Here is a 57,671-nt window from a genome sequence, read left to right on the forward strand (position 1 = left end):
GCGAACGCGACCTCGTCCTGGGCGCGTTCGTACCGCACGCGGACCGGCACACAGAAGGTCGAGCGGACCTACACCCCCGTCTAGAGCGTCTCCAGGAAGCCGAGGGCCACCCGCCAGGTGGCCTCGGCGGCCTCCTCGTCGTAGTCCGGGAGGCCGGGGTCGGTGTAGAGATGACCGGCCCCGGCGTATCGGTAGATCTCGACATCGGCGCCGGTGCGGCCCATCTGGAGATACCAGGCGCTCAGCCAGTCGTCGGTCTCGAAGGGGTCCGGCTCGGCCACGTGCAGCTGGACCGGCAGCTCGTCCGCGGTCGCGTTCGGCGCGATGTCCGACGTGCCGTGCAGGAGGAGCAGGCCGCGGGCCTTCTCGTCGCCGAGGGCGAGGGTCTGCGCGATCGAGGCGCCGAGCGAGAAGCCGGAGTAGACCAGACCGCGCTCGGAGTAGGGTGCGGCGGCCAGGACGGCCCGCTTGAGCAGCTCGTCCTTGCCGATCTCAGAGTTGAAGGCCATGCCCTCCTCGACCGTCTCGAACGTGCGCCCCTCGAAGAGGTCCGGGGTCCACACCTCGTGCCCGGCCTCCCGCAGCCGGTCGGCGGCCTGACGGACGGCGGGCCTGAGGCCGTAGGTCGAGTGAAAGAGCATGATGTTCATGAGGACATGGTGCCGTACCCACTTCGCGGCAGAAGTCACATGTTCATGCCCCGCCCGGGCCGGTTAGGTTCGGGGGCATGGAGAACGTACTCCGGCCACTGATCGTGGTCGGTGGCTCGTTGCTGCTCACCTTGGTGATCGGCTGGGCCACCGACCTTCTGCTGCGCAAGGCCGACGCACGCCACAGCGAGACCCCGATGTGGGGTCTGCTGCGCCGTGGTCGCATCCCCTACATGCTTGTGCTGTGCGCGGCGATGCTGAGAGGGGCGTACGACGAGGCGAGGGTGCTGGAGCGGCACAGCGCCGGCATCGGGCAGACACTGACGCTGGTCCTGATCGGGGCGACCGCCTGGCTGGTGATCCGGATCGCCGCGGCCATAGTGGAGACGACGTACACCCGTTACGCGCGCGCCCACCACGACGCCGCCCGGGTCCGCAGGGTGCGCACCCAGGTCACGCTGATCATGCGGGTGGTCGCCGCGACCGTCGGCGTGGTGGCCGTGGCCGCGATGCTGCTGACGTTCCCCGCGATGCGCGCGGCCGGTGCCTCGCTGCTGGCCTCCGCCGGAATCCTCGGCATCGTCGCCGGTGTCGCCGCCCAGTCGACGCTCAGCAACATGTTCGCCGGGCTGCAGATCGCCTTCGGTGACATGGTGCGCATCGGCGACACCGTGGTGGTGGACGGCGAGTGGGGCACCGTCGAGGAGATCACGCTGACCTTCCTGACGGTGCGGACCTGGGACGAGCGCCGGATCACCATGCCGGTGTCGTACTTCACCTCGAAGCCGTTCGAGAACTGGTCCCGCGGCACCCCGCAGATGACCGGCATCGTCTTCTGGCACGTCGATCACACGGCCCCGGTGGAGCTGATGCGCGAGCGGCTGCGGGACATCCTGCGCGGGTGCCCGGCCTGGGACGGCCGCGCCTACGGCCTCGACGTCACCGACACCACCCCGAACACCATGCAGGTACGGGCCCTGGTGACCGCCAAGGACGCCGACGACATCTGGACGGTACGGGTCACGGTCCGCGAGCAGATGCTCCGCTGGCTGACCGAACACCATCCGTACGCCCTGCCCCGGGTCAACACGGCGGACGCGGTCGTACTGCCCCGCAGCGGCTCCTCCTCCAACGGAAACGGCAACGGCACGGCCCCCCGCCGAGCCCACGAGACCCCACGGACGGGGCGGGGCTGACGGTCCGTCGTGGCGCCGGCGCCTGCACCGACCCACGACGGACCCGCACCCGTCCACGGTCAATGCCCTCGCTCAGCCCCACCGTTGACCTGCACGACCTGCGACGTCACATGCCCCGCCCCCGCCGAAGCCAGCCAGTGCAGCGTGGCGGCGACATCCCCCGGCGTCCCCGCCCGCCCCGTCGACGTGTCACCGACGAGCCGTTCCCGCCGAGCGGGATCGATCGCCCCACCGAAGAACTCCGTGTCCTCGATGTACCCCGGCGCGACCACGTTCGCGGTGATCCCCCGCGGCCCCAACTCCCGCGCGAGATCATGGGCGTACGGATGCAGCCCCGCCTTCGCCGCCCCGTACGCCCCGCTCCCGGACCCCCGGTACGCGGCGATGGAACTCACGAACAGCACCCGCCCGCCCGGCGAGGCGAGCCGCTCCTTCAACCCCTCGGTGAGCAGCGCCGCGGTCAGCAGATTGAGCCGGAAGTTCACGGTCCAGTTGTGCGCGACGGCGTCGAGCGGATCGGAGCTGTCGACGGGCGGCTCGAGCTGACCGGTACCCCCGGCGCTGTGGATCAGCACATCCACGGTCCCGAGTTCACGCTCCACGAACCCGACGACCCCGCGCACCTCGTCGACGTCACCGAGATCGGCGGCGTACGTCAGCGCGCCGGGCACCCCGGCCTTCTCGAGCACCTCGGCACGCCGGCCGAGCAGCAGCACCCGATCCCCTTCCGCGGCGAACACCTGCGCCGCCGCGAGTCCGATTCCCGTACCGCCACCGCTGATTATCACGTTGCGAGCCATAACTGCAGCCTACAAACGCCCGGGCGGCGAACTCATCCCGGTTTCCACACCTTCACCGCAGACTGCGAACGTCCAGATGCCGCAACACCCGGTCCACGATCTCGGGATCGGCCCCCGGCTCGCTCCGCGCCGCCAGCACCTCGTGCCGCGCCGCGCTCAGCATCTCGCCGTGGATGCGCCGCGCCCGCTTGAGCCGGCGCCGGGCCTCACGCCGCTCCTCGTCCCCCATCTCGGGAGAGATCCGCACACCGATCTCGAACGCCCGCCGCAGCATCTGCTCCGACAGCTCCTCGGGCAGTTCCTCCACGTTCTCGATCTCCCGCAGCCGCTTCTTGGCCGCCTTCGCCGCCCGGACCGCGAGGGTCTTCTCGAACTCCATCTCCCGCTCGCTGTCCGCCCGCACCCCCAGCCGCTTCACCAGCCACGGCAGGGTCAGCCCCTGCAGCACGAGGGTCGCCATGATCACCCCGAACGCGATGAACACGATCTCGTCCCGGTCGGGGAAGCCCGCTCCCGAGTCGGTCTCCAGCGGGATGGCCAGCGCCAGCGCCACGGACGCCACGCCCCGCATCCCGGACCACCACATGATGACGGTCTCCCGCCATCCCATCGGGATCTCCTCGTCTATGTCCCGCTTGGCGTGCAGGCGTTTGGTGAGCCAGGTCGCCGGCAACAGCCACAGCAGCCGTACGAGCACGACCACGGCCACGATCGCGGCGGCCCAGCCGAGCATCTCGCCCCAGCGTCCGGACGCCGTCCGGATCGCGTTGTGCAGTTCGAGTCCGATGAGCCCGAAGGCCACGCCGGTCACGAGCGTGTCGACGATGTCCCAGAAGGTGTGCCCGGCGAGCCGGGTCATCACGTCGTCGGCGTCGGTGGCGTACTCGGCGATGAACAGGGCGGTGGTCAGCACCGCGAGCACACCGGAGCCGTGGAGCTCCTCGGCGAGCACGTAGGAGGCGTACGGCACGAGTACCGTCAGCCCGATCTGGAGAGTGGCGTCACCCAGCAGATCCATCAGCTTGTTGGCCCCCCAGCCCAGCGCGAGCCCCACGACGACGGCGACCACCGCGGAGAGCACCAACTCGAAGACGGCCTTCCCTGCCGTGAACGAGCCACTGACGGCTGCGGCGACGGCCACGTGGTAGAGCACGATCGCCGTCACGTCGTTGAAGAGCCCCTCGCCCTCCAGGATGGACACCAGCCTCCGGGGCAGCCCGAGTTGGCCGGCCACGGCGGTCGCGGCGACCGGGTCGGGCGGCGCGACCAGCGCGCCGAGCGCGACGGCGGCGGCGATCGGCAGTCCCGGCACGATCGCCTGGGCGACGACGGCGACGCACAGGGTGGTGACGAACACGAGCGCGACGGCGAGCAGGAAGATCGGTCGTTTGTTGGCCGCGAACTGCCGCCACGACGTCCGCCGCACCGCCGCATAGAGCAACGGCGGCAACAGAATGGGCAGGATCAGCTCGGGTGGAATATCGACATTCGGTACGAAGTCCAGTACCGCGAGCACGATCCCGAGGAGCGTCATCAGCACCGGCGCCGGCAACCCGAACCGGTCTCCCACCGGGACACTGATCAGAGCCCCCAGCAACAACACGAACAACAGGGCCAACTGATCCACGGTGAGAACTCCGGGCAGATCGACAAATCTACGGTCACTTCAGTCTGCCCGCTTCACGCCCAGACCTTCCCGACCGCCGCTCGCCGTCTCCCGCCGACGTGAATCCGAGCGTCAGAGAACCCGTCGCATGGCCCGGTGCGGTATCCCCGCGTCCGGAAACTCCGGCCCGTACGCCACGTACCCGAGCCGCTCGTAGAACCCCAGTGCATGCGTCTGCGCATGCAGATCCACGGCCACGAGCCCACGCGCGCGTGCCGCGTCCTCGATGGCCCGCACAAGAGCCACCCCCACCCCGAGTCCGCGCGCCGCCTGTGTCACGGCGAGCCGTCCCAGCGACCCCACGGTCACGTCACCGCCGGTCTTCCCGGCCGCCGCCGCGCCGTACAGCAGCCGCCCGGTCCCGAGCGGCACCCCGTCCTCCCGCACCGCCAGCACATGCACCGCTACGGCGTCGTAGGCGTCGTACTCGATGTCCTCCGGCACGCCCTGCTCGCCGACGAAGACCTCCTTGCGGACCGTGAAGCAGGCCTCACGGTCGGCGGGATCCTCGGCGACCCGCACCACGTACGCGTGCGTGCTCACCCGTAGGTCTCCTCACGCACCAGGTCCAGGGCCTGCTGCAGATCTTCCGGGTACTCGCTCGCGAACTCCACCCACTCCCCGTCCCCCGGGTGCTCGAAGCCGAGCCGCACGGCGTGCAGCCACTGCCGCGTCAGCCGGAGCCGCTTGGCGAGCGTCGGGTCGGCGCCGTACGTCAGGTCGCCGACGCAGGGGTGGCGGTGGGCCGCCATGTGGACGCGGATCTGGTGGGTGCGCCCGGTCTCCAGCTTCACATCGAGCAGGGAGGCCGCACGGAACGCCTCGATGAGGTCGTAATGCGTCACGGACGGCTTGCCCTCGGCCGTGACCGCCCACTTGTAGTCGTGCTGGGGGTGGCGGCCGATGGGTGCGTCGATGGTGCCGCTGGTCGGGTCCGGGTGGCCCTGGACGAGCGTGTGGTACCGCTTGTCGACCGTGCGCTCCTTGAACTGCCGCTTGAGCGAGGTGTACGCCCGCTCCGACTTGGCCACGACCATCAGCCCCGAGGTGCCCACGTCGAGGCGGTGCACGATGCCCTGGCGCTCGGCGGCACCGGAGGTCGAGATGCGGTACCCGGCGGCGGCGAGCCCGCCGATCACGGTCGTCCCGGTCCAGCCGGGGCTGGGATGCGCGGCGACGCCCACCGGCTTGGCGATCACGACCACGTCGTCGTCGTCATGGACGATCTCCATGCCCTCGACCGGCTCGGCGACGATCTGCACCGGCGCGGCCGCCTGTGGCATCTCGACCTCCAGCCAGGCCCCGCCGTGCACCCGCTCGGACTTCCCGACCACCGACCCGTCGACCGTGACCTTCCCCGCGGCGGCGATCTCGGCCGCCTTGGTCCGGGAGAAGCCGAACATGCGGGAGATGGCGGCGTCGACGCGCTCGCCCTCCAGGCCGTCGGGCACGGGCAGGGTACGGATCTCGGGAACGGTGCTCACCCGTCGAGTATGCCGGACACCACCGACAGCCCCGACCGGCGCCTGTGGATCAGTCCTTGTGGACCGTGCCGTCGGGGTCGAGTCCCTTGAACGACAGCAGCACGATCAGGATGCCGCCGCACACGATCGCCGAGTCGGCGAGGTTGAAGACGGCGAAGTGCTTGGGCGCGATGAAGTCGACGACCGCGCCCTCGAACACTCCCGGGGAGCGGAAGATCCGGTCGGTGAGGTTGCCGAACGCGCCCCCGAGCAGCAGACCGAGCGCGATCGCCCAGGGCAGGCTGTAGAGCTTGCGGGCGAGCCGGGCGATGACCACGATCACGGCCGCCGCGATCACCGTGAAGATCACGGTGAAGGCCTCACCGAAGCCGAAGGCCGCGCCCGCGTTGCGGATCGCCTCGAACCTCAGCCAGTCCCCGACGATCTCGATCGGCTCGTGGTGCTCCAGCTTGGCGACCACGATCATCTTGCTGACCAGGTCGAGGGCGTACGCGAAGGCGGCCACCGTGAACAGCACGGCGATACGGCGCCTGCCCCTGGGCCGCGCCGTCTGGTCCTGCTCCGGCTCCGCCCCCGCCGCCTCTGGGGAATCCGGCGTACCGATGATGCGCTCCGCCTCTGTCACGTGAGTCCCTCGACCTAGATACCTGACTGAGGACGAGGGTACGACACGCCTCCAAGGACCCTCAGTACCGGCGTTCCTGCTTCTGCTTGCACTCCACGCACAGGGTCGCGCGCGGGAAGGCCTGCATGCGGGCCTTGCCGATGGGGTTGCCGCAGTTCTCGCACAGGCCGTACGTGCCGGCGTCGAGCCGCCCCAGGGCGCGTTCGGTCTGGAGGAGCATCTCGCGCGCGTTGGCCGCGAGGGCCATCTCGCTCTCGCGCGTGATGTTCTTGGTCCCGGTGTCGGCCTGGTCGTCGCCGGCGCCGTCCCCGGAGTCCCTCATGAGCCCGACCAGGGACTCCTCCGAGGTGGTGATCTCGGTGCGCAGCCGCAGGGCCTCGGCCGTGAGCTCCGCGCGCGCCTCGGAGACCTCTTCGGGCGTCCACGGGTCCTCACCCGGGCGCACCGCGAGCTCGCCGGGCTCCACCGCGGAGACCCGCGCGTTGGGTAGGGCGGTCTTCGCCGCCGTGGCCGTGCCAGGAGTCTTCTTCGCAACCACTGTCGTGGCTCCCGTCTGCTTCGCGGCCTCGGCCGCGCCCGCCTTCTTGGCCGTGCTCTTCCTGGCCGCCCTCTTGGTGAGGGTGTTCTTCCCGGAGGTGCCCTGCCCGGCGTCCCCCTGCGGGGCACCGGCCTCCGTGGCGGCCTTCTCCGCGACCGCGATGTCCTTCGCGGCCGTCTTCTTCCCCGCGGCCTTCGTCGCGGTCGTGCCCTTGGCCGCGCCTTTGGCCGCGGCCGTGTCCTTCGCTGCGGATCTCTTCGTGGCTGCCTTCCTCGTCACCGCTTTCTTCGTGGCGGCCTTCTTCGCGGCTGCCTTCTTCGCGACCGCTTCCTTTGTAGCCGCCTTCTTCGCGACCGGCTTCTTTGCGGAGGTCTTCTTGGCGACCGCACCCTTCTCGGCGACCGCCTTCTTCGCGACCGCACCCTTCCCGGCGACCGCCTTCTTCGCGACCGCACCCTTCCCGGCGACCGCCTTCTTGGCAACCGCGGCCTTCTTCGGCACCGCGGCCTTCTCAGTGACCGTGCCCTTCTTCGTGACCGAGGCCTTGCCGACGCCCTTGGTGACCTCTGCCGTCCCGCCGACAGGCGCCTCGGCCGAGGGTCTCCTGGCCGAGACCTCCTCCGCGGCCGTCTGTCCGCCGGGAGCCGCCGTGGAAGCCGTGGCCTTGGCGCCGCTCGCCTTCCGGGGCGCCACCTTCTTCGCCACGGCCTTCTCGCCACCCGCGCGCGTGCTCTTGACGGCGGCCTTCTTCGCGACGCTCTTCGCCGCCGCTCCGACCGCCTTCACGGCCTTGGCAGCCGCACCCTTGGCCTCGCCGCCGGCGGCACGGGCATGTGTGGACCGGCTCGACGCCGACTGCTGTACGGCGGTCTTCTTCGCCACCATGCCGCGGCCCCTTCACATATTGTGATCTTGCTCGCGAATCGTGCTGGGACGATAAATCGACTTGAGTCCCGCGGCAACGGGGCACGCCGCTCGATTCGCCCGCCCCGCGCGCGCGAGGCGCGAAGCATGCATGCGTTGTGCCCAGCTCCCCGCCAGGTAATCCGCCGGACCGTCCGTCCCGGAATCCGAACAGTCGTGCCGCTCCATTCGGGTCACTCAGGGCCCCACGGCGGCCTCCGTATCCGGCTGAGGAAAACCGGTCGGCCGCTGTCCCCCGGGCGCCGTACACTGGGCGGAGCGAAAAGCGTGGATGGGGACGAGTAGCGGCGTACGCAGCCCATAGCGACCCGGGGACGGTGGAAGCCCGGGGGCGAGCGCGACGTGAAGATCACCCCGGAGCCGCCGGAAGAAGGCCTTGGATCAGTGGGCTCCGCCCACGGACCACCAGGGCCGGTAGACCCGGCATCGCGGCCCCAATGAGGGGGCTCACCGACGCACACCAGGCGTCGGCGGGCCAAGGAGGGTGGTACCGCGGGAGCGCGCCGAAACCGGCGCACAGACTCTCGTCCCTCCGGACGGAAGGCAGCAAGTCCGCCGGAGGAAGCTCGCTGATGACAACGCCGACGTACCGCCAGGTGCCCGCCCAGGTCGACCTGCCCGCGCTCGAGCACGCGGTGCTCGACTTCTGGCGCGAGCAGAAGATCTTCGCCAAGAGCCTGGAGCAGTCCGAGGGCCGCCCCGAGTGGGTGTTCTACGAGGGCCCGCCCACCGCCAACGGCATGCCCGGCGCCCACCACATCGAGGCGCGCGTCTTCAAGGACGTCTTCCCCCGCTTCCGCACCATGCGCGGCTACCACGTGGCCCGCAAGGCCGGCTGGGACTGTCACGGCCTGCCGGTGGAGCTCGCGGTCGAGAAGGAGCTCGGCTTCACCGGCAAGAAGGACATCGAGGCGTACGGCATCGCCGAGTTCAACGCCAAGTGCCGCGAGTCCGTGACCCGCCACACCGACGCCTTCGAGGCACTCACGACCCGTATGGGCTACTGGACCGACCTCCAGGACCCCTACCGCACGATGGACCCTGAGTACATCGAGTCCGTCTGGTGGTCGCTGAAGGAGATCTTCAACAAGGGCCTGCTGGTCCAGGACTACCGCGTGGCCCCCTGGTGCCCCCGCGACGAGACGGGCCTGTCGGACCACGAGCTGGCGCAGGGCTACGAGACGATCGTCGACCCTTCCGTGTACGTCCGTTTCCCGCTCACCTCCGGTCCGCTCGCCGGCCAGGCCGCGCTCCTGGTGTGGACGACGACCCCCTGGACCCTGGTGTCCAACACGGCGGTCGCCGCGCACCCGGAGGTCACCTACGTCGTCGCCACCGACGGCGAGGAGAAGCTCGTCGTCGCCGAGCCGCTGCTCGCCAAGGCGCTCGGCGAGGGCTGGGAGACCACCGGCCAGTCCTTCACCGGCGCCGAAATGGAGCGCTGGACCTATCAACGTCCGTTCGAGCTCGTGGAGTTCCCGGAGCCGGCCCACTACGTGGTCAACGCCGAGTACGTCACGACCGAGGACGGTACGGGCCTGGTCCACCAGTCCCCCGCGTTCGGTGAGGACGACCTCAAGGTCTGCCGCGCCTACGGCCTGCCCGTCGTGAACCCCGTCCGCCGGGACGGCACGTTCGAGGAGGACGTCCCCCTGGTCGGCGGCGTCTTCTTCAAGAAGGCGGACGAAAAGCTCACCGAGGACCTCCAGCAGCGCGGCCTCCTCTTCCGGCACATCCCGTACGAGCACAGCTACCCGCACTGCTGGCGCTGCCACACCGCGCTCCTCTACTACGCGCAGCCGTCCTGGTACATCCGCACCACCGCCGCCAAGGACCGCCTCCTCCAGGAGAACGAGAACACCAACTGGTTCCCGGAGACGGTGAAGCACGGCCGCTTCGGCGACTGGCTGCAGAACAACATCGACTGGGCGCTGTCCCGCAACCGCTACTGGGGCACCCCGCTGCCGATCTGGCGCTGCGAGGACGACCACCTCACCGTGGTGGGCTCCCGCGCGGAGCTCACCCAGCTGACCGGCACGGACCATTCCGGCCTTGACCCGCACCGCCCGTTCATCGACGAGGTCACCTTCGCGTGCCCCCAGTGCCAGAAGACGGCCACGCGCGTGCCGGAGGTCATCGACGCCTGGTACGACTCGGGTTCGATGCCGTTCGCGCAGTGGGGCTACCCGTACAAGAACAAGGAGCTGTTCGAGTCCCGCTACCCGGCGCAGTTCATCAGCGAGGCCATCGACCAGACACGGGGCTGGTTCTACACGCTGATGGCCATCGGCACCCTGGTCTTCGACAAGTCGTCGTACGAGAACGTCGTCTGCCTCGGCCACATCCTCGCCGAGGACGGCCGCAAGATGTCCAAGCACCTGGGCAACACCCTGGAGCCGATCCCCCTGATGGACCGGCACGGGGCTGACGCCGTGCGCTGGTTCATGGCGGCCGGCGGCTCCCCGTGGGCGGCCCGTCGCGTGGGCCACGGCACGATCCAGGAGGTCGTCCGCAAGACGCTCCTCACATACTGGAACACGGTGGCCTTCCAGGCCCTGTACGCCCGTACGTCCGACTGGGCGCCCAGCGAGGCGGACCCGGCCCCGGCCGACCGCCCGGTCCTGGACCGCTGGCTGCTGTCCGAACTGCACGCGCTGACCGACCAGGTGACCCAGTCCCTGGAGTCGTACGACACCCAGCGCGCCGGCAAGCTCCTGTCGGCGTTCGTCGACGACCTGTCCAACTGGTACGTACGCCGGTCCCGGCGCCGCTTCTGGCAGGGCGACAAGGCCGCGCTGCGCACGCTGCACGAGGTCGTCGAGACGGTCACCAAGCTGATGGCCCCGCTGACCCCTTTCATCACCGAGCGGGTCTGGCAGGACCTCGTCGTGCCGGTCACCCCCGGCGTCCCGGAGTCCGTGCACCTGGCCTCCTGGCCGAAGGCGGACCTCTCCGCCATCGACCCGGAGCTGTCGAAGCAGATGGTCCTGGTGCGCCGGCTCGTCGAGTTGGGCCGTGCCACGCGCGCGGAGTCGGGTGTGAAGACCCGTCAGCCGCTGTCCCGGGCGCTCATCGCCGCGACCGGCTTCGGCTCCCTCGACAGTGAACTGCACGCGCAGATCACGGAGGAGCTGAACGTGAGCGCACTCGCCTCCCTCAGCGAGGTCGGCGGCAGCCTGGTGGACACCACGGCGAAGGCCAACTTCCGCGCCCTCGGCAAGCGTTTCGGCAAGCGCGTCCAGGACGTGGCCAAGGCCGTCGCGGGCGCCGACGCGGCCGCGCTCTCCCTCGCCCTGCGCGAGGGCATGGCGTCGGTCGAGGTCGACGGTGAGACGATCACGCTCGCTCCTGATGAGGTGATCATCACGGAGACCCCGCGCGAGGGCTGGTCGGTGGCGTCCGACTCCGGTGCGACGGTGGCGCTGGACCTGGAGATCACGGAGGAACTCCGCCAGGCGGGCCTGGCCCGTGACGCGATCCGCCTGATCCAGGAGGCCCGCAAGAACAGCGGCCTCGACGTGGCCGACCGCATCGCACTCCGCTGGACGGCCACGGACCCGGCCGTGATCGCGGCCCTGTCCGAGCACACGCCCCTGATCGCCGACGAGGTCCTTGCCACGGACTTCGCCCAGGGTGAGGCGGACGACACCTACGGCACCCCGTTCACCGACGAGGGCCTGTCCCTGACGTTCCGCCTGCGCAAGGCGTAACCGCGAGAGCGAAGGCCCGGTCCCCAGGAGGGGGCCGGGCCTTCCGCGTCTCCACGACACTGTGATCAACTCGCGTAAAAGGGCGAGGCCCCGGATCGAAATCCGGGGCCTCGCCCTGAACGCTGCCGACGCCTAAGGCGTACTAGAGGCCGTCAGTTGTCGTCCTCGTCGATGAGGAAGCCGCGCATCGGCGAGGGAGCCTGTCCCATCGGACCAGGACCCTGCGGCCGTACCGGCGCCATCGGCTGGGTCATCGCGGGAGACATCTGCTGCTGGCCACCGTAGGACGGGCCGGCCGGCGAAGGACCGCCGCCCATGCCCTGGTTGCCACCGTACGACGGCGCGCTCGCACCGGCCGGAGCCATGGAAGGCGCCGGGGACGGCGGCAGCGACGCGGTCGCCGGGGTACGCGGCGGAGCCAGCGAGTCGTCGGCCTGGGTCTCCAGCTGACGCAGCTGCGACTCGAGGTACGACTTCAGACGCGTGCGGTACTCGCGCTCGAAGCCGCGCAGGTCCTCGACCTTGCGCTCCAGCGTGGCGCGGGCGGACTCGAGGGAGCCCATCGCGACGCGGTGCTTCTCCTGGGCGTCCCGCTCCAGCGCGTCCGCCTTGGCACGGGCGTCACGCTCAAGACCCTCGGCACGCGAACGAGCCTCGCCGACGATCTTGTTGGCCTCGGAACGAGCCTCGGCGATCGCCTGGTCGGCGGTCTGCTGGGCCAGCGAGAGGACACGGGCGGCGCTGTCGCCACCGGGGCCCTGACCGGGGCCGCCCATCGGGCCGCCCATGGGACCGCCCATCGGGCCACCCATCTGCTGCTGCATGGGCGGCTGACCGCCCATGGGGCCCTGACCCATCTGGCCCTGGCCCAACTGGCCCTGACCCATCTGGCCCTGGCCCATCTGCCCCTGACCCATGGGGCCCTGGCCCATCTGACCCTGCGGGCCACCCTGGCCACCGCCGGGGCCGGCGGGCAGCTGCGGTGCACCGCTCGGCAGCTGGGGCGGGCCACCCATGGGGCCGCCCATCTGCTGCTGCGGCGGACCGGATATGCCAGCGGGTACGGGAGCGCCGGGACCTGGCCCACGCATGCCCTGCTGCGGCATTCCCTGTCCGGGCATGCCACCCTGCTGCTGGTCCTGCTGCTCCGGGGGCTTGCGCATGTTCTGCTGGTTCTGGGCAGCAGCACGCGTCGCCGCGGCCAGCTTGGCGCGCAGGTCCTCGTTCTCGCGCAGCAGGCGGGTCAGTTCGGCTTCGACCTCGTCGAGGAAGGCATCGACCTCGTCCTCGTCATAGCCTTCTCGGAGGCGGACGGTCGTGAACTGCTTGTTCCGCACGTCCTCGGGGGTCAACGGCATCTCTTCACCTCAACGTAGTCATCGGCAGTCGGCAAGACCGTATCGTCCACAGTCACCTCGCCAGGTTTCCCGTGATGGAGATGAGGATGTAGACGATGATCATCAGCACGAAGAAGGACAGGTCGAGCGCCACGCCCCCGAGACGCAGCGGCGGGATGAACCGCCGCAGAAGCTTCAACGGTGGATCGGTGACAGTGTAGGTGGCCTCCAGAACGACCACCATCGCCTTGCCGGGTTGCCACGAGCGGGCGAACTGGAAGACGTAGTCCATGACCAACCGGAAGATGAGCACGATGAGGAACACCATCAGCGCGATGTAGATCACCTGCGCGAACACGCTCATGGTCTGTCTTTCCCTCTCCCCTGTTCCGTACTTCGTTCCGGTTGTGCTTCTCAGCTCTGGTTGAAGAACCCGCCCTCTGCGATGCGGGCCTTGTCCTCCGCCGTGACATCGACGTTAGCAGGCGACAACAGGAACACCTTCTGCGTCACCCGCTCGATGCTGCCGTGAAGACCAAACACCAAACCGGCCGCAAAGTCGACAAGTCGCTTGGCGTCTGTGTCATCCATCTCAGTCAAGTTCATGATCACCGGGGTGCCCTCACGGAAGTGTTCCCCGATGGTACGGGCCTCGTTGTAGGTCCGGGGGTGAAGCGTGGTGATCCGGTAAGGCTCTCGTTCCGACACGACTTTGGGCATGATCACCGGTGCGTTCTTCTCCAGGCTTGCGCGTTCTTGTGTGATGGATGCCACGGGCGCGATGCGCGCGGGACGCACCGATTCCGCGGCCAGCGAAGTGGATCGGGGCACCGAGTCGCGCGGCACCGAGGACTGCACGACTCTGACCGATTCATCCCTTTCGGGCTGAAGTGCCTGATGTGACTGGTGAGACGGCTCATGCCGTCGGCGGTCCCGCTCGGGCTCCGGGTCGAGTTCCGGTTCGAAGTCGTCGTCGGGGTCGAAACCGCGGCCGTCGTACCCATCGTCCTCCACGAGGCCGAGGTAGACCGCCATCTTGCGCATCGCGCCGGCCATTCTCTGAGTCCTCCGCTCTGTGGTGGATCGGCTGACGACTGCCAAGTGCCCGCGATCCACGAGGTCGTTATGACCGCCTTTCGGCGGCAATGACCATATTTTCTGCTGTGGTCCGACTTCTTGGCGACGTTACCCGAGCCTGGGGCGGACTCCGAGTACCGCGGTGCCGACGCGCACATGTGTCGCCCCTGCCGCCACGGCCTGTTCGAGGTCCGCACTCATCCCTGCCGACACCATGTTCGCAGCCTGATGGGCTCGGCGCAGGTCGGTCGACAAATCCATCAACCGCTCGAACGCCGCTTGTTCGCGTCCCGCGTACTCCCCGGTGAGCGGAGCGACGGTCATCAGCCCGTCGAGCCGCAACCCCGGAGCCCGGGCCACGAGATCGGCCAACTCCTCGATTCCGCCCGGCGCCACGCCGCCCCGCTCCCCTCGCTCGCCCGACCCGGCGTCGAGCGCGACCTGGATGAGGCATCCCACTTCGCGCCCGGCCTTCACGGCCTCCTTCGAAAGAGCCGTCACCAGCTTGGAACGATCGACGGACTGCACGAGATCCGCGTAACCGACCACAGAGCGCACCTTGTTGGTCTGCAACTGACCCACAAAGTGCCAGGTAAGCGGCAGATCCGAACATTCAGCAGCCTTGGGCGCCGCGTCCTGGTCCTTGTTCTCGGCGACATGACGCACGCCGAGCTCCGACAGCATCCGCACGTCGCTCGCGGGATAGGTCTTGGTGACCACGATGAGGGTCACCTCCTCCCGCGCCCGCCCGGCGGCCGCGCACGCGGCGGCGATGCGCTGCTCCACCTTCGCCAGATTTGCGGCGAGTTCGTCCTTACGGTCCGTCATGTGCCATCAGTCCAGCCAGACATATCCCGCGAGTCGCCCCGTGGTGCGATCGCGGCGATACGAGAAGTGGTCGCCCGACTCCAGCGTGCACACCGGCGACTGCTGCCGGTCGCGCACCCCGAGCCGGTCGAGTTGCGCGTGCACTCCGGCGGTCACGTCGACCGAGGGCGTGCCCCAACTCGTCTCGGCGTGCGCCGCGGGTTCGACGGCGGCGACGTCGGCACGCATCTCCTCGGGCACCTCGTAGCACTTGCCGCAGACGGCAGGTCCGGTGCGGGCGACGATCCGGGCGGGATCGGCGCCGAGTTCGGTCATCGCGCGTAGCGCGGCGGGGACGACTCCGGCGACCATGCCGGGCCGGCCCGCGTGGACCGCCGCGGCGATCCCGGCGACCGGGTCGGCGAGCAGCACCGGGGTGCAGTCCGCGGTGAGGACGGCGAGGGCGAGACCGCGTTCGGCGGTGACGATCGCGTCGACCTGAGGCACCGGACGCTCGCCCCACGGCTCGGAGACCACCACGGCGTCCGCCCCGTGCACCTGGTTCATCCAGACCACCCGGTCGGGATCGATACCGAGCGACTTGGCGGCCAGTTCGCGATTGGTCCCCACGGCCTCGGGGTCGTCGCCGACCGCCCCGCCGAGGTTGAGCTCCTCATACGGAGCGGCGCTCACCCCGCCCCACCGATCGGTGAAGGCGAAGTGCGCGCCGCTCACGCTCTCGCTCCGTCCTATCACTTCAGGAAGTCCGGCACGTCCAGCTCCTCGGCCGCGCTGTCGGTGTAGCTCCGCGACGGCGGGACCGGCGGGGGGACCGGGAGGTCGGCGACCGGCTCCGGTGCGGGCTCCGGGTCCTCCTTCGGCGTGACGCTGCCGAGCGAGCCGAAGGACGGGCGGCTCTCGGTCTGCCGTACCGGTGTGGGCTCCTCGCGGCGGGCCGGGTTCGAGGACGAACCCATGACCGTCTCCCGGCGGGTCGGCGGCTGCCCCCCGTCGAAGCCGGCGGCGATCACGGTGACGCGGACCTCGTCGCCGAGGGCGTCGTCGATGACCGCACCGAAGATGATGTTGGCCTCGGGGTGGGCGGCCTCGCTGACCAGCTGAGCCGCTTCGTTGATCTCGAACAGGCCGAGGTCGGAGCCGCCGGAGATGGAGAGCAGTACACCGCGGGCGCCGTCGATGGACGCCTCCAGGAGCGGCGAGGAGATCGCCATCTCGGCGGCGGCCACCGCGCGGTCGTCGCCGCGGGCCGAGCCGATGCCCATGAGCGCCGAACCGGCTTCCGACATGACCGACTTGACGTCGGCGAAGTCGAGGTTGATCAGACCGGGCGTGGTGATGAGGTCGGTGATGCCCTGGACACCGGAGAGCAGGACCTGGTCGGCCGACTTGAAGGCGTCGAGGACGGAGACCTGGCGGTCCGAGATGGACAGCAGTCGGTCGTTGGGGATGACGATGAGGGTGTCGACCTCTTCGCGGAGTTCGGCGATGCCGTCCTCGGCCTGGTTGGCGCGGCGCCGTCCCTCGAAGGTGAACGGGCGCGTGACCACGCCGATGGTGAGGGCGCCCAGGGTGCGTGCGATGTTGGCCACGACGGGCGCGCCGCCGGTGCCCGTGCCGCCGCCTTCACCGGCCGTCACGAAGACCATGTCGGCCCCCTTGAGGACCTCCTCGATCTCCTCGCGGTGGTCCTCGGCGGCCTTGCGGCCCACGGCCGGGTTGGCTCCGGCGCCGAGTCCGCGGGTGAGTTCGCGGCCGACGTCGAGCTTGACGTCGGCGTCGCTCATCAACAGCGCCTGCGCGTCGGTGTTGATGGCGATGAACTCGACGCCCTTGAGACCGACCTCGATCATCCGGTTGATGGCATTGACACCACCGCCGCCGACACCGATGACTTTGATGACTGCGAGGTAGTTCTGCGGTGCTGCCACGTCGAAGGCCTCTCGCCTCGAGTTACGTGTCGCCGAACCAACGAGGCACTGCTGCCTCACGATCCGCCGACTGATGCCGAATGGGACGGTCCGTAGCGCCGACCCGAACCCTAACGCTGAAGTTTAGGGTTACCAGTGTGTCTGTTCCCTGGAGTCTTCTGAACAGGACACTAAGTCGACAAGTGGCGCACGTTCAACGAACACGCCGAACCTCCCGTTTTTCTTTTCACCCTATGTGATCAGCCGTAGCAGTGCCCAACCAGGGTGCTGGCCTGCGCTGATGTGCGTCAACTCCCTGCTGACGCAGGGGCGGTGGGGACGCTGACGTCGAAGTGCCGCGCATCGGGAGTGGCTTTCATGAGAGCGGCGAGCGTACGGGCCTTCGCGGCACCTTTCTCGCTGCTCCCCCAGGCGACGGTACGACCGCCCTCCAACTCCAGCGAGATGTCGTCGTACGAACGCACCTTGACGGAACGGGTCGCGTGCGCGACGGCGGCCGGAATGTCACGCGCCACGCGGACCGCTTCGCGCACGAGCCGGGCCTCGCCGAAGCGGCGCAGGCTCGCGGCGCGGGAGTCCGGCGGGGAGAGTGTCAATTCCAGTGCCGGGACGCCATTGGGGGCCTCAGAAACCGTGGCGAATCGGACGCCTTCATCGTCCACTTCGACGAAGTTTCCGCCCTTTTGGACAAGCAGAACCGGAGTACGCTCGGTCACTTTCAGCCCGATTCCGTCGGGCCAGGAACGAGCGACATCAACTGAGTCAATTCGGGGCAATTTCCGGAGCAGTCGTGCCTCAATCGCATCGGTGTCGACGGAAATCAGCGGCGATCCGACCGGGACGTCGGCGGCCTCGCGGACCTGGTCCGGAGTCAGCACCCTGGTTCCCGAGACCGCCACGCTTTCGACGCGCAGCCACTGGGAGCCGTACAACAGCCAGACGGTGCCCGCAGAAAGAAGCACGAGCGCCACGGCAAGAATGATGATCGTACGAAGCCGACGCACCCTCAACCGCCGCCGGGCAGGAGGCGGGCCGGACGACTCCTGCTGGCGTTCACCGCGCTCGGCGGTCGTCGATCCGGCCACGCCCACTCCCTTTTCCTCGCTACTGGCGTCGGTGGGAGGCGATCGCCTCGTACACCATGCCGACGAGCAGCTCGTCGGCGTCCCGGCGGCCGAACTCGGCGGCGGCGCGGGACATCTCGTACAGCCGGTGCGGGTCGGCGAGCACGGGCAGGACGTTGGCCCGGACCCAGTCCGGCGTCAGTTCCGCGTCGTCGACCAGCAGTCCGCCGCCGGCCTTGACCACCGGCTGGGCGTTCAGCCGCTGTTCTCCGTTGCCGATGGGCAGCGGGACGTAGGCGGCCGGGAGCCCGACGGCGGACAGTTCGGCGACGGTCATCGCGCCCGCGCGGCAGAGCATCATGTCGGCCGCGGCGTACGCGAGATCCATCCGATCCAGGTAACTTACCGGGATGTAGGGGGGCATTCCCGGCATCTGCTGTACGTGCGGCAGTTCGTTCTTCGGGCCGACCGCGTGCAGGATCTGGATCCCGGCCTGCTGGAGCCAGGGCGCGACCTGCTGGACGACCTCGTTGAGGCGCCGGGCGCCCTGCGAGCCGCCGGAGACCAGCAGGGTCGGCAGGTTCGGGTCGAGGCCGAACATGTGCCGGGCCTCGGGGCGGGCGGCGGCCCGGTCCAGGGTGGCGATGGTGTGGCGCAGCGGGATGCCGATGTAGCGGGAGTTGCGCAGCTTGCTGTCCGGCGTGGCGACGGCGACCTGGGCGGCGTACCGGGAGCCGATCTTGTTGGCGAGGCCGGGGCGGGCGTTGGCCTCGTGGATCACGATCGGCACACCGAGCCGCTTGGCGGCGAGGTAGGCGGGCAGCGCGACATAGCCGCCGAAGCCGACGACGGCGTCGGCCTTGGTGCGCTCCAGGATCTGCTCGGTGGCCTTGATCGTGCCGCGCAGCCGGCCCGGCACGGTGATCAGTTCAGGGGTGGGCTTACGGGGCAGCGGGACGGCCGGGATGAGCGCCAGCTCGTAGCCGCGCTGTGGGACGAGTTTGGTCTCCAGCCCCCGTTCCGTGCCCAGAGCCGTGATCCCCACGCTCGGGTCCTGCCTGCGCAGGGCGTCCGCGAGGGCGAGCGCGGGCTCGATGTGGCCGGCGGTCCCCCCACCGGCGAGTACGACATGCACCGAAATTCACCGCTCTCCGGACGAACGCGCCGATGGGGCGCGCCGTCGCATCGTGTTCCATCTCCGAGGCCCCCGTGCCGGCACGGCGCCTCCCGCCCGCTTTCTACCAAAGCGGGGTTGCCGCATCGAAAGCGCCGCCCGCGCGGCGGGATCGTCACGCGCGAACGCGATCAGCAGCCCGACGGCGAACATGGTCGGCAGCAGGGCGGAACCTCCGTAGGAGAACAGCGGGAGCGGGACGCCGGCGATCGGCAGCAGACCGAGCACCGCACCGATGTTGATCACAGCCTGAGCGGTGATCCAGGTGGTCACGCCTCCCGCGGCATACCTCACGAAGGGGTCCTCCGTGCGTCCGGCCACGCGGATACCCGCATAGCCTAGAGCCGCGAAGAGGGCGAGTACCGACAGCGTCCCCGCGAGGCCCAGTTCCTCACCGGTGACGGCGAAGATGAAGTCGGTGTGGGCTTCGGGGAGTTGGCCCCATTTTTCCACACTCGCACCGAGCCCGGAGCCAAAGATTCCGCCGGAGGCGAGGGCGTAGATGCCGTGCACGGCCTGCCAGCAGTCGGCGGCGCCGGACTTGGGCTCGGTGGCGCCGATGCAGGCGAGCCGGGCCATGCGGTTGGGGCTGGTCTTGATGAGCACGAACCCGATGAACGCGGCGACCGACAGCACCCCGACGAACAGCCGGGTCGGCGCTCCCGCGAGCCACAGCAGGCCGAACAGGATCGCCGTCAGGATGATCGCCGTACCCATGTCGCCGCCGAGCATGATCAGCCCGAGCAGCAGGAAGGCGACCGGGACGAGCGGCACCAGCATGTGCTTCCACTGGGTCAGCAGCTTCTTGTCCTGCTTGCGGGCGAGCAGGTCGGCCGCCCACAGCACGAGGGCCAGCTTGCCGAACTCGCTGGGCTGGATCTGGAAGGAGCCGCCGAGCGAGATCCAGTTCTGGTTGCCGTTGACCGACATCCCTATCCCCGGCACCTGCACCAGGGCCATCAGGAAGACCGCTCCGGCCAGGATCGGGTAGGCGAGCGCCCGGTGCAGTTTGACCGGCATCCGGGAGGCGATCAGCAGCAGTACGGTGCCGATGACGGCGGCCAGGAACTGCTTGCGGAAGAAGAAGGATCCCGGCAAGGACATCTGCAGAGCCGTGATCTGGGAGGCCGAGTAGACCATCACCAGACCGAGCACGGTGATCAGCAGGCTGCCGCCGAGGATCAGGTAGTAGGCGGTCAGTGGCCGGTCCCAGGCCTTGCGCGCGCGCGTGTAGAGCCGTTGTACGGGGTTCTCGCGCGAGGGCCGGGCGACGGAGGGGCGTCGGGACGCCCGCTGCACGGGCGGCCTGCCGGTACGGCTACTGGACATCAACGCCTCCGCTACGTCGGTCAGGAGCCGAGTTCGCGAACCGCCTCCGCGAACGCGTCACCGCGCTTGTTGTAGTTGGCGAACATGTCCATCGAGGCGCAGGCCGGGGCCAGCAGCACCGTGTCACCTGCGACGGCGAGGCGCGAAGCCTCCTGGACAGCCGCGAGCATCGCCCCAGTGTCGGTCCGGTCGAGGTCCACCACGGGTACTTCCGGGGCGTGTCGCGCGAGGGCTTCACGGATCAGGGCGCGGTCCTGGCCGATCAGCACGACACCGCGAAGTCGCTTGGCCGACTTGGCGACCAGCTCGTCGAAGGTCGCGCCCTTGGCGAGCCCGCCGGCGATCCACACGATCGACTCGTAGGCCGCCAACGAGGCTTCCGCCGCATGGGTGTTGGTGGCCTTGGAGTCGTCGACGTACGCGACCGCGTCCACGTCGGCCACGTGGGCGATGCGGTGGGCGTCCGGGGTGAAGTCCCGAAGCCCGTCCCGTACGGCCCTGGCGGGCACCCCGAATGCGCGTGCGAGGGCCGCCGCCGCAAGGGCGTTGGCGATGTTGTGCGGGGCGGGCGGGTTGACGTCGGAGATCTCGGCGAGTTCCTGGGCGTTCTTGTGCCGGTCCTCGACGAAGGCGCGGTCGACCAGGATGCCCTCGACGACGCCGAGTTGGGAGGGCCCGGGAGTGCCGAGGGTGAAGCCGACGGCCCGGCAGCCCTCCTCGACGTCCGCCTCGCGCACCAGGTCCTCGGTGGCCTTGTCGGCGACGTTGTAGACGCAGGCGACCCGATTGCCCTCGTAGACGCGGCCCTTGTCGGCGGCGTACGCCTCCATGGAGCCGTGCCAGTCGAGGTGGTCCGGCGCCAGGTTCAGCACGGCGGCGGAGTGGGCGCGCAGGGAGGGCGCCCAGTGGAGCTGATAGCTCGACAACTCCACGGCCAGGACGTCGTACTGCTCGTCGCCGAGCACCGCGTCCAGCAGGGAGACGCCGATGTTGCCGACGGCGGCGGTGCGCAGCCCCGCGGCCTTCAGGATCGACGCCAGCATCTGGGTGGTGGTCGTCTTGCCGTTGGTGCCGGTGATCGCGAGCCAGGGAGCCGCGTCGGGACCCCTGAGCCGCCAGGCGAGTTCGACATCGCCCCAGATCTCCAGGCCGGCCTCACGGGCCGCCGTGAACAGCGGCTTGTCCGGCTTCCAGCCGGGCGCGGTGACGACGAGTTCGGTGCCCTCGGGCAGGGTCGCACCGTCACCGAGGCGCACGGTGATGCCGAGCGCCTCCAACTCGGCGGCCTGCTCACGCGCGCGTGCGTCGTCGCCGTCGTTGACGACCGTGACGTTCGCCCCGCGCGCGTGCAGCACCTTGGCCGCCGGGATGCCGGAGACACCGAGTCCGGCGACGGTGACGTGCTTGCCCTGCCAGTCCAAAGGCTCCGAGGAGGTCACTTTTCTGCTGCCCATCCCGCGTAGAAGAGACCCAGGCCGACGATCACACAGATGCCCTGGATGATCCAGAAACGGACCACGATGAGGACTTCGGACCAGCCCTTGAGTTCGAAGTGGTGCTGGAGCGGTGCCATCCGGAAGACCCGCTTGCCCGTCATGCGGAAGGAGCCGACCTGGATGACGACCGACATGGTGATGAGGACGAACAGACCGCCCATGATGGCGACCAGGAGCTCCGTGCGGGACAGGATCGCCAGGCCCGTGAGGACACCGCCGAGGGCGAGCGAACCGGTGTCGCCCATGAAGATCTTGGCCGGCGAGGTGTTCCACCACAGGAAGCCGAGGCAGGCACCCATCAGCGCGGAGGCGATCACCGCGAGGTCGAGCGGATCGCGCACCTCGTAACAGGCGTTCGGGTTGGTCAGGCTGCCCGCGTTGGCGCAGGACTCCTGGAACTGCCAGACGCCGATGAACGTGTAGGCGCCGAAGACGAGGACCGAGGCGCCGGTGGCGAGGCCGTCCAGACCGTCGGTGAGGTTCACGCCGTTCGACATCGCGAGGATCATGAACAGCGCCCAGACCACGAACAGGATCGGGCCGATCTTCCAGCCGAAGTCGGTGATGAACGACAGCCTCGTGGAGGCCGGAGTGTTGCCGCGGGCGTCCGGGAACATCAGCGCGAGCACAGCGAAGCTGATGCCGACGATCAGCTGGCCGGCCATCTTCGCCTTGGCCCGAAGGCCCAGCGAACGCCTCTTGACGATCTTGATGTAGTCGTCGAGGAAACCGACCAGGCCCATGCCGCACATCAGGCCGAGCACCAGCAGGCCCGAGTAGGTCGGGGGGTAGCCGGTGATGACCTTGGACAGGAAGTAGGCGGCGACCGTCGCGAAGATGAAGGCGATACCGCCCATCGTCGGCGTACCGCGCTTGCTGCCGTGCGAGCGCGGGCCGTCGTCCCGGATGTACTGGCCGTAACCCTTGCGCGCGAGCAGCTTGATCAGCAGCGGGGTGCCGAGCAGGGTCAGAAAGAGGCCGATGACTCCTGAGAACAGGATCTGCTTCATCATCGGGCGGCAACCTCACCCTCGGCGTCGAGCAGCGCCTGGGCGACGCTCTCCAGACCGACCGAACGGGACGCCTTCACGAGGACGACGTCTCCCGGGCGCAATTCACTGCGCAGCAGGTCGACCGCCGCCTGTGCGTCGGACACGTGCACCGACTCCTCACCCCACGAACCCTCGTTATATGCGCCCAGTTGCAGCCAGGACGCTTCCCTGCCCCCGACCGCGACGAGCTTGCCGACATTGAGCCGGACGGCGAGCCGTCCGACCGCGTCGTGCTCGGCGAGCGCATCGTCCCCGAGCTCGGCCATCTTGCCGAGCACCGCCCAGGTCCGCCGCCCCTTGCCCATCGCCGCGAGCGCGCGCAAGGCCGCTCGCATGGACTCGGGGTTCGCGTTGTAGGCGTCATTGACGATGGTCACGCCGTCCGGGCGCTCGGTGACCTCCATACGCCAGCGGGAGAGGGAGCCCGCCTCGGAGAGCGCGGTGGCGATCTCACTTGCGGACATGCCCAGCTCATGGGCGACGGCGGCCGCGGCGAGCGCGTTCGACACGTGGTGCTCACCGTACAGGCGCATGGTCACTTCGCTTGCACCGGAGGGTGTGTGAAGCATGAAGGCAGGCTGTCCGCTGTCCGTGAGTCGTACGTTCTCGGCTCGAACGTCCGCTTCGCCGGACTCTCCGAAAAGGATCACCTTCGCCTTCGTACGGGATGCCATGGCACGTACGAGAGGATCGTCGGCGTTGAGAATCGCGGCGCCCCCGTCCTGTGCCGACGGCAGAGCCTCCACGAGTTCGCCCTTGGCCTGCGCGATCTGCTCGCGGCCGCCGAACTCCCCGATGTGCGCGGAGCCGACGTTGAGGACCAGTCCGATCTGCGGGGGCGTCAGATCCGTGAGGTAACTGATGTGGCCGATGCCGCGGGCGCCCATCTCCAGGACGAGGAACCTGGTCTCCTCGGTGGCGGTGAGGGCGGTGAGGGGCAAGCCGATCTCGTTGTTGAGCGAGCCCGGCGTGAACACCGTCGGCGCCTTGCGCTGGAGCACCTGGGCGATCAGGTCCTTGGTGCTGGTCTTGCCGGCGGAGCCGGTGAGGGCGACGAGGGTCGCGCCGAGCCGTCGTACGACATGACGCGCGAGGGCGCCGAGGGCCGTCTGGACGTCCTCGACGACGATCGCGGGCACGCCGACTGGGCGCTGGGCCAGCACGGCCACCGCGCCGGCCCGGACGGCTTGTTCGGCGTAGTCGTGGCCGTCGACGCGCTCCCCCACGAAGGCGGCGAACAGACTGCCGTCCTTCACCTGGCGGGAGTCGATGACGACGGGCCCGTGCACCAGCACCGACGGATCCGGTATGTCGTGCGTCTGCCCGCCGACGACTGAGGCGGTCTCGGCGAGAGAGAGGGCGATCACAAGTTCATCCCTGGGTCTTCTGGATGGCTTCTCGAAGCACCTGGCGGTCGTCGAAGGGACGGACCACCCCGGCGATGTCCTGGCCCTGCTCGTGGCCCTTCCCGGCGACCAGTACGGTGTCGCCCGGCCGCGCGCGGGCGACGGCTGCGGTGATCGCGGCGGCCCGGTCCTCGAAGACCTGGACCTCGCCGCGCTCGTGTACTGGCACGGACGCCGCACCCTCGAGCATGGTTGCGAGGATCGCGAGGGGGTCCTCGGAGCGGGGGTTGTCGGAGGTCAGCACGGCGGTGTCGGCGAGGCGGGCCACGGCGGCACCCATCGGACCGCGCTTGGTCCTGTCGCGGTCGCCTCCACAGCCCAGCACGACGTGCAGCCGGCCCTCGGTGACCTTGCGGAGCGCCTTGAGCACCGACTCGACGGCGTCCGTCTTGTGGGCGTAGTCCACGACCGCGAGGTAGGGCTGTCCGGCGTCCACGCGCTCCAGCCGGCCCGGCACGCCCGGCACCGCGGCGACACCGTCGGCGGCGGTCTGCGGGTCGAGGCCCGCGGCGGCCAGGGCGACGATCGCGGCGAGGGTGTTCGCCACGTTGAACGGCCCCGGCAGCGGCGACCTGGCGGTGATCCGCTCGTCCTTGGGGCCGATCACGGTGAACGTCGAGTCCATCGGGCCGACCTCGACGTCCGCGGCGCGCCAGTCGGCGTCGGGGTGGCCCTCGGCGGAGAAGGTGACGACCGGGACCGTGGCCTCCTTGACGAGCCGGCGTCCGTACTCGTCGTCGAGGTTGACCACGCCGAGACGGCTGCGTTTCGGCGTGAACAGCTGTGCCTTGGCCTGGAAGTAGTCCTCCATGCCGGAGTGGAACTCCATGTGCTCCGGGCTGAGGTTGGTGAAGACGCCGATGTCGAAGACACAGCCGTCGACCCGTCCGAGGACCAGCGCGTGGCTGGAGACCTCCATGGCGACCGCCTCGACCCCGCGCTCGCGCATGACCGCGAACAGGGCCTGGAGGTCGGTGGCTTCGGGCGTGGTGCGCTCGGACTTGATGCGTTCGTCACCGATGCGCATCTCGACGGTGCCGATCAGGCCGGTGGACCTGACCCCCTTGAGACCGCCCTCGACGAGGTACGCCGTGGTGGTCTTGCCGGAGGTGCCGGTGATGCCGATCTGGAGCAGGTCCCGTCCGGGGTGACCGTAGATCGTGGCCGCCAGTTCGCCCATGCGCGCGCGTGGGTCCTCGACGACCAGCACCGGGAGCCCGGTCGCGGCGGCGCGCTCGGCGCCCGCCGGATCGGTCAGCACCGCGACCGCGCCGAGGCCGACGGCCTGGGTGACGAAGTCGGCGCCGTGCAGGCGGGCGCCCGGGAGGGCGGCGTACAGGTCGCCGGGGCGGACGGCACGCGAGTCATGGGTGATGCCCGTGACCTGCGCGGCGTTCCCCGGCTGCTCGGCACCCAGCTGGTCGGCGAGCTCCGCGAGGGGTGTTGCGGAGACCCGGACCGGCCGGGGCGGTCCGGGATATGTCACGGGTGCGCCCTTCTGGGTGGTTTGGGACTGATCAGCGTGTGGCACGGCGGTGAGCGTACCGGGCACACCCGCTTCGGAGCGAAGTGAGGGGCGGGGGGCGCCTTGGTTCCCGGAATCGGAGGTGATCGTCGTCACGAGGTGGTTCCTGGTGGCCTTTCCGAGCTGCTGATGAGGTGCTGATGTGGTGCTGATGTGGTGCTGATCAGGGGGTGTAGGTGACGGGCAGTTTCGGGGCCTTCGCCCCCGTGGGCGGCACCTGCAGGGTCTTCAGGGCGAACTCCATGACCTGCTTGTAGACGGGTCCGCAGATCTGGCCGCCGAAGTAACTGCCGCTGGTGGCGTTCTGGATGGCGCAGTAGACGGTGATCCGGGGCTTGTCGGCGGGCGCGAAGCCGGCGAACGACGAGGTGTAGCCCTTGTACTTGCCGGTGGCCGGATCCACGCGGTTGGCCGTGCCCGTCTTGCCCGCGACCCGGTAGCCGGGGATGCGCGCCTTGGTGCCGGTCCCCTCCTCGTCGTCCACGACCGACTCCAGCATCCGGGCCAGCGTCTTGGCCGTCTTGGCGCTGACGACCCTTGTCTCCTTGGGCTTCGCGGCGGGTGTGAAGCGTCCGTCGGGTCCCTTCGTGCCGCGCACGAGGGTGGGTTCGACGCGGACACCGCCGTTGGCGATCGTCGAGTAGACGGACGCGGCCTGCATCGCGTTGAGGGACACGCCCTGGCCGAAAGGGATCGTGTACTGCTGCGAGGTCGACCAGTCCGCGGGCTTGGCGAGGATGCCCGGGGTCTCGCCGGGGAAGTCGAGCCCGGAGTAGCGGCCGAGGCCGAATTTGTGCAGGTAGGAGTAGAGGACCTGGTTGGCCTGCGCCTGGGTCTTGCCGAGCTGGCCGGTCGCCAGGATGGTGCCGATGTTGCTGGACTTGGCGAGCACGCCGTTGAGCGTGAGGTACCAGGTCTCGTGGTCGATGTCGTCCTTGAAGAGCCGGTCACCGCGGTGCAGCCGGTTGGGCACGATCACATGCGTGAGCGGGGTGGCGACCCCCTGTTCCAGTACGGCGGCCATGGACATGACCTTGGCGGTGGAACCGGGCTCGTAGGCGTCCTGGAGGGCCGCGTTGCCCATGTTCACCGAGCTCGCCTTGGACAGGTCGTTCGGGTCGAAGCCGGGCGAGTTGGCCATCGCGAGAACCTGGCCGGTCTGCGTGTCCTGCACTATCACGTACCCGCGGTCCGCCTTGGACTCCTTCACCTGCTCGGTGATGGCCTGCTGGGCGGCCCACTGGATGTCACGGTCGATGGTGAGCTCGACGTCGCTGCCCGGCACCGCGGGGGTCTCGGTGGAACCCACGGTGGGTACCTGGCGGCCGCCGGACTGGGCGTAGCGGATCTTGCCGTCCTTGCCGGCCAGCAGGGAGTTCAGCTGCTGCTCGACACCGCCGCCGCCCTTGCCGTCGGCGTTGACCCAGCCCAGTATCCCGGCGGCGAGATCGCCGTTCGGGTACACGCGCTTGGTGGTCGGCACGGACAGGACGCCCGCGAGGACGTTGGCCGTGCCCGGGTCGGTCCCGCTCTTGGCGGCGAGCGCGGACTTCAGGTCCTTGATCTGCTTCCAGACCTGCGGGGTCTGGCGGTTGGCGAGCAGCGCGTAGCGGAGTTTCTTGTCCTTGGGCCGCAGCTTCTTGACGATCGCCTCCTGGTCCTGCCCCAGGATCGGGGCGAGCAGGGCGGCGGCCTGCTCGGGGCCGTCGTCGATCTTCAGCTCCTCGCGGCTGAACAGCGTGGGGTCGGCCGTGATGTCGTACGCGTCCTCGCTGGTCGCGAGGGCCACGCCGTCGCGGTCGGTGATCCCGCCGCGCTCGGCGGCCAGCGTGTAGCCGACGTACCGGTTCTGTTCGGCCTTGGCGGCGTAGGTGCTCGCGTCGACGGCCTGCACCTGGAGCAGTCGTACGACGAAGGCGGCCAGCACCAGCGTCAGTGCGAGGCCGACGAGGCGCAGCCGGGGGCGCGGACTGCCCAGGCGGATGGTCTTGGGGGCGGCGGGGCGGGGCGCCGCGGGGCGGCGGGCCGGGCGGGCTCCGGGGCCCGGGCGCCGTCGGCCGACGGGGCGGGCGGAGCGCTCGGGGCGCGCGGGTCCGGGCACGCGGCGGCGCGGCGGTTGCCTGCCGAAATCGTCGGACACTTCCGTCACCTGCCGGGGGTCGGGGTCGTGGGGGGCGGGACGACCGAGGGCACGGCCTCGGGCGCTGGTACGACGGTCTCCGTCGGGGTGGAGCCGGCCGTGGGCGTCGGGACGGTCGCGCTGTCGATCACCTCGGGGGCGAGGACGAGCGGCACCCGCCAGGAGGCCTGTTCGACGTCGGAGGCGGGGGACGGGACGCCCTTGACGGTGCCGTCGGGGTCGAGGAAGGCCGGGTCTCCGCCGGGCACCATGCCGAGTTCACGGGCGCGGCGCACCAGGGCCTCGGGCGCGGAGTAGGCGTCGATGTCCCGTTGGAGACCTTGTTGCTCGTCGGTGAGGCTCTTCGTCTCCTTCTGGAGGTCGGTGAGCTTGAACGACCCTTCGCTGAGCGCGGAGTTCAGCACCAGCAGCCCGATGAGGCCGCCGCCGAGGAGGAGGACCACGAGGAGCACGAAAGGGGTGCGGGCCGCCTGTCCGGAGCCCGTCGGGCCGGGGAACAGGCGCGCGAGACGGGCCGCCCTCCCCCTCAGTTCGGGTTTCCTACTCACTCACCCTCCAGTGAGTCCGGTTTCCCAACTCACTGACGCGACTCGCGCGCCTCACGCACTTCACGCACTTCACTCGATGGACTCCCTGATTCGCTCGGCGCCCCTGCATCGCGCCGGTGCGGCCCGCCGGTTCTCGGCGATCTCTTCCTCGGTGGGAAGTTCGGCACCGCGCGTGAGCAGCTTGAGCCGGGGCTGGTACTGCTCGGGGACGACGGGCAGTCCGGGCGGGGCGGTGGTGGCGGCGCCGGCCGCGAAGACCTGCTTGACCAGCCGGTCCTCCAGCGAGTGGTACGACAGCACGGCGATCCGGCCGCCCACGGCGAGCGACTTCACCGCGGCCGGGATCGCCCGCTCCAGGACGGAGAGTTCGCCGTTGACCTCGATACGCAGGGCCTGGAAGGTGCGCTTGGCCGGGTTGCCGCCGGTGCGCTTGGCGGCCTGCGGCAGGGAGTCCCTGATCAGCTCGACGAGCCGGGCACTGTGGGAGAAGGGCTGCTTCTCCCGCTCACGCACGATGGCGGACACGATCCGCTTGGCCTGCTTCTCCTCGCCGTACGCCCGGAGAATCCGGACGAGTTCGCCCGGCGGGTAGGTGTTGAGGACCTCGGCGGCGCTCATGCCGGTCGTCTGGTCCATGCGCATGTCGAGGGGGGCGTCCTGGGCGTAGGCGAAGCCCCGGTCGGCCTCGTCGAGTTGCATGGAGGAGACACCGAGGTCGAAGAGGACACCCTGCACGCGCGCGATGCCGAGCCTGTCGAGGACGTCGGGGAGCTCGTCGTAGACCGCGTGGACGAGGATGGCACGCTCGCCGAAGGGCGCGAGCCGCTCGCCGGACAGGCGCAGGGCCTCCTTGTCGCGGTCGAGGGCGACGAGCCGGGCCTCGGGGAACCGCTGGAGCAGTGCCTCGCTGTGGCCGCCGAGGCCGAGCGTGCAGTCGACGACCACCGCTCCGGGCCGCTCGAGAGCGGGGGCCAACAGGTCCAGGCACCGCTGGAGCATCACCGGGACGTGTCGACTCTGACTCAAGGGGCCCTCTCAGGTCCGGCGCGGCCGTGCGCACCGCCGGGTCCCCGCCCTCCCTCCCCGTCGCCGGGGACCCCGGTGAAAGGGGAGGCCTGCCGGCGCCGGAAGCGTCAGCCGACCGGGAGCGGGAGGAGGCCGAGCCGTACGTACGCGCCGCGCACGTGGGGAGATCTCCGGAAAATCGCCGGGGTCTCCGGGGAAAGTCCAGCAGGGAGGCCTCGCCTCCCGCTTCGCGTCACTTTAGTCCACGGCCTCTCGCGGTCAATCAACCGGCCTGCGCGTCGCGCCCCGGTACGGACTCGACGCCATGAAAGGGCTCAAAACACCTGTTCGGGTGCACCCGGGACCCCTGTGGGGTACCTCACACAGAGCACGTGATGACGCTCTTTTTCCCTTCTCACGGCAGGACCGGAACGGCGGTGACCAGTACCGTCATGGTTATGACGACTTCCGCATCCGTTCCCACCGAAGGCGCCATAGCCCCCGGCGGCCGTGTGACCGATCGCCTGGTCGACGCCAACGAGCGGTACGCCGCCGCGTTCACCGACCCCGGTATGGACGCCCGGCCGGTCCTGCACGTCGCCGTCGTGGCCTGCATGGACGCCCGACTCGACCTGCACGCCGCGCTCGGACTGGAGCTCGGCGACTGCCACACCATCCGCAACGCGGGCGGTGTGGTCACCGACGACGTGATCCGCTCGCTCACCATCAGCCAGCGCAAGCTCGGCACCCGCAGCATCGTCCTGATCCACCACACGGGCTGCGGCCTGGAGGCGATCACCGAGGACTTCCGCACCGAGCTGGAGATGGAGGTGGGCCAGCGTCCCGCGTGGGCGGTGGAGGCCTTCCGGGACGTCGACCAGGACGTACGGCAGTCCATGCAGCGGGTGCGCACCTCGCCGTTCCTGGTGCACACCGACGACGTGCGGGGGTTCGTGTTCGACGTGAAGACGGGTCTGCTGCGCGAGATCGACCCCGCGTAACCGGCCGCCGTAGCTGTCGTTTCGCTGTTGATTTCGGCCCTCAGGGTGCCCAAAACACCGTAAGACCCGACATAGTGCAGCCAGTTGTCCACAGTCGAGTGACACGAATCGGTAACGGCAGCAAGAATGCGGGTGTGGCGTCACGCGGAACTTTTCACGCGTGGTGTCCGTGATTCGGGGTGGGCCGGTTACGCATCACAGAGCGTCGGCCCGGAAAGTACGGGCCGAGGAGGGCCGGGTGACCACCTATGACGATCGATCGAGCCTCACTGATCTGACCGCCGTCGTGGAGCGGGTACGCAGTTCGGTGGAGGGCGTGATCGAGGGGAAGCCCGAGGTCGTTCGGCTTTCGCTGACCGTGCTGCTCGCCGAGGGACATCTTCTGATAGAAGACGTCCCCGGCGTCGGCAAGACCATGCTGGCCAAGGCGCTGGCGCGGTCCATCGACTGCTCGGTGCGCCGCATCCAGTTCACGCCCGACCTGCTGCCCTCGGACATCACGGGTGTGTCCATCTGGGATCAGCAGCGCCGGGACTTCGAGTTCAAACCGGGTGCGATCTTCGCGCAGATCGTGATCGGCGACGAGATCAACCGCGCCTCGCCGAAGACCCAGTCGGCGCTTCTGGAGTCGATGGAGGAGCGCCAGGTCACCATCGACGGGCAGACCTACGAGCTGCCCAGTCCCTTCATGGTGGTGGCCACGCAGAACCCGGTCGAGATGGAGGGCACGTATCCGCTGCCGGAGGCCCAGCGCGACCGTTTCATGGCCCGGGTCTCCATCGGCTACCCCAGCGCGGACGCCGAGCTGCAGATGCTCGACATCCACGGCGGGGTGAACCCGCTGGACGACCTCCAGCCGGTGGCGCACGCCCACGACATCGTGAAGCTGGTCGAGGCCGTCCGCGGGGTCCACGTCGCCGAAACGGTCCGGCGGTACGCGGTGGACCTGGTCTCCGCCACCCGCACCCACCCCGACCTCAGACTCGGCGCGTCCCCGCGCGCGACGCTGCACCTGCTGCGCGCCGCCAAGGCCTCCGCCGCCCTCAGCGGCCGCGAGTTCGCGCTGCCGGACGACATCCAGGCGCTCGCCGTGGCCGTCCTCGCCCACCGTCTGCTGCCCACCGCCCAGGCCCAGCTGAACCGGCGCACCGCGGAGCAGGTCGTGCAGGAGATCCTCCAGCGCACCCCGGTTCCCGCCGCGCCCCAGCAGGGCGGCCTCGGGATCGGCCGCACCGCACCCGCGTATCCGCAGCAGCCGCCGCGGAGCCTGTGATGTCCACCGGGGTGCCCTCGGCCGACGGCCCCGAGGCCGACCGGGGCGACAAGGGCGGGGTGCGTACCGCTCTGGCGGGTCTGACCACCCGGGGCCGCTCCTTCTTCGCCGCCGGCATCGCCGCGGCCGTCTGCGCCTACGTCCTCGGCCAGAGCGACCTGCTGCGGGTCGGCCTGATGCTGGCCGTGCTGCCCCTGGTCTGCGCCACCGTGCTCTACCGCACCCGCTACCGGGTGGCGGGCAGCCGAAGGCTCTCCCCCGCGCGCGTGCCCGCCGGCAGCGAGGCCCGCGTCCATCTGCGGATGGACAACGTCTCGCGGCTGCCCACCGGCCTGCTGATGCTCCAGGACCGGGTCCCCTACGTCCTCGGCCCGCGCCCCCGCTTCGTGCTCGACCGCGTCGAGCCGGGCGGCCGCCGCGAGGTGTCCTACCGGGTCCGCTCCGACCTGCGGGGCCGCTACCCGCTCGGCCCGCTCCAGCTGCGCCTGACCGACCCGTTCGGCATGTGCGAACTGACCCGCTCCTTCTCGACGTACGACACCCTGACCGTGATCCCGCGCGTGGAGGCGCTGCCGCCGGTGCGGCTGAACGGCGAGGCGAAGGGGTACGGCGACGGGCGGCAGCGCTCGCTCGCCCTGGCCGGCGAGGACGACGCCATCCCGCGCGGCTACCGGTACGGCGACGACCTGCGCCGGGTGCACTGGCGTTCCACCGCCCGCTACGGCGAGCTGATGGTGCGCCGCGAGGAACAGCCCCAGCGCGCCCGCTGCACCGTGCTCCTGGACACCCGGGGTCTCGCCTACGCGGGCGCGGGCCCGGACTCGGCCTTCGAGTGGGCCGTCTCGGGCGCCGCCTCCGTCCTGGTCCACATGCTCGAACGAGGCTTTTCCGTACGGCTGTTGACGGACACCGGCAACTCCGTGCCCGGCGAGGGCGCCGACGGCTTCGCGGGCGCCAGCCAGGGAACCGCGGACGCGGCCGGGCTGATGATGGACACGCTCGCGGTGATCGACCACTCCGACGACACCGGCCTGTCGCGCGCGTACGACGTGCTGCGCAGGGGGAACGAAGGACTGCTGGTGGCCTTCTTCGGCGACCTCGACGAGGAGCAGGCCACGGTGGCCGCCAAGATGCGGCAGCGCAGCGGGGGCGCGCTCGCCTTCGTGCTCGACAGCGAGAGCTGGGTGCGGGAAGCCACCGATGTGCCCGGGGCGTTGCAGGAGCGCGAGGAGCGGCTGCGGATGCTGCGCGAGGCGGGCTGGACGGCACTGGGTGTGCCGCGGGGCGCCTCGCTGGAAGAGCTGTGGCGCCTCGCCGACCGCGAGCGCACGGGCGTCGGCGTGGCCGGCGCCGGGGAGGGACCGTGATGAGCGGGCGGGGACGACTGGCGCTGTGCGCGTGGGCGGCCACGCTGATGGCCGCGTGCGCCCTGCTCCCGCTGGTCGAGCCGGTCACCTGGATCGTGCAGGCCGCCTTCCTGCTCGGGGTGCAGACGGTCGTGGGCGCGGTGACCCGGCGGATCCCGCTGGCCCGTCCTCTGACGGTGGCGGCCCAGACCCTCGTCACGCTGGTCATGCTGACCCTGATCTTCGCCCGGGACCAGGCCCTCTTCGGGCTGATCCCCGGCCCGGGCGCCTTCGTGCACTTCGGGGACCTGCTCCAGCAGGGCGGCGACGACATCGCGCGCTACGCGATCCCGGCGCCGCTGGCGTCCGAGGGCATCAAGCTGATGGTCTTCGGCGGTGTCCTGATCATCGGGCTCGTGGTGGACACCCTCGCGGTGACCTTCCGCAGCGCGGCCCCGGCGGGCCTGCCGCTGCTCGCGCTGTACTCCGTCGCCGCGGGGCTGTCCGAAGGCCACGGCGACTGGTTCTGGTTCCTGGTCGCGGCGGCCGGCTATCTATTGCTGCTTCTGGCCGAGGGGCGCGAGCGGCTCTCGCAGTGGGGCCGCGTCTTCGGCGGGGCCGCGCGCGGCCCGGGCGCCGACTCCGGGCCGGTGGCGCCGGTGCGCACCGGCCGGCGGATCGGCGTGGCGAGCCTCGGCATCGCCCTCGTCGTATCGGCCGCCCTGCCCTCGATGAACGGCGGCCTCCTGGACGCCACCGGGGCGGGCGTGGGCACCGGAAGCGGCAACGGCGGCACGATCTCCGCCGTGAACCCGCTGCTCACCCTGCGCGACAGCCTGAACGTGGACGAGGACCGTCAGGTCCTGTCCGTGCGGACCGGGAGCAGCACCGACGTCTCCAACCTCTACCTGCGGATCGTCTCCCTGGACGAATTCGACGGCCGGACCTGGAAACCGTCCAAGCGGCCCATCAAGGCCGTACCGGACGACTTCCCCACCCCGGTCGGCCTCGGCGGCGACGTCAAGCGCTCGGAGGTGGAGACGACCATCGAGGCGGCGAACTGGTACGCGCAGGACTACCTGCCGATGCCGTATCCGCCGAGCGGCGTGAAGATCAAGGGCAGCTGGCGCTACGAGCCCGAGGGGATGGCGCTCGTCGGCGACCACGGGCAGAACACGCGCGGGCTGACGTACCAGGTGAAGAGCCTGGACGTGCAGCCGACGGCCGAGCAGCTCGCGTCGGCGCCGACCGCGCCCGCGGCCATCGAACGCGACTACACCAAGATGCCCGACTCGGTGCCGTCGGTGGTGGCCAAGACCGCCCGCGAGGTCACCGCGGGCGCGAAGAACCCCTATGAGGCGGCGGTCGACCTCCAGGACTACTTCGCGGTGACCGGCGGCTTCGAGTACGACACCAAGGTGGAGGTCGGCGACGGGCCGAACGCGATCGCCAACTTCCTGCGGGACAAGCAGGGCTTCTGCGTCCACTTCTCCTTCGCCATGGCGGCGATGGCCCGCTCCCTGGGCATTCCGGCCCGGGTCGCGGTGGGCTTCGCGCCCGGCACCCCGCAGGCGGACGGCTCGATCTCGGTGGGGCTCAAGGACGCCCACGCCTGGCCCGAGCTGTACTTCGAGGGGGTCGGCTGGACCCGCTTCGAGCCCACCCCGACCCGGGGCACGGTGCCCTCGTACACCATCCCGGACGCCAGCAGCAATCTGCCCCCGGACGTGGCGCGGCCGTCCGCGGGTTCGTCCACGGCGCCGTCGGCCTCCCCCTCGGCGAGCGAGAGCTGCTCGGCCCAGCTGCGCAAGCTGGAGGCGTGCGACAGCGCGTCGCCCGCTGCCGTGGCGGCCGGGGACGGTGGCGGCCCCTGGTGGGCCGTACAGGGCCAGTGGTGGTACCTGAAACTGCTGTTCTGGGTGCTCGTGGGGCTGGTCGTGCTGTCCATCCCCTTGGCGCCGATGATGGGGCGGCTGCGCACCCGCTCGGTACGCCTGGGCGGGCACGGCCGCAGCGACGCGGATGCCGCCGCGCACGCCCTGGCGGCCTGGCAGGAGCTGACCGACACGGCGTGGGACTTCGGGATCCTGCCGGACGACTCGCAGACGCCGCGCAAGGCGGCCGCGCGGATCGTACGGCTCGGGCATCTCGATCCGACGGCCGCGGCCTCGGTGCACCGGGTGGCGGACGCCGTGGAGCAGGTGCTCTACGCCCCGCGCCCCCGGCCGACGGCCGGCCTCTCCCAGGACGTCTACCGGGTGATCGGCGGACTGCGCGGCTCGGTCGGCCGCGCCACGCGGGCGCGCGCGCTGATCGCCCCGCGTTCCACCGCGCGGGTGGTGTGGGCGGTGTCGGAGTGGTGGGCCGGGGTCAGGGCTCGTGCGACGGCGATCCGGCCGACGCTGCGCAAGCCGTTCGGTCAGCAAGGCTGAAAAGCGCCGCACGCAGGCGGCGGAACGACGGTGGCCCGGGCCTTGAAAGGCCCGGGCCACCGTGTTGCGAGGGGTGGGAGTGTCCTGCGGAGATTGGTGGGGGGTGGCGTCCTGAGGACGTGCGCGAGCTTGAGGACATACGTGAGGGGGTGAGCACCCGGCTGGGTGCTCACCCCCTCAAAACGTCTGTGGGAGCGGCTCGGCGGGCCGGCTACTGGCCGCCCTGCTCGTCTCGTCGCCGCTGCCAGCGCTGCTCGATCCGATCCATCATCGAGCGCTTCTGGCGTCCCTGGCGACGGGCATGCGGGGCGCCCGCGGCGGGCTGCTCGCCCGGCTTGGGGGCCTTGCGCCAGCCGGTCACGGCGAGTACCGCGCAACCCAGCATGACGAGGAAGCCCACCACGCTGAGCCACACCTGCTTGGCGACCATACCGGCCATGAGGAGCGCGATACCTACGAGGAAGCCGGCAACTGCCTGGTAGACCCGCCGCCGGGTGTACGTACGCAGCCCGCTTCCCTCGAGCGCCGACGCGAACTTGGGATCTTCGGCGTACAGCGCTCGCTCCATCTGCTCGAGCATGCGCTGCTCGTGCTCCGAGAGCGGCACGGAGTCCTCCTCATCGTGCAGTCGCCGGGGCGACTCGGGGGGTCCCTTCAGGATAGGCAGGGAATCGCCCCCGTGAAACCCGCCCCTCTGCGCCAATTGGCCAACCGGATTCCGCCATGAACGCTCCGGCTGCTGAATCTTGTCATTCCCCAGCGGCCGTCCCGTCATGCCGGTCGGTCTCCCTCGATCATACGGCGCTGCGCGCGCGATCGGGGGGCCTGTGGCGTACTCCATGTGCCCGCAAGTACCTGATCAGCACTCCGGCACAGGGGGCGACTCAGGCCTCGGCGGCCTCACGGGTCTCGCCGAGCACATGGAGCTGCGTGGCCACGGAGTGGAAGGCGGGGAGCTCGGCCGCCGCCTCCTCCAGCTTCAGCAGGGCATCCAGGGCGCCGGGCTCGGTGTCCACCAGCACGCCGGGGACGAGGTCGGCGAAGACCCGCACGCCGTGCACCGCGCCTACGGTGAGGCCCGCGCCCTCGACGAGCGCGGTGAGCTGTTCGGCCGTGAAGCGGCGCGGCACGGGGTCGCCGTCGCCCCAGCGGCCGTTCGGGTCGTCGAGCGCCTGCCTGGCCTCCTTGAAGTGGCCGGCCAGGGCCCGGGCGAGCACGGCGCCGCCGAGACCGGCGGCGAGCAGACTGAGGACGCCCTCGGTGCGCAGGGCGGCCACGACGTTGCGCATGCCCTCGGCCGGGTCGTCCACGTACTCCAGGACGCCGTGGCACAGCACCACGTCGTAGCCGCCGCGCTCGGCCACGTCGAAGAGGCCGTGGGCGTCGCCCTGGACGCCTCGCACCCGGTCGGCGACTCCGGCCTCGGCCGCGCGGCGCTCCAGGGCGAACAGCGCGTTCGGGCTGGGGTCGACGACGGTGACCTGGTGGCCGAGGCGGGCGACGGGCACGGCGAAGTTGCCGCTGCCGCCTCCGGTGTCGAGGACGTCCAGCGCCTGGCGTCCCGTGGCCTTGACCCGGCGGTCGAGGGCGTCCTGGAGGACCTCCCAGACCACGGCGGTACGGAGAGAGGCGCGGGGTCGCAGCGGGTCCGACACGGCAGTTGACTCCTCGGCGCGGCACCGCCCGTTGCACGGCGGAGCGATCGGGGCGCCTTCCCGGCCGGGGGCGTGGACGGGGAGGCTTCAGGCGCTCCCCACCCTATTGCCTCCACCGCCGCACCCAGCCATCGCGGTGCCACGGCCAGGGGCACGTCCCACCGGCCGGGGCGGCGGGAACGACGGGCGACCGGAGCGGAGCACGGGGCGCTGCGAGAAGCGGCTTGGCGGGGCGGTCGGCGGAGGGCGGAGGGCACTCCGTGGATCGCTCCGCGCCGGGTCGAGGAGGCGGCGCCTGAGGCTCGGCGGGGTGATCCACGGGCGGTGCTCCGCGCGTCCGCGCCGGGTCGAGGCCGGGAGACGGCGCCCGCGGCTCGGCGAGATGGTCCACGGAGGGCACTCCGCGGCCCGCTCCGGGTCGGGAAAGCGGCGGCGCCTGAGGCTCGGCGGGGTGATCCACGGGCGGTGCTCCGCGGTCCGTGTCGGGTCGAGGCAGGGGGCGCGGCGCCTACCCCGGTCGAGAGGCGGTTTGCCGGGGCACCCGCGTAAGGCTGCGTCCTGGGCCTCCCCCGCGACACGTGTTCCGGACCCCACCCGCGAGTGTCCGTCCAGGCCGCCACCCGCGAGCATTCTCTGCCGACGGCCGCGAGACGCTTCCCCCCTGGCCGCCACCGGCGAGCGGCCGCCTCCTGGACCACCCCCCGTGGAACGACTGCCCGAGTCGCCGTGCTCAGCCCGCGTCCGGAAAGTCACGGTCGCGGTCGGTGTCGCCGGCGCCCCCCTCGGGCTGGTCCGCGTCCTGGCGTGGTTGGGGCAGGACCGGCTGGAGCACCAGCATCCGCTCGACGAGGCGCAGGAACATCGCCACGTCGCGTATGAGGTCGTCCGCGTCCCGGCGGCTGGCCGCGCCCTGGATGCCGGCCTCGGCCCGGGCGCGGCGCCGGGCCCCGGAGGCGAACAGCGCGCTCCACTCGGTGAGCTCGGGCGCTATCTCCGGGAGCACTTCCCAGGCGCTCCGGATCTTGGCGCGGCGTCGGGGCGTGGGCTCCGGACGCCCCCGCGCGGCGAGCACGGCGGCCGCGGTGCGCAGGGCGGCGAGATGCGCCGTCGCATAGCGCTCGTTCGACGTCTCCAGCGCCGAGGCCTCGTCGAGGCCGGCGCGGGCCTGGGCGAGCAGGTCGAGGGCGGCGGGCGGGGCCGTCGCCCGGCGCAGCACAGGGTGTACGTCGCTCGCCGGGCCGGTCAGTGAGGGGGCAGGGCCGGTGGCGCGGCGCCGACGGGCGGCGGCTGCGTGATAGCTGGCCATGACGAACCTCCTGTCGTCTGGTTGCCGGCACATCCCGCTACGGAGTGCCGTATGTGCCCATCGTGAGGTATGCCACTGACAATCCGTTCTGACCTGGACTTTTGCTTCGATCGAAGGTTCGGGTTAGTTTTTGCACTGACCAGTCAGTTCAAAAAGTTCTCGATTCAAGAAGATCAGGGGGTGGCCGTGGACGGAATCGCTGTCACGGCCGAAGGTTTCGGGCTCGAGGGGCCTCGCGGCTGGGCGTTCCGCGGGGTCGACCTCGCCGCGGAGCCCGGCGCGTTGATCGCCGTGGAGGGGCCCTCGGGGTCCGGCCGTACGAGCCTGCTGCTCGCGCTCACCGGGCGGATGAAGGCCACCGAGGGGACGGCGACCGTGGGCGGGGCGCGGCTGCCGAAGCAGCTGGCGGCTGTGCGCCGGTTCAGCGCACCGGCGAACGTCGCCGGGGTCACCGACCTCGACCCGGCCCTGACCGTCGCGGAGCACTTGCGTGAACGGGCGCTGCTGCAGCGCCGGTTCGGCGACTCGGTGCGCACGCTGCTGCGGCCGCGCGAGGAGCGCAGGTCCGAGGCGAGGCTGAGGATCGACACCGCGCTGACGGCCGCCGGGCTCGACCGGGAAGCGCTGCCCAAGGGCGCGCGAACGGCCGTACGCGATCTGGAACGCCTGGAGGCCCTGCGGCTGTCGATCGCCCTGGCCCTGATCGGCCGCCCGCGTCTGCTCGCCGTCGACGACCTGGACCTGAAGCTGTCGGACGCCGAGCGGACCGAGGCCTGGGCGCTGCTGAGGTCCCTCGCCGCGGCCGGGACGACGGTCGTGGCCGTGTGCAGCGAGGCCCCGAAGGACGCCGTGACGGTGTCCACGCGACCTGAACCGCAAGAGGACACGCACACCCGGAAGGAGACGGCCGATGCGCTCGCCGAGACTGGCCGCGCTTGAGCTGCGCCGCTTCGGCAGGGGGAAGCTGCCCCGCGCCGCCCTGGTGGCGCTGCTCGTGCTGCCGCTGCTGTACGGCGCCCTGTATCTGTGGTCCTTCTGGGACCCGTACGGCCGCCTGGACCGCATCCCCGTCGCCCTCGTGAACGACGACAGGGGCGCCACCGCCGACGGCAGGAAACTGACCGCGGGCGACGACCTCACCAAGGGGTTGCGCGAGAGCGACACCTTCGACTGGCACCAGGTGAGCGCCGCCGAGGCACGCAAGGGTGTCGAGAACGGCACCTACTACCTGTCGCTGACCATGCCGCGCGACTTCAGCGGGCGGATCGCCTCCAGCGCGGGTGACTCCCCCGAGACCGGCGCCCTCCAGGTCCGTACGAACGACTCGAACAACTACATCGTCGGGCAGATCTCAAGGACGGTCTTCGCCGAGGTGCGCCGGGCCGCGTCCACGAAGGCGTCGCGGTCCTTCCTGGACCGGATCTTCATCTCCTTCTCCGACATCCACGGCGCCGCGGTGAAGGCCGCCGACGGGGCCGACGACCTGGAAGGCGGCATCGGCAAGGCGGAGAAGGGATCCGAGGACCTGGCCACGGGCCTGAAGGACGCCGAGGCGGGCAGCGGGAAGCTCGCAGACGGGCTGGCGAAGCTGGACACGGGCTCGGGTGACCTCGCGGACGGCGCACAGCAGGTCGCCGACGGTACCCAGAGCCTCGCCGACAGGGTCAACGGGATCGCGGACAAGGCTGGCCCCTTCCTCGAAGGCAACGAGAAGGCCATCGGCGACACCGCGCGGCTCGTCGCCGACTCGGCCGGAGCCGTCCGCCACAATCTCGACACCCTGGTCAGGACCGCCCCTGCGGCCGCCGAGGGAGCGCACAAGGCCGCCGCCACCCTGAACGCCGTCTACAAGGCACGCTGTACGGACCCCGTGCTGCCGGACCCAGCCTGCGCCGACCTGAAGAAGGCCGAGCAGGCCGCCGCCGACGTGGCGAAGGTCGCCGACGACGTCAACGCTCTCGTCGCCGACCAGAACGGCGACCTGAAGAAGCTCGACAGCCGGCTCGCCACGCTCCAGCAGCAGGCCCGAGCGCTCGCCGACCGGGCGCCCCGCCTCTCCGAGGACCTGGACGACGCCGTAGCGAAGATCAACCAGCTGAACCAGGGCGCAGGCAAGGTCGCCGCCGGCGCCAGGACGCTCCACTCCGGCCTCGGCACCGCGCGGACCGGCGCTCAGGACCTGGACGAGGGCGTCGGCCGGCTCAGGACCGGAGCCGACGACCTGAGCGGCGGCATGTACAAGCTCGCCGACGGCTCCGAGAAGCTCTCCGACGGGCTGCACGACGGCGCCTCGCAGATCCCCGACTACGACAAGAAGGACCGCGACCGACGCACCGACGTGATGGCGGACCCGGTCCAACTGGTCTCCAGGGACCTGCACAAGGCGCCGAACTACGGCACCGGGTTCGCCCCGTACTTCATCCCGCTGTCCCTGTGGGTGGGCGCGATGGTGGCGTACATGCTGATCACACCGATGAACCGGCGTGCGCTCGCCGCCGGTGCCGCGGCCTGGCGGATCGCGCTGGCCGGGTGGCTGCCCGTGGTGGCGATCGGAGTGCTCCAGACCGTGGCCCTGATGTCGGTACTGCACTGGGCGATCGGCCTGCAGATGGCGCGGGCGGCCGGGACCGTGGGCTTCCTCTTCCTCGTGACGGCCTGCTTCGCGGCGATCGTCCAATGGCTGAACGCACGCTTCGGAGCGGCGGGCCGGATCCTCGTCCTGGCACTCCTGATGCTCCAGCTGACGTCCGCGGGCGGCACCTACCCCGTCCAGACCAGCCCGGGCTTCTTCAACGCGATCCACCCCTTCCTGCCGATGAGCTACGTCGTGGACGCCCTCAGGAGGCTCATCACGGGCGGTGGTCTCTCTCCGGTGTGGCACGCGTGCGTGGTGCTCCTCGCCTTCACCGCGGGCGCCCTCGCGCTGACCGCCCTGTCGGCCCGCCGCCGGCAGGTGTGGACGCTGGACCGGCTGCACCCGGAGCTGACCCTGTGAGCCCTTCCGCGACCTCAAGGGCGGCCTCACCTGTGAGAATCAGGAGCATGGAAAGCAGCAGCGCCACGGCGGGCGTCAGCACGCGCCGAGAGGCCACCCGGCAGAAGCTCTACGAGGCGGCCGTCACGCTCATCGCCGAGCAGGGCTTCTCCGCCACCACGGTCGACGAGATCGCCGAGCGGGCCGGAGTCGCGAAGGGCACGGTCTACTACAACTTCGCGAGCAAGTCCGTCCTCTTCGAGGAACTGCTGCGGCACGGCGTGGGCCTTCTCACCGCCTCCTTGAGGGACGCGGCGGAATCGACGGCACGCGCGGGTGGCGGCAAGGTCGACGCCCTGGACGCGATGATCCGGGCCGGTCTCGTCTTCATCGACCGCTACCCGGCCTTCACGCAGCTGTACGTGGCCGAGCTCTGGCGCACCAACAGGGCCTGGCAGTCCACGCTCATGGTGGTCCGTCAGCAGGCCGTGGCGGTCGTGGAGGGCGTCCTGCGCGAGGGCGTGGAGAACGGTGAGTTCAGCGACGAGATCGACGTACCGCTGACCGCCTCCGCCCTGGTCGGCATGGTCCTGGTGGCCGCCCTGGACTGGCAGTCCTTCCAGCCCGAGCGCTCTCTGGACGACGTGCACGCGGCGCTGTCGCGGCTGTTGCAGGGGCGGGTGAGCGGGCGCCGGGGGTGACACGAGGCTGACATGCGAAAGCGCCGGTCCGGTGTGGCCGCGTCCCCCGCGGGCCACCTCGAACCGGCGCCTTCTCCTGCTCCCCCGATTCCCCCGTTCTCCCCCGTCCCCCCGTTGGGCCCCCGTTCGGTCGTTCCCCCGCTTTCCCGGGTTCCCCCGTGCCTCGCTCCCGCCGACCTCGGCCGGCGGAAGGAGCGGATCCGGGGCGGCTCCGTTCCGGCGCCCCGTGTCGCCGGTGCCGGAGCCGTTCCCCTTCGCCGTGGCTCCACTCTCTCGTTCGAGCAGGTCGGGGCCCATCCGCGCGCGTACTCATCTCACCCCCTAGGTACGGATACTCAGTCCTGCGCACTCACCCCCAGACCGCTCCGCGGCCGACTGGTTACGATCGCGTCCGTGTCCGTACTCCCTCTGGTGTTCACCAGCGGCTGGGCCAGCGGCGTCAACGCCTACGCGGTGGTGCTGCTGCTCGGCGTGTTCGGCGCGACGGGGCTGAGCGACGACGTCCCCGAGACCCTGCAGCGCCCTGAGGTCCTCGTCGCAGCGGGCGTGCTGTTCCTGTGCGAGGCGGTGGCCGACAAGATCCCGTACGTCGACTCGGCCTGGGACTCGGTCCACACCGTGATCCGTCCCGTCGCCGGCGCCTGGGTCGGCGCGCTGCTCGCAGGTCAGAGCGGTTCGCTCTCCGATGTGGCGGCGAGCCTGATCGGCGGTTCGACGGCCCTGGCCAGCCACACGGTCAAGGCGGGCACGCGCATGGCGGTCAACACCTCGCCCGAGCCCTTCAGCAACGTGATCCTGAGCCTGGCCGAGGATCTCGGGGTCGCCGGCGTCGTCACCTTCGCGATGTTCCACCCGGAGGCGGCCGCGGTCATCGCGGGCGTACTGCTGCTGGCCGGCCTGCTGACGCTCTACTTCCTGATCTCCCGCATCCGAAGATTCCGACGCCGCAGGGCCCAACGCCGGGAGGAGAAACGCCTCGCGGCACGAATGGGACGACCGCCCGGCTGACGGCCGGCGACGGTGTGCCGCAGGTCCTCGTCGGCAAGCCGGCCGCCCGCGGTCGGAGTGTCAGTGGCGGCCGATAAAGTCGCAGGCATGGCACGGATTGCGGTGATCGGCGCCGGGATGGGCGCGATGGCGGCCGCTGCCCGGCTGGCCGTCGCGGGCCACCGGGTGGCGGTGTACGAGCGTACGGAGACGTACGGCGGTGCGGTGCGCCGGTTGGAGCGGGACGGATTCGGGTTCGACACCGGGCCGGGACTGCTCACCCTCCCCGCGGTCTACCGCGATCTGTTCATCAAGACCGGCAAGGAGCCGCTGGAGTCGGTCGTCGAGCTGGTCCAGGTCGATCCGTCGTCGCGGCACATCTTCACGGACGGCACCGAGGTGTCCCTGCCGAACGCCTCGCGCGCAGGAGTGGTCGCCGCACTGGACGAGGCCCTCGGCGCAGGCGCGGGCGGACGCTGGGGTGACTTCCTCATCCGGGCCCGCGAGGCCTGGGACCGCACCCGCAGGCCGCTGCTGGAGGAGCCCCTGTGGCCCAACTGGCAGGTGCTGCAGCGGGAGCCCTACCCCGCGGTGCCGCACAAACGGCTGCTGCGCACCCGACGGGCCTGCACGCTGTACGAGATCGGCGCCTGGGAGCTGCGGGACCCGCGGCTCGCGGCCCTGCTGTACGGCCATGCGCTCGCCCACGGCGTCGACCCCGGCAGCGCGCCGGCGAGCGCGGCCGTCCTGCCATACATGGAGCACGCCTTCGGGACCTGGTACGTCCGGGGCGGGATGCGGGAGTTGGCGCGGGCGGTGTACGAGCGGTGCGTCCAGCGCAAGGTCGAGTTCCACTTCGGCGCCGAGGTGACGAGCGTCCTGGAGAAGGACGGTCGCGCGGCAGGTCTGGAGCTGTCCGACGGGGCGGTCGTGGAGGCGGACACCGTCGTCGGAACCGGACCCTGGCGACTACGCGGGCTCGTACCGGGTCGTGAGCTCTACGGCACGAAGGAGGTCCTTCCCGGCGCCGAGGACCTGCACCCGGGCCGGGTCGTGCTGTGCCTCGCCCTGCGCAGAGCGCGGGAGCCGGACGCCGTGCACCGCACGGTGGTCTACAGCCCCGATCCGCAGGGCGAGTTGGGCCTCTTCTCGCACGGGGAGATGCCCAACCTCACGGTGCGGATCGACCGGCCGGACGACCCTGCCCTGCGCCCCGACGCGGACCACGAGTCCGTGGTGCTGACGGCGACCGTGCCCTGCGGCCTTGGGTACGACTGGGCCACCCCGGGAGTCGTCGAGGCCCTCGCGGACCGCATGGTCTCCGCCGCCGAGCGGGCGATGCCGGGCCTGCGCGAGCGGATCCTCTGGCGCGAGGTGCGGACGCCTGTGCACACCGAGCGGGAGACCGGGGCCACGGGCGGCGCCGTCCCCCCGCCCTCGCTGGCGGGCGGCGAAGGCACCCTGCACCCGTCCAACAGCACAGCGGTACCCGGCCTGTTCACTGCAGGCGGCTGGTCGCATCCCGGCGGCGGTCTCCCCCACGCGGGCATGTCGGGGTCGCTGGTAGCCGGGCTGATCGTGGAAGGACCGGAGTTCCGCGGTTCCCAGTGACGGAGCCGCCCCGCTTCAGAAGCGGTACTGCTCGTCGTACCCCTGGCCCTGGTTCTGCTGCCCCTGGCCGCTGTTGTCCTGGTAGTACCCCTGCTCCTGCGGGAGTTCGCCACCGTAGGGCTCGTCGGTGCGCTGCTGCGGCACCCACACCCCGCCGGCCGGGGTCTCGCCGCCGTACGTCCCGCCGTACTGGTCGTAGCCCTGCTGGACGAACTGCTGCTGGCCGCCGTAGGAGGCGTCGTACGACCCCGCGCCATAGGTCTGGGTGCCGATGTACGGGTCGGAGTAGGCGGCGTACTGCTGCTGCCCGGCCTGGTCGTAGCCGTACTGCTGCTGGTCGTAGCCGGAGTAGCCGTCGTAGCCGTACGTCTGGTCGGCGGCGGCCGTCGCGTACTGGTCCTGGGTCTGGCCCGCGGACGCGTAGGACTGGTCACCGGCGTAGGAGGAGTCGTTGTATATGCCGTAGGAGCCGGTGTCGTCCGGCAGGGGCTGCGGCTCGTAGACCGAGGTGGTCTCGGCGGCCGTGGGCGCGGCGGAGCGCGCGGGCGTGAAGACGTCGTCGCGGTCGTAGTCGTCGTGGCCGTAGCCGGAGGCGTCCGGTCGGCCCTGGGCGTACCCGGCTTCGTCGCCGTGGGCCGCGTCACCTGACTCGAGGTCGGAGACCTCCAGGTCGGGCTCCTCGCGGCCGCGCTCACGACGGCTCTTCTTGCCGCCGGTCAGACCGCCCAGCGCGGCCGGCGGGTTGACCGCCCAGCCCTGCTCGAAGCCGCGGCGGAACGACAGCGTGACGTAGGTCTGGCCCACCGCGAAGGCGATCGCGCCGAGCCCGATGACGACCACCGACGGCATCAGCACGCCGAGGACCACACCGAGGAAGCCCACGAAGGCGAGCAGTCGCCAGCGCAAACGTGCCTTGTACTGCAGCAGCACCTCGCCGAGCAGCCACAGCGCGACGATTCCGAACGCGATGTAGAGGACCGTCCAGCCCATGTACGCCCCTCTCCCAGTGACCGCTACGCAGTGTGTCGTATATACGTGCGGCCGGTCTAGGCCTGCGGTGGATGGTGCAGACCCAGGTTTTCGTAGATTTCCAGCGTCGCCGTGGAGTTGTTGAGCGTGATGAAGTGCAGTCCGGGCACTCCCTCGGACAGCAGCCGGGCGCAGAACTCCGTGGCGAACTCGATTCCGATCGAGCGTACAGCGGTCGGATCGTCCTTTGCTGTGAGGATCCGCTCTTTCAGGACGGAGGGGATGCTCGCATTGCTGAGCTGTGGGAGCCGCTCCAGCATCCGCACGCTGGTCACGGGCATGACCTCGGGAATGACGGGGGTCGCGCAACCCGCCGCGTGGACTCGGTCACGTAGCCGCAGATACGACTCCGGCTGGAAGAACATCTGGGTGATGGCGTAGTCGGCGCCGGCGCGGCACTTGTCGACGAAGCGCGTGACGTCGGAGTCCCAGTCGGCGGAGCGCGGGTGCATCTCCGGGAAGGCCGCGACGCCGACGCAGAAGTCGCCCGACTCCTTGATGAGCCGGACGAGTTCGGCGGCGTAGGTCAGGCCCTGCGGGTGCGCCACCCACTCGGCCATCGGGTCGCCGGGCGGGTCGCCGCGCACGGCCAGGATGTTGCGGATCCCGGCGTCGGCGTACTGGCCGATGATGTTGCGCAGTTCCGCGACGGAGTGGTCGACCGCGGTGAGGTGGGCGACCGGGGTCAGCGTGGTGTCCGCGACGATCTGCTGGGTCTCTTTGACCGTGCCCGCGCGGGTGGAGCCACCGGCGCCGTAGGTGACGGAGACGAAGTCCGGGGCGACCGCTTCGACCCTCCTGAGCGCGCTCCACAGGTTCCGCTCACCCTTGGGGGTCTTCGGCGCCGAGAACTCGAAGGAGTACGTCGTCTTGCCTGCGGCGAGCATGTCACGCACCGTGCGTGCGCGGTCAGTCCTGGTGGATGCGGTTCCTAGGGCCATACCCGCAGGTTAGCCAGGGGGCAGCGGTCGCCCAACCGGATCACGGAAATTTGCCCGTTTTGTCGACTTGTTGTCCACCCCTCGGACACCGGGACGATCATGTGACCGCCGAACGCCAGCTCCTCACGCTGTGTCACGCAACCGCTTCGCGAACTCCGCGGCGGCCGCGCCCGGGTCGTCCGCCTCGGTGATCGCCCGGACGACCACGACCCGGCGGGCACCGGCGTCCAGGACCTCGTCGAGGTTGCCGAGGTCGATGCCGCCGATGGCGAACCAGGGGCGGTCGGTGCCGAGGGCGGCGGTGTACCGGACCAGGTCGAGGCCGGGGGCGTGCCGGCCGGGCTTGGTGGGGGTCGGCCAGCAGGGGCCGGTGCAGAAGTAGTCCACGCCGTCCTGGACCGCGGCCGCGGCGGCCTCCGCCTCGGCGTGCGTGGAGCGGCCTATGAGGATGTCGTCGCCGAGGATCGCGCGGGCGGCGGGGACGGGCAGGTCGCCCTGGCCGAGGTGCAGCACACCGGCGCGCGCCGCGTGGGCGACGTCGGCCCGGTCGTTGACCGCGAGGAGCTTGCCGTGTCGCGCGCAGGCGTCGGCGAAGACCTGGAGATGTTCCAGTTCCTCGGCCGCCTCCATGCCCTTGTCCCGCAGCTGCACGATGTCGACGCCTCCGGCCAGGACCGCGTCCAGGAACTCGGCGAGGTCGCCCTGGCGCTTGCGGGCGTCCGTGCAGAGGTAGACGCGGGCGCCGGCGAGCCGGTCACGGGTGGTGTCGGGCATGCGTGAGTCTCCCCCGGGGTTCGGTGGCGTACGGGCCGTGCCGGACCGTGGCCGTGGCCTCGGCGGTCACGGCCCGTACGCCGGTGTGGTTCGGATCAGACGGCGAGCGCCTGGGCCCGGCGCTTCACCTCCGTGCCGCGATTCTCACTCAGGGCCTGCGCGGGGGTGCCCGGCAGGCTCTCGTCGGGCGTGAAGAGCCACTCCAGCATCTCTTCGTCGGTGAAGCCGTCGTCCCTCAGGAGCGTCAGGGTCCCGGCCAGGCCCTTGACGACCTTCTGCTCGGCCCCGTCGATGAAGGCGGCGGGGACGTGCAGCGCGCGGTTCTCACCACGGCGTACGGCGATGAGCTGGCCGTCCTTGACCAGCTGCCGCACACGCGTCACCTCGACATCGAGCAACTCTGCGATGTCGGGGAGGGTGAGCCAGGCGGGGACGAGAGCATCGATCTTTGCGTCAATCTCGGTCACGGGATTAAGCGTGCCATCCCGCACTGACAGTCGGAAGCCGGGGCGCCCCCGGCGGGGGAACCCAGTTCTCACAGCGCCACCCGGTGGGCGCCTAAGCCGTCGCCGCCTTCAGCGGCCTCGCCGGGTCCACCAGCAGTTCCGGGTCCATCTCCGCGCCGGCCTCGATCAGGCGGCGGCCCTGGGCCAGGTCGCGGGGCCGGCCCACCGCCAGAAGGGCCACCAGGCGCCTCTCGCGCAGCCAGCACACCGTCCAGGCGGGGCCCGACGGCTCGCCGCGCCACAGCGTCGTGTCGGCGGACGCGTGGTGGCCGGCGTACTGGACGAAGCGGCCGAACTGCTCGGACCAGAAGTACGGGACGGGGTCGTAGACCGTGCGGGTCTCGCCCAGGATGTCGGCGGCCACCGTGCGGGGGCCCTGGAGGGCGTTGTCCCAGTGGTGGACCAGCAGGCGCTCGCCGTACCTGCCCGAGGGGAAGGAGGCGCAGTCGCCGACGGCGTGGACGTCCGGCACGGAAGTGCGCAGCCGGTCGTCCGCGACGACCTCGCGGTGGGCGCCGAGTTCGATGCCCGAACCGGCGAGCCAGGCCGTGGCGGGCCGGGCGCCGACGCCCACCACGACCGCGCCCGCGGCCACCCGGGAGCCGTCGTCCAGGACGACCGCGCCGGGCTCGACGCGCTCCACGCGCGCGTGGGTGCGCAGCACGGCACCCGCGTCGGCGTACCAGGAGGTCATCGGCGCGGCCACCTCGGCGGGCAGCGCGCCCGCGAGCGGCCGGTCGGCGGCTTCCACGACCGTCACCGCGCAGCCCGCCTCGCGCGCGGCGGTGGCGAACTCGGCGCCGATCCAGCCCGCCCCGACGACCACGATGTCGTGCTGCCGGGCGAGCACAGGCCGCAGCCGCTCGGCGTCGTCCAGGGTGCGCAGCAGATGCACGCCCGGCACACCCTCCGTGCCGGGCAGCCGGATCGGTTCGGCACCGGTGGCGAGGACCAGGGCGTCGTACGGGACGGGCCCGGCCTCGGTGTCCAGTTCGTGCGCTTCGGGACGTACACCGAGCGCCTCACGGCCGAGCAGCAGTTCGATGCCGAGGGCCTCGAAGTCCACGTCGAAGGCGGAACCCTCGGCCTTGCCGAGCAGGACGGCCTTGGACAGCGGCGGACGGTCGTACGGCTGATGGGGTTCCGCGCCGATCACCGTGACGGTGCCTTTGAATCCCTGTTCGCGCAGGGCGACCGCGGTCTGTACGCCGGCCATGCCCGCGCCGACCACGACCACCCGCCGCTGCGCCTGCGTCTGCTCGCTCATTTGATCACCCTAGTCACCTGACTATCAGTCAGTCAGGAGTCGTGCTCAGTGACCTGTTCCACAACGCTCGTCCCGCTGCCCGACTGCGACTCCCACTCCCACGTCTCCTCCAACCGCAGCCGGCCGTCGGGAAGCTCCAGGACCGTCGAGACGCAGTGCCCGGAGGATGTCGTTCCGTCGTGCTTGAGCTGCACGTACCGGAAGTCGAGACGGTCCCCCGCGCGCGTGCCGACGAGATGTCCGCGTACGACGTCACCGCCCGCGTACTCGGCCCAGATCTCCCCGTCCTTCTCGTGGTAGGTGAACCGGGTCCGTGTACCCACCTGACCTGGGGCCTGATCGGCCACCGGGGCGAGGACGAGGCCGTCGAGCGAGCGGGGCATGGCGGAAGGCTCCCTTACAGAGGCGCGCGGGCACGGGCTAGGGTGGCCAACGTAGAGCACTCGCGGGAGCCCGGACGCACCGGGCTGAGAGGGAGGCTGGCGGCCTCCGACCGTACGAACCTGATCCGGGTCATGCCGGCGAAGGGAGGGGCTGGACGCCCATGTCCTCACGTACGTCAGACGTCCTCGTCGTCGGAGGCGGCATCATCGGCCTGGTCACGGCCTGGCGGGCAGCGCAGCGCGGACTCACCACGGCCGTCGTGGACCCCGAACCGGGCGGCGGGGCCGCCCAGGTGGCCGCCGGGATGCTGGCCGCGGTCACCGAACTGCACTACGGCGAGCAGACCCTGCTGGGGCTGAACCTCGCCTCGGCCCACCGCTATCCCGACTTCGCGGCCGAGCTCACCGACCTGACCGGCCTCGACCTCGGCTACCGCCGCTGCGGCACGCTCGCCGTGGCCCTGGACGCCGACGACCGCGCCCATCTGCGCGAACTGCACGCGCTTCAGCGGCAGTCGGGGCTGGAGTCGGAGTGGCTGTCCGGCCGGGAGTGCCGACGCCTGGAGCCGATGCTCGCACCGGGGGTGCGGGGCGGACTGCGGGTGGACGGCGACCACCAGATCGATCCACGACGGCTCACGCGCGCGTTGCTGGCCGCGTGCGAGCAGGCGGGTGTCGTCTTCCACCGCGCGTGGGCCAAGGGCCTCCGTGTCGCAGGGAACCGGGCCGCGGGGGTCACCACGACCGACGGCGACGAGCTGGGCGCGGGCCAGGTGGTGCTCGCCGCCGGAAGCCTCAGCGGCCGCCTCGAAGGGGTCCCCCAGGACGTCCTGCCCCCGGTACGGCCCGTGAAGGGCCAGGTGCTGCGGCTGACCGTGCCTCCGCACCGCGCGCCCTTCCTGAGCCGCACTGTGCGGGCCGTGGTCCGCGGCAGCCAGGTCTACCTGGTGCCGCGGGAGAACGGCGAGCTGGTGATCGGCGCGACCAGCGAGGAGCTCGGCTGGGACACGACGGTGACCGCGGGCGGGGTGTACGAGCTGCTGCGGGACGCCCACGAACTCGTCCCCGGCATCACCGAGCTGCCGCTGACCGAGACCCGCGCGGGACTGCGCCCGGGCTCCCCGGACAACGCCCCGCTGCTCGGGCCCACGGAACTGACCGGACTGGTGCTCGCGACCGGCCACTATCGCAATGGCGTGCTGCTCACGCCGATCACCGGGGACGCCATGGCGCACGTCCTGACGACGGGCGAACTCCCCGACGTGGCACGCCCGTTCACCCCGAGGCGATTCGGCGCCGCGGAACTCCTGGAGCAGCCGGCATGAACATCTCCGTCAACGGAGAGCCGCGGGAGTGCGCTCCCGGCACGGCTCTCGACACCGTCGTGCGGACGCTGACGCCGGCGCCCTCCGGGGTGGCCGCCGCGCTCAACGAAACCGTCGTCCCGCGCGCGCAGTGGCCCTCGACGTCCCTCTCCGAGGGAGACCGCGTGGAAGTCCTCACCGCCGTCCAAGGAGGCTGACCCATGGCCGACGATCCCTTTGTCATCGGCGGTACGTCCTTCTCGTCCCGGCTGATCATGGGTACGGGCGGAGCGCCCAGCCTGGACGTGCTCGATCGAGCGCTGATCGCCTCCGGCACCGAGCTGACGACGGTCGCCATGCGGCGCGTGAACCCCTCGGTGCACGGCTCGGTGCTGTCCGTACTGGAGAGGCTCGGCATCCGGGTGCTCCCGAACACGGCGGGCTGTTTCACCGCCGGAGAGGCCGTCCTGACGGCCCGCCTCGCGCGCGAGGCGCTCGGCACCGACCTGGTCAAGCTGGAGGTCATCGCCGACGAGCGCACCCTTCTGCCGGACCCGATCGAGCTGCTGGACGCGGCGGAGACCCTGGTGGACGACGGTTTCACCGTGCTGCCGTACACGAACGACGACCCGGTGCTCGCCCGGAAGCTCGAGGATGTCGGCTGCGCGGCGATCATGCCGCTGGGCTCACCGATCGGCTCGGGCCTCGGCATCCGCAATCCGCACAACTTCCAGCTGATCGTCGAGCACGCGCGTGTGCCGGTGATCCTGGACGCGGGAGCGGGCACGGCGTCCGACGCGGCCCTGGCGATGGAGCTCGGGTGCGCGGGTGTGATGCTCGCCTCAGCGGTGACGCGGGCGCAGGAGCCCGAGCTGATGGCGCACGCGATGCGGCACGCGGTGGAGGCGGGACGGCTGGCGTACCGGGCGGGACGGATCCCTCGACGGCACTTCGCCGAGGCGTCGTCTCCGGTGGAGGGCAGGGCGGTACTGGACCCGGAGCGGCCCGCTTTCCAGTGACCTGACGTGGACGCTGGGGCCAGGGAGGTGCCCCAGCTGCACACCTGCCCCCGACCGGCAACTCCGTGCGATCTGCGTCACAGCTACGCTGCAGTCCCGCCTCGATATCGGCCGAACTGGACGGGCTGTCAGCGACGGCTCGTAGACTCACCTGCGTGGATACGACCCTTCAGGACCCGCTGGTCGGGCAGGTGCTCGACGGCCGCTATCGCGTGGACGCGCGGATCGCGGTCGGCGGGATGGCCACGGTCTACCGGGCCCTGGACACCCGTCTGGACCGCGTGCTCGCGCTCAAGGTGATGCACCCCGCGCTCGCGGCGGACGGGTCCTTCGTCGAGCGGTTCATCCGGGAGGCCAAGTCCGTCGCCCGGCTCGCCCACCCCAACGTCGTGCAGGTCTTCGACCAGGGCACCGACGGTTCGTACGTCTATCTCGCCATGGAGTACGTCGCCGGGTGCACCCTGCGCGACGTGCTGCGCGAGCGCGGGGCCCTGCAGCCGCGCGCCGCCCTGGACATCCTGGAGCCCGTGCTGGCCGCGCTCGGCGCCGCACACCGCGCGGGTTTCGTGCACCGGGACATGAAGCCGGAGAACGTCCTGATAGGGGACGACGGCCGGGTCAAGGTCGCCGACTTCGGACTCGTGCGGTCGGTCGACACCGTGACCAGCACCACCGGAGCCGTACTCGGCACCGTGTCCTATCTCTCGCCCGAGCAGATCGAGCAGCCGGGCACCGCGGATGCCCGCGTCGACGTGTACGCGTGCGGTGTGGTCCTGTACGAGATGCTGACCGGCGACCGCCCGCACGACGGCGACTCCCCCGCAGTCGTCCTCTACAAGCACCTGCACGAGGACGTCCCGCCGCCCTCGGCCGTGGTCCCGGGGCTGCCGTACGAACTGGACGAGCTGGTCGCGTCGGCCACCGCCCGCACCCCCGACCTGCGTCCGTACGACGCCGTGGCGCTGCTCGCGCAGACCCGCGAGGCACACGGCAGGCTGAGCGCCGACCAGCTGGACGCGGTACCGCCGCAGGCGCTCTCGGCGGAGTACGCGGGCGCCGAGAACCGCACGAGCGTGATCCCGCGCACCCTCACCGTGCCGCGCCCCCTGCCGGTCAACGAGGACGAGCCGGTGTACCACCGCACCAGCCGCCTGGAGAGCCCGCCGCCCCCGCCTTCCCGGCGCGGCCGCTCGTCCGGCGGCCCCCGGCGCGGCCCGCTCCTGATCGTCGCCGCGCTCCTGCTGGCCCTCGGGCTCGGGGCGGGTGTCTGGTACATCAACTCCGGCCAGTTCACCCAGGTCCCGGCCCTCCTCACGAAAACCGAGGCACAGGCCCGGGACCGGCTGGACGACGCCGGTCTGGAGACCGGCAAGGTCACGTACGCCTACAGCGACACCGTGAAGCGCGGCACCGTCATCAGCACGGACCCGGGGGTGGGCGCCCGCATACGGAACAACGACTCCGTGTCGATCACCGTCTCCAAGGGCCCGCAGACGGTGAAGGTGCCCGATGTGCAGGGGGACGCGCTGAGTAATGCCCGGACCCGCCTGAAGGCGGAAGGGCTGCAACCGGGCATGGTCACCCGGGAGTTCAGCGACGACGTACCGAAGGGTTTCGTGATCAGCACGGATCCCGAGGACGGCACCACGCTGCGTGCCGGCTCGGCGATCGCGCTCACCGTCAGCAAGGGCGCCCCGGTCGACGTCCCGGACGTCACCGGCGAGGATCTGGCCGACGCCAGGGCCGATCTGACGGAGGCCGGTCTGAAGGTGAAGATCGCCACCACCCGGGTCAACTCCGAGTACGACGCGGGCCAGGTCGCCAAGCAGACCCCGGCCGGCGACAGCCAGGCGGCCGACGGTGACACCGTCACCCTGACGATCTCCAAGGGCCCCGAGATGATCGAGGTCCCGGACGTCACCGGCGACAGCGTCGACGACGCCAAGACCGAACTGGAGGACGCGGGCTTCCAGGTCGACGAGGACCGCGGACTGCTCGGCCTGTTCGGCGACACGGTGAAGAAGCAGTCCGTGAAGGGTGGGGACACGGCCCCCAAGGGTTCGACGATCACGATCACCATTCGCTGACCAGCGCGAGGGGTGCGATGCACGGTGTGGTGCGCGCACCGCACCCCACCCGCACAGGCGCCGCAGGCAATGGCACCCTTGACCGGTGACAACTCAGCGCAACCCCGTCGGCGGCCACGTCCCCGTGGCCGGCGGCCTGAACTCCGTCGGCCTGTCGTACGCCCGTGACCTCGCCGCCGAGACCGTGCAGGTCTTCGTCGCCAACCCGCGCGGCTGGGCCACCCCCGCCGGAAACCCCCGCCAGGACGAGGCTTTCCGCGAGGCCTGCGCGCAAGAGGCGATCCCGGCGTACGTCCACGCCCCGTACCTGATCAACTTCGGCTCGCACACCGAGGCGACCGTGGAGAAGTCGGTCGATTCGCTCCGGCACTCCCTCCGGCGCGGACGCGACATCGGCGCGCTGGGTGTCGTCGTGCACACCGGCAGCGCCACCGGCGGCCGCGACCGTTCCGTGGCCCTGAAGCAGGTGCGCGAGCACCTGCTTCCGCTCCTCGACGAGCTCACCCACGACGACGACCCGTACCTGCTCCTGGAGTCGACGGCCGGCCAGGGCGCGTCCCTCTGCTCACGCACCTGGGACTTCGGCCCGTACTTCGAGGCCCTGGACGCCCACCCGAAGCTGGGCGTCTGCCTGGACACCTGCCACATCTTCGCGGCCGGCCACGATCTCACCGGTCCGAGCGGCATGCACCAGACGCTCGACCTCCTGGTGGAGACCGTCGGCGAAGGCCGCCTGAAGCTGATCCACGCCAACGACTCCAAGGATGTGGTCGGCGCCCACAAGGACCGCCACGAGAACATCGGCTCCGGCCATATCGGCGAGGACCCGTTCCGCGCCCTGATGACCCACCCCGCCACCGAGGGCGTGCCTCTGATCATCGAGACACCAGGCGGCAAGGAGGGGCACGCGGCGGACGTGGAACGACTGAAGAAACTCCGGGACGGCTGAGGACGGCTGAAGACGGCCGAGGCGGCGAAGGAAGCCGAGACGATCGGGTCAGCGCACGACGGCTGACAGGAACGCCAGCAGCAGCCCTGCCCCGAGCAGCCACATCGACCGACGCAGCCAGCGGTACTTGGCCGAAAGGATGACGCTGACGTCCTGGAACTGGGTCAGCAACCAGCTCACCCGGTCCGCGCCGGCCTCGGCGGTGGCACGGCGCAACTCCTCCAGGTCCGTGCCACGAAGGGCGTCGGCGTAGTACGTCGGACCTGGAACCGAGCGGACCGTGCCGGTACGGGGCAGGACCACCGCGAGGAGCAAGAGCGTGCCGGCCGCCCAGAGTGCCCCGCCCGCCGCGAGGAGTCCCAGGGCAACCCCCGAGGCCTCGGTCGGCACCCCTCTGCCGAGCGCCAACGCGGGCACCGCCACAGCACCCGAGAGCAGGATCGACGCCTTCACGTCCGCCCTGCCCAGGTCCTCGCGCACGGTCAGCAGCAGCCGCTCGGCGACGTAATGCCCGGCGTCCGGTTCGCCTGCGGTCACTCGCGGGCCCCGGAACCGTGGTCGTACTCCATTCCCGTGCCCTCCCCGGGCACCGAGTCGGTCGGCGGCGCGGGAGGGATCGGCGGTGCGTCGGCCGGGGCCAGCGGCGGTGCGGGCGGCATCGGCGGTATCGGCAGCGCCGTCGGCGCCTGCGGCAGCCCGTTCGGGAAGACGCCGCCGGCGACCGTACGGCTGTAGTCGATGAGGGCCTGGACCTGCTCGTCGATCTGGTGGCGCTGGACGACACCCTGGTTGATCAGGTTGGTCAGATAGTCCAGGGCGCCCTGGCGCTGCTCGCGGGCCTGCTGCTGGAGCACGCCGAGGATCTCGTGCGCCCGGCTGGGGTCCTGGGCCAGCATCGTGGCGTACTGGACGGTCTCGCCCGCGCTGATCAGCTTCCGCGCGTCGTCGAGGTTGGCGGCGATCCGTGCCTTGTGGGCGATGTCCATGGCCTCCTGGACCTTGCTGCCCTTCTCCACCGCGACCATCTGGGCCTGATGGTCGGCGGCCGCCTGGCCCAGGTCGATACGGATGAAGACCTGGGTGACCAGGCCGAGGTCGGCGCCGAAGTCGTTCCACCGGCCGCTGGCCAGCTCGTCCTGGATCGCCTCGTCGACCTGCTGCGCCGAGTCCAGGCTGTAGCGTCGGCTGATCCCTCGCAGCCGGGCTTCCAGCGACGGCCGGAGCATGCGCTCCACGTCGACCACCCGCTTCTCGGCGGCCAGGTAGAAGTCGCGCACCTCCCAGTTGACGTCGGCGCCCGCCTTGAAGCGCGACCGGTCGCCGTAGGTGGGCAGTTCGAGCTGGAAGGAGGCCTGGTGCTGACCGCGGGCGACCCAGCACACCGAGGTGGGCTTGGCCATCAGCGGCTTGTTGACGTGCTCGGCGCCGCGCACGGTGATGATGCTGTATCCGCCGTTCTTGTAGTAGAGCACCGAGGCCACCTGGCTGTTGCGGTGCCGGTAGGCGGCCTGTGGGGCGAACTCGCGTACGAAAGGGCCTCTGAGGTCGTGGGGCAGGACGAACTCCTCGTCCTGCCGCGGCCACTGCTGGCCCCACTGGTTGTGCGTCATCGTGTACTCGCTCCCTGGACCGCCCCCCACAGGCGGCGGACCTGCTGTTCGTTCAGTGGTTGGTCGGGGTCTTCGGTCAGTTCCGTGATCAGCGACAGCAGTCGGTCCCGGTCGTCCTGGCTGTGCACCAGCAGCGGCAGGAACCGCTCCAGGCACTCGGTCCAGGGCTGCTCGGCCGAGTCGCGCAGCCAGCCGGACAGGGTGTCGACGGCGGCCTCGTAGGACCGCGGGGTCTGCAGAGCCGTCCACAGGAGCCCGGCGAGTTCCGCGGACTGGGCGGGCCGGGCGGCGGCGAGGGCCAGCATCAGCGGCCAGTCGCCGTGTCCCTCCAGGTCGTCGTGCTGGTTCCAGAGATCGACCACGGAGACGGAGGCCAGGAAGATCGTGCTCTGCAGACCGAGGTCCTGGTGGGGCCGGCGTTCGTCGGACAGCCAGGCGCGGATCCGGCTCGGAGTCCGGCCGTCGGGGTGGGCGCCGGCGAAGTGGGCGACCTGGACGGCCGCGTCGGCCCGTAGCCTGCCCTCGTCCCAGGCACCGATCCCGCCGAGCAGGTCCAGCGACTCGCGCAGAGTGACCGTGGCCCGCCCCCTGCCGAGCACCGCGCCCGCCGTCCAGCGCAGCTGTTCGTCGCCGTGCCGGGCCCAGGAACCGACCAGGGCGCGGACGGCGCCGCCGACGTCCGGGGAGCGCAGGGCCACGTCGAGCACGGTCGCGGCGAACAGCCGGCGCCGGGCCTGCCTGGCCTGGGCCATGGGCTGGACCAGCTCGTGCACGGTGTGCGACAGGTCGAGGCGGCACAGCTGTCCGGCCGCGACGGCGGCCCGCACCCAGACCTGGGGCCGGTCGTCCTCGCACAGTCCGGCCAGCCACCGCAGCACGGGCCCGCGCGCGTTGTGCCGGTGCTGCCAGAGGTGGCCCAGGACGGCCGGGGCGAGAGCTTCACCGGCGAAGCGCACCGTGCGCACCGGGACCTCCTCGGTGCCGACCTCCTCCGAGCCGAGTTCGGCGACCGCA

52 protein-coding genes and 1 riboswitch (2 of these 53 only partly in view) are annotated in these 57,671 nt (G+C 70.8%); of the genes, 17 read left to right on the forward strand and 35 right to left on the reverse strand.

Annotation, left to right across the window (positions count from 1 at the left end; genetic code table 11):
* On the forward strand, window positions 1-84 hold the 3' end of the coding sequence (locus RNB18_RS11395) for an alkaline phosphatase D family protein (RefSeq protein WP_311713993.1). It extends 1,578 nt beyond the left edge of the window; 84 of the gene's 1,662 nt are visible here — the last part of the coding sequence; its start codon lies off the left edge, out of view; the stop codon is at window positions 82-84.
* On the opposite strand, the gene RNB18_RS11400 is transcribed toward RNB18_RS11395, so the two are convergent.
* Window positions 81-650, reverse strand: a complete 570-nt coding sequence (locus RNB18_RS11400; RefSeq protein WP_311713994.1) for a dienelactone hydrolase family protein — start codon at window positions 648-650, stop codon at window positions 81-83. The two genes, RNB18_RS11395 and RNB18_RS11400, sit on opposite strands and share 4 nt — an antisense overlap.
* A 77-nt stretch (window positions 651-727) precedes the next feature.
* On the opposite strand from RNB18_RS11400, the gene RNB18_RS11405 reads away from it, so the two are divergent.
* A complete protein-coding gene (locus RNB18_RS11405) occupies window positions 728-1,846 on the forward strand; it encodes a mechanosensitive ion channel family protein (protein ID WP_311713995.1) in 1,119 nt (372 codons plus the stop codon).
* Between the two features lie 59 nt (window positions 1,847-1,905).
* Here RNB18_RS11405 and RNB18_RS11410 read toward each other — a convergent pair whose 3' ends face one another.
* From RNB18_RS11410 to RNB18_RS11435, 6 genes are all read right to left on the reverse strand, one after another.
* The gene (locus RNB18_RS11410; protein ID WP_311713996.1) at window positions 1,906-2,646 is read right to left on the reverse strand and encodes an SDR family NAD(P)-dependent oxidoreductase; all 741 of its coding nucleotides are present in this window, start codon (window positions 2,644-2,646) and stop codon (window positions 1,906-1,908) included.
* A 52-nt stretch (window positions 2,647-2,698) separates the two neighbouring features.
* Window positions 2,699-4,273, reverse strand: a complete 1,575-nt coding sequence (locus RNB18_RS11415) for a Na+/H+ antiporter (protein WP_311713997.1) — start codon at window positions 4,271-4,273, stop codon at window positions 2,699-2,701.
* 111 nt (window positions 4,274-4,384) lie between these two features.
* Window positions 4,385-4,855 carry a GNAT family N-acetyltransferase gene (locus tag RNB18_RS11420; RefSeq protein ID WP_311713998.1) on the reverse strand — a complete coding sequence of 157 codons (471 nt, stop codon included), beginning with the start codon at window positions 4,853-4,855 and terminating at the stop codon, window positions 4,385-4,387.
* Window positions 4,852-5,796, reverse strand: a complete 945-nt coding sequence (locus RNB18_RS11425) for an RluA family pseudouridine synthase (RefSeq protein ID WP_311713999.1) — start codon at window positions 5,794-5,796, stop codon at window positions 4,852-4,854. Before RNB18_RS11425 ends, RNB18_RS11420 begins: the two co-directional genes overlap by 4 nt.
* A gap of 49 nt (window positions 5,797-5,845) precedes the next feature.
* Window positions 5,846-6,421 (reverse strand): signal peptidase II, encoded by a 576-nt coding sequence (gene lspA / locus RNB18_RS11430; RefSeq protein ID WP_057618500.1) that lies wholly within the window; start codon window positions 6,419-6,421, stop codon window positions 5,846-5,848.
* 61 nt (window positions 6,422-6,482) lie between these two features.
* Entirely contained in the window at window positions 6,483-7,844 is a 1,362-nt protein-coding gene (locus RNB18_RS11435; protein WP_311714000.1) for a TraR/DksA family transcriptional regulator, read from the reverse strand.
* A gap of 611 nt (window positions 7,845-8,455) precedes the next feature.
* Here RNB18_RS11435 and ileS point away from each other — a divergent pair.
* Complete coding sequence (ileS, locus tag RNB18_RS11440; RefSeq protein ID WP_311714001.1) at window positions 8,456-11,593, forward strand: isoleucine--tRNA ligase; 3,138 nt, start codon at window positions 8,456-8,458, stop codon at window positions 11,591-11,593.
* 152 nt (window positions 11,594-11,745) lie between these two features.
* On the opposite strand, the gene RNB18_RS11445 is transcribed toward ileS, so the two are convergent.
* The 16 genes from RNB18_RS11445 to rsmH all read right to left on the reverse strand — a co-directional run bounded on the left by RNB18_RS11445 (window position 11,746) and on the right by rsmH (window position 29,523).
* Window positions 11,746-12,951, reverse strand: a complete 1,206-nt coding sequence (locus tag RNB18_RS11445; protein WP_311714002.1) for a DivIVA domain-containing protein — start codon at window positions 12,949-12,951, stop codon at window positions 11,746-11,748.
* A gap of 52 nt (window positions 12,952-13,003) precedes the next feature.
* Window positions 13,004-13,294: a YggT family protein gene (locus RNB18_RS11450; RefSeq protein ID WP_057618503.1), complete on the reverse strand. Its 291-nt coding sequence runs from the start codon at window positions 13,292-13,294 to the stop codon at window positions 13,004-13,006.
* Between the two features lie 50 nt (window positions 13,295-13,344).
* Window positions 13,345-13,986, reverse strand: a complete 642-nt coding sequence (locus RNB18_RS11455) for a cell division protein SepF (protein ID WP_266525569.1) — start codon at window positions 13,984-13,986, stop codon at window positions 13,345-13,347.
* 129 nt (window positions 13,987-14,115) lie between these two features.
* Window positions 14,116-14,835: a YggS family pyridoxal phosphate-dependent enzyme gene (locus RNB18_RS11460; protein ID WP_311714003.1), complete on the reverse strand. Its 720-nt coding sequence runs from the start codon at window positions 14,833-14,835 to the stop codon at window positions 14,116-14,118.
* A 6-nt stretch (window positions 14,836-14,841) separates the two neighbouring features.
* Window positions 14,842-15,549, reverse strand: coding sequence for a peptidoglycan editing factor PgeF (gene pgeF / locus RNB18_RS11465; protein ID WP_394817606.1), 708 nt, complete (start codon window positions 15,547-15,549; stop codon window positions 14,842-14,844).
* 17 nt (window positions 15,550-15,566) lie between these two features.
* Window positions 15,567-16,763, reverse strand: a complete 1,197-nt coding sequence (gene ftsZ, locus RNB18_RS11470; RefSeq protein WP_311714005.1) for a cell division protein FtsZ — start codon at window positions 16,761-16,763, stop codon at window positions 15,567-15,569.
* A 287-nt stretch (window positions 16,764-17,050) separates the two neighbouring features.
* Window positions 17,051-17,848, reverse strand: coding sequence for a cell division protein FtsQ/DivIB (locus tag RNB18_RS11475; RefSeq protein WP_311714006.1), 798 nt, complete (start codon window positions 17,846-17,848; stop codon window positions 17,051-17,053).
* A gap of 19 nt (window positions 17,849-17,867) precedes the next feature.
* Window positions 17,868-18,962, reverse strand: a complete 1,095-nt coding sequence (murG, locus tag RNB18_RS11480) for an undecaprenyldiphospho-muramoylpentapeptide beta-N-acetylglucosaminyltransferase (RefSeq protein WP_057618508.1) — start codon at window positions 18,960-18,962, stop codon at window positions 17,868-17,870.
* 6 nt (window positions 18,963-18,968) lie between these two features.
* Complete coding sequence (gene ftsW, locus RNB18_RS11485) at window positions 18,969-20,330, reverse strand: putative lipid II flippase FtsW (RefSeq protein ID WP_311714007.1); 1,362 nt, start codon at window positions 20,328-20,330, stop codon at window positions 18,969-18,971.
* A 20-nt stretch (window positions 20,331-20,350) separates the two neighbouring features.
* Window positions 20,351-21,784, reverse strand: a complete 1,434-nt coding sequence (gene murD, locus RNB18_RS11490; protein ID WP_311714008.1) for a UDP-N-acetylmuramoyl-L-alanine--D-glutamate ligase — start codon at window positions 21,782-21,784, stop codon at window positions 20,351-20,353.
* Window positions 21,766-22,839, reverse strand: coding sequence for a phospho-N-acetylmuramoyl-pentapeptide-transferase (gene mraY / locus RNB18_RS11495; protein ID WP_059206038.1), 1,074 nt, complete (start codon window positions 22,837-22,839; stop codon window positions 21,766-21,768). The genes murD and mraY overlap by 19 nt, the downstream gene beginning before the upstream one ends.
* Window positions 22,836-24,245, reverse strand: coding sequence for a UDP-N-acetylmuramoyl-tripeptide--D-alanyl-D-alanine ligase (locus tag RNB18_RS11500; RefSeq protein ID WP_311714009.1), 1,410 nt, complete (start codon window positions 24,243-24,245; stop codon window positions 22,836-22,838). Before RNB18_RS11500 ends, mraY begins: the two co-directional genes overlap by 4 nt.
* Window positions 24,246-24,249: 4 nt before the next feature.
* On the reverse strand, window positions 24,250-25,770 hold the full coding sequence (locus RNB18_RS11505) for a UDP-N-acetylmuramoyl-L-alanyl-D-glutamate--2,6-diaminopimelate ligase (RefSeq protein ID WP_311714010.1): 1,521 nt from the start codon (window positions 25,768-25,770) through the stop codon (window positions 24,250-24,252).
* Between the two features lie 202 nt (window positions 25,771-25,972).
* The gene (locus RNB18_RS11510) at window positions 25,973-27,949 is read right to left on the reverse strand and encodes a peptidoglycan D,D-transpeptidase FtsI family protein (protein ID WP_311714011.1); all 1,977 of its coding nucleotides are present in this window, start codon (window positions 27,947-27,949) and stop codon (window positions 25,973-25,975) included.
* A 5-nt stretch (window positions 27,950-27,954) separates the two neighbouring features.
* On the reverse strand, window positions 27,955-28,497 hold the full coding sequence (locus RNB18_RS11515) for a hypothetical protein (RefSeq protein ID WP_311714012.1): 543 nt from the start codon (window positions 28,495-28,497) through the stop codon (window positions 27,955-27,957).
* A gap of 69 nt (window positions 28,498-28,566) precedes the next feature.
* The gene (rsmH, locus tag RNB18_RS11520) at window positions 28,567-29,523 is read right to left on the reverse strand and encodes a 16S rRNA (cytosine(1402)-N(4))-methyltransferase RsmH (protein ID WP_311714013.1); all 957 of its coding nucleotides are present in this window, start codon (window positions 29,521-29,523) and stop codon (window positions 28,567-28,569) included.
* Between the two features lie 374 nt (window positions 29,524-29,897).
* Here rsmH and RNB18_RS11525 point away from each other — a divergent pair, with 374 nt between their 5' ends.
* From RNB18_RS11525 to RNB18_RS11540, 4 genes are all read left to right on the forward strand, one after another.
* Window positions 29,898-30,503, forward strand: a complete 606-nt coding sequence (locus tag RNB18_RS11525; RefSeq protein WP_311714014.1) for a beta-class carbonic anhydrase — start codon at window positions 29,898-29,900, stop codon at window positions 30,501-30,503.
* A gap of 238 nt (window positions 30,504-30,741) precedes the next feature.
* Window positions 30,742-31,776: an AAA family ATPase gene (locus RNB18_RS11530; RefSeq protein ID WP_311714015.1), complete on the forward strand. Its 1,035-nt coding sequence runs from the start codon at window positions 30,742-30,744 to the stop codon at window positions 31,774-31,776.
* Window positions 31,776-33,143 (forward strand): DUF58 domain-containing protein, encoded by a 1,368-nt coding sequence (locus RNB18_RS11535; RefSeq protein WP_311714016.1) that lies wholly within the window; start codon window positions 31,776-31,778, stop codon window positions 33,141-33,143. The genes RNB18_RS11530 and RNB18_RS11535 overlap by 1 nt, the downstream gene beginning before the upstream one ends.
* Complete coding sequence (locus RNB18_RS11540) at window positions 33,143-35,554, forward strand: transglutaminase TgpA family protein (RefSeq protein ID WP_311714017.1); 2,412 nt, start codon at window positions 33,143-33,145, stop codon at window positions 35,552-35,554. The genes RNB18_RS11535 and RNB18_RS11540 overlap by 1 nt, the downstream gene beginning before the upstream one ends.
* A gap of 211 nt (window positions 35,555-35,765) precedes the next feature.
* On the opposite strand, the gene RNB18_RS11545 is transcribed toward RNB18_RS11540, so the two are convergent.
* From RNB18_RS11545 to RNB18_RS11555, 3 genes are all read right to left on the reverse strand, one after another.
* The gene (locus tag RNB18_RS11545; RefSeq protein WP_057618523.1) at window positions 35,766-36,161 is read right to left on the reverse strand and encodes a DUF3040 domain-containing protein; all 396 of its coding nucleotides are present in this window, start codon (window positions 36,159-36,161) and stop codon (window positions 35,766-35,768) included.
* 277 nt (window positions 36,162-36,438) lie between these two features.
* Window positions 36,439-37,209 (reverse strand): methyltransferase, encoded by a 771-nt coding sequence (locus tag RNB18_RS11550; RefSeq protein WP_311714018.1) that lies wholly within the window; start codon window positions 37,207-37,209, stop codon window positions 36,439-36,441.
* Window positions 37,210-37,939: 730 nt separating this feature from the next.
* Window positions 37,940-38,515, reverse strand: a complete 576-nt coding sequence (locus tag RNB18_RS11555) for an SAV_6107 family HEPN domain-containing protein (RefSeq protein WP_311714019.1) — start codon at window positions 38,513-38,515, stop codon at window positions 37,940-37,942.
* Between the two features lie 180 nt (window positions 38,516-38,695).
* Here RNB18_RS11555 and RNB18_RS11560 point away from each other — a divergent pair, with 180 nt between their 5' ends.
* The 5 genes from RNB18_RS11560 to RNB18_RS11580 all read left to right on the forward strand — a co-directional run bounded on the left by RNB18_RS11560 (window position 38,696) and on the right by RNB18_RS11580 (window position 44,788).
* Window positions 38,696-39,454, forward strand: coding sequence for an ATP-binding cassette domain-containing protein (locus tag RNB18_RS11560; protein ID WP_311714020.1), 759 nt, complete (start codon window positions 38,696-38,698; stop codon window positions 39,452-39,454).
* Window positions 39,426-41,510 carry a YhgE/Pip domain-containing protein gene (locus tag RNB18_RS11565; RefSeq protein WP_311714021.1) on the forward strand — a complete coding sequence of 695 codons (2,085 nt, stop codon included), beginning with the start codon at window positions 39,426-39,428 and terminating at the stop codon, window positions 41,508-41,510. Before RNB18_RS11560 ends, RNB18_RS11565 begins: the two co-directional genes overlap by 29 nt.
* A 47-nt stretch (window positions 41,511-41,557) precedes the next feature.
* Entirely contained in the window at window positions 41,558-42,190 is a 633-nt protein-coding gene (locus RNB18_RS11570) for a TetR/AcrR family transcriptional regulator (protein ID WP_266525610.1), read from the forward strand.
* A 393-nt stretch (window positions 42,191-42,583) separates the two neighbouring features.
* Window positions 42,584-43,198, forward strand: a complete 615-nt coding sequence (locus RNB18_RS11575; RefSeq protein ID WP_311714022.1) for a DUF4126 domain-containing protein — start codon at window positions 42,584-42,586, stop codon at window positions 43,196-43,198.
* Window positions 43,199-43,285: 87 nt separating this feature from the next.
* Window positions 43,286-44,788, forward strand: coding sequence for a phytoene desaturase family protein (locus tag RNB18_RS11580; RefSeq protein WP_311714023.1), 1,503 nt, complete (start codon window positions 43,286-43,288; stop codon window positions 44,786-44,788).
* Window positions 44,789-44,803: 15 nt separating this feature from the next.
* On the opposite strand, the gene RNB18_RS11585 is transcribed toward RNB18_RS11580, so the two are convergent.
* From RNB18_RS11585 to RNB18_RS11610, 6 genes are all read right to left on the reverse strand, one after another.
* Complete coding sequence (locus tag RNB18_RS11585) at window positions 44,804-45,778, reverse strand: SCO2102 family sporulation regulator (protein ID WP_311714024.1); 975 nt, start codon at window positions 45,776-45,778, stop codon at window positions 44,804-44,806.
* Between the two features lie 56 nt (window positions 45,779-45,834).
* Complete coding sequence (metF, locus tag RNB18_RS11590; RefSeq protein WP_311714025.1) at window positions 45,835-46,758, reverse strand: methylenetetrahydrofolate reductase [NAD(P)H]; 924 nt, start codon at window positions 46,756-46,758, stop codon at window positions 45,835-45,837.
* Between the two features lie 123 nt (window positions 46,759-46,881).
* Window positions 46,882-47,532 carry a thiamine phosphate synthase gene (gene thiE / locus RNB18_RS11595; RefSeq protein WP_311714026.1) on the reverse strand — a complete coding sequence of 217 codons (651 nt, stop codon included), beginning with the start codon at window positions 47,530-47,532 and terminating at the stop codon, window positions 46,882-46,884.
* Between the two features lie 95 nt (window positions 47,533-47,627).
* Window positions 47,628-47,999 (reverse strand): Rv2175c family DNA-binding protein, encoded by a 372-nt coding sequence (locus tag RNB18_RS11600; protein ID WP_311714027.1) that lies wholly within the window; start codon window positions 47,997-47,999, stop codon window positions 47,628-47,630.
* Between the two features lie 91 nt (window positions 48,000-48,090).
* Entirely contained in the window at window positions 48,091-49,305 is a 1,215-nt protein-coding gene (locus RNB18_RS11605; protein WP_311714028.1) for an NAD(P)/FAD-dependent oxidoreductase, read from the reverse strand.
* Window positions 49,306-49,337: 32 nt separating this feature from the next.
* Entirely contained in the window at window positions 49,338-49,688 is a 351-nt protein-coding gene (locus RNB18_RS11610; protein ID WP_311714029.1) for a hypothetical protein, read from the reverse strand.
* A gap of 52 nt (window positions 49,689-49,740) precedes the next feature.
* Window positions 49,741-49,852, forward strand: a riboswitch (TPP riboswitch).
* Between RNB18_RS11610 and thiO the strand changes: the two genes are divergently transcribed.
* The 5 genes from thiO (at window position 49,850) to RNB18_RS11635 (ending at window position 55,047) form a co-directional block, all read left to right on the forward strand.
* Window positions 49,850-51,013 (forward strand): glycine oxidase ThiO, encoded by a 1,164-nt coding sequence (thiO, locus tag RNB18_RS11615; protein WP_311714030.1) that lies wholly within the window; start codon window positions 49,850-49,852, stop codon window positions 51,011-51,013. It overlaps the preceding riboswitch by 3 nt.
* Window positions 51,010-51,210 carry a sulfur carrier protein ThiS gene (thiS, locus tag RNB18_RS11620; protein ID WP_311714031.1) on the forward strand — a complete coding sequence of 67 codons (201 nt, stop codon included), beginning with the start codon at window positions 51,010-51,012 and terminating at the stop codon, window positions 51,208-51,210. Before thiO ends, thiS begins: the two co-directional genes overlap by 4 nt.
* 3 nt (window positions 51,211-51,213) lie before the next feature.
* The gene (locus RNB18_RS11625; RefSeq protein WP_311714032.1) at window positions 51,214-52,011 is read left to right on the forward strand and encodes a thiazole synthase; all 798 of its coding nucleotides are present in this window, start codon (window positions 51,214-51,216) and stop codon (window positions 52,009-52,011) included.
* 155 nt (window positions 52,012-52,166) lie between these two features.
* The gene (pknB, locus tag RNB18_RS11630; RefSeq protein ID WP_311714033.1) at window positions 52,167-54,098 is read left to right on the forward strand and encodes a Stk1 family PASTA domain-containing Ser/Thr kinase; all 1,932 of its coding nucleotides are present in this window, start codon (window positions 52,167-52,169) and stop codon (window positions 54,096-54,098) included.
* Between the two features lie 85 nt (window positions 54,099-54,183).
* Entirely contained in the window at window positions 54,184-55,047 is an 864-nt protein-coding gene (locus RNB18_RS11635; protein WP_311714034.1) for a deoxyribonuclease IV, read from the forward strand.
* A gap of 48 nt (window positions 55,048-55,095) precedes the next feature.
* Here the strand turns inward: RNB18_RS11635 and RNB18_RS11640 are convergent, their stop codons facing one another.
* The 3 genes in view from RNB18_RS11640 to RNB18_RS11650 are tightly spaced (each overlapping or abutting the next) and all read right to left on the reverse strand, a layout consistent with a single transcriptional unit that may run on beyond the window.
* The gene (locus RNB18_RS11640; RefSeq protein ID WP_311714035.1) at window positions 55,096-55,584 is read right to left on the reverse strand and encodes a Pycsar system effector family protein; all 489 of its coding nucleotides are present in this window, start codon (window positions 55,582-55,584) and stop codon (window positions 55,096-55,098) included.
* Window positions 55,581-56,657 carry a hypothetical protein gene (locus tag RNB18_RS11645; RefSeq protein WP_311714036.1) on the reverse strand — a complete coding sequence of 359 codons (1,077 nt, stop codon included), beginning with the start codon at window positions 56,655-56,657 and terminating at the stop codon, window positions 55,581-55,583. The genes RNB18_RS11640 and RNB18_RS11645 overlap by 4 nt, the downstream gene beginning before the upstream one ends.
* Window positions 56,654-57,671: the 3' portion of a hypothetical protein gene (locus RNB18_RS11650; protein ID WP_311714037.1), read on the reverse strand. It continues 1,184 nt past the right edge of the window; only the last 1,018 of its 2,202 coding nucleotides appear in the window; the start codon falls outside the window, past its right edge; it ends in the stop codon at window positions 56,654-56,656. Before RNB18_RS11650 ends, RNB18_RS11645 begins: the two co-directional genes overlap by 4 nt.

The organism is Streptomyces doebereineriae (assembly GCF_031845645.1).
GTDB lineage: Bacteria > Actinomycetota > Actinomycetes > Streptomycetales > Streptomycetaceae > Streptomyces > Streptomyces canus.

Coding starts and splice junctions, on each gene's coding strand:
- RNB18_RS11400 (WP_311713994.1), bottom strand. CDS start 650: ATGAACATCATGCTCTTTCACTCGACCTACGGCCTCAGGCCCGCCGTC.
- RNB18_RS11405 (WP_311713995.1), top strand. CDS start 728: ATGGAGAACGTACTCCGGCCACTGATCGTGGTCGGTGGCTCGTTGCTG.
- RNB18_RS11410 (WP_311713996.1), bottom strand. CDS start 2,646: ATGGCTCGCAACGTGATAATCAGCGGTGGCGGTACGGGAATCGGACTC.
- RNB18_RS11435 (WP_311714000.1), bottom strand. CDS start 7,844: ATGGTGGCGAAGAAGACCGCCGTACAGCAGTCGGCGTCGAGCCGGTCC.
- ileS (WP_311714001.1), top strand. CDS start 8,456: ATGACAACGCCGACGTACCGCCAGGTGCCCGCCCAGGTCGACCTGCCC.
- RNB18_RS11445 (WP_311714002.1), bottom strand. CDS start 12,951: ATGCCGTTGACCCCCGAGGACGTGCGGAACAAGCAGTTCACGACCGTC.
- RNB18_RS11450 (WP_057618503.1), bottom strand. CDS start 13,294: ATGAGCGTGTTCGCGCAGGTGATCTACATCGCGCTGATGGTGTTCCTC.
- RNB18_RS11455 (WP_266525569.1), bottom strand. CDS start 13,986: ATGGCCGGCGCGATGCGCAAGATGGCGGTCTACCTCGGCCTCGTGGAG.
- RNB18_RS11460 (WP_311714003.1), bottom strand. CDS start 14,835: ATGACGGACCGTAAGGACGAACTCGCCGCAAATCTGGCGAAGGTGGAG.
- ftsW (WP_311714007.1), bottom strand. CDS start 20,330: ATGTCCAGTAGCCGTACCGGCAGGCCGCCCGTGCAGCGGGCGTCCCGA.
- murD (WP_311714008.1), bottom strand. CDS start 21,784: ATGGGCAGCAGAAAAGTGACCTCCTCGGAGCCTTTGGACTGGCAGGGC.
- mraY (WP_059206038.1), bottom strand. CDS start 22,839: ATGATGAAGCAGATCCTGTTCTCAGGAGTCATCGGCCTCTTTCTGACC.
- RNB18_RS11525 (WP_311714014.1), top strand. CDS start 29,898: ATGACGCTCTTTTTCCCTTCTCACGGCAGGACCGGAACGGCGGTGACC.
- RNB18_RS11535 (WP_311714016.1), top strand. CDS start 31,776: ATGTCCACCGGGGTGCCCTCGGCCGACGGCCCCGAGGCCGACCGGGGC.
- RNB18_RS11540 (WP_311714017.1), top strand. CDS start 33,143: ATGAGCGGGCGGGGACGACTGGCGCTGTGCGCGTGGGCGGCCACGCTG.
- RNB18_RS11555 (WP_311714019.1), bottom strand. CDS start 38,515: ATGGCCAGCTATCACGCAGCCGCCGCCCGTCGGCGCCGCGCCACCGGC.
- RNB18_RS11565 (WP_311714021.1), top strand. CDS start 39,426: ATGCGCTCGCCGAGACTGGCCGCGCTTGAGCTGCGCCGCTTCGGCAGG.
- RNB18_RS11570 (WP_266525610.1), top strand. CDS start 41,558: ATGGAAAGCAGCAGCGCCACGGCGGGCGTCAGCACGCGCCGAGAGGCC.
- RNB18_RS11580 (WP_311714023.1), top strand. CDS start 43,286: ATGGCACGGATTGCGGTGATCGGCGCCGGGATGGGCGCGATGGCGGCC.
- RNB18_RS11585 (WP_311714024.1), bottom strand. CDS start 45,778: ATGGGCTGGACGGTCCTCTACATCGCGTTCGGAATCGTCGCGCTGTGG.
- metF (WP_311714025.1), bottom strand. CDS start 46,758: ATGGCCCTAGGAACCGCATCCACCAGGACTGACCGCGCACGCACGGTG.
- thiE (WP_311714026.1), bottom strand. CDS start 47,532: ATGCCCGACACCACCCGTGACCGGCTCGCCGGCGCCCGCGTCTACCTC.
- RNB18_RS11605 (WP_311714028.1), bottom strand. CDS start 49,305: ATGAGCGAGCAGACGCAGGCGCAGCGGCGGGTGGTCGTGGTCGGCGCG.
- RNB18_RS11610 (WP_311714029.1), bottom strand. CDS start 49,688: ATGCCCCGCTCGCTCGACGGCCTCGTCCTCGCCCCGGTGGCCGATCAG.
- thiO (WP_311714030.1), top strand. CDS start 49,850: ATGTCCTCACGTACGTCAGACGTCCTCGTCGTCGGAGGCGGCATCATC.
- thiS (WP_311714031.1), top strand. CDS start 51,010: ATGAACATCTCCGTCAACGGAGAGCCGCGGGAGTGCGCTCCCGGCACG.
- RNB18_RS11625 (WP_311714032.1), top strand. CDS start 51,214: ATGGCCGACGATCCCTTTGTCATCGGCGGTACGTCCTTCTCGTCCCGG.
- RNB18_RS11645 (WP_311714036.1), bottom strand. CDS start 56,657: ATGACGCACAACCAGTGGGGCCAGCAGTGGCCGCGGCAGGACGAGGAG.